This window comes from Enterobacter sp. PP-008-ECC_S150, assembly GCF_045257065.1.
In the GTDB taxonomy this organism is placed as follows: domain Bacteria; phylum Pseudomonadota; class Gammaproteobacteria; order Enterobacterales; family Enterobacteriaceae; genus Enterobacter; species Enterobacter chengduensis.
In genome coordinates this window covers 57,672-115,342 of record NZ_JBJHHG010000010.1, presented here as the reverse complement: position 1 = coordinate 115,342, position 57,671 = coordinate 57,672, and the positions used below count along the sequence as shown (strand labels likewise).

Below are 57,671 nucleotides of genomic sequence, written 5' to 3'. Positions count from 1 at the left end.
TTTGACACAGGGCATCGTCCGCCGAGGCGTCATATCCCCACATCAGATAGAGCTGATGCATTGCATCCGGCTGATTCACCATCTCGTTGTCGATAACCGGCACCACCGGGGCCTCAACGTTTGGCGTCTGCTGTTTCCAGCTAACGGGCACCGGCAGTTGAACCGGCAGCCTGGCGGTGATGGACGAGGTGAAATACCAGCCGCAGGCGGCGAACAGCACGGAGGCAAACAGCCCTACGGTCGCCAGGCGCTTGCCGCGTTTTTTCGCGGGCAGGATCTCGCCCGCGGCCAGCCGTAAATGACGGGGGCTGACCTGGGCCGCGCGTTCGGTCCAGGCGGCCAGCATCGACAGGTGCGCCAGCTCATTCAGCTTGCTGATATTCCCTTTGGTCAGCGAATGCATTTTGCGCACGCGCGCCGGGCTGAGTGGCGCACTCTCGCACCCGTGCTCTTCGCACTGCGCCTGAACATAGCCGAGCGACTCCCGGCAGGTGAGAGGCCGCAGGGTGTGGCGGGTATGCGCATATTCACGCAGTTCAGGCTGCTGCATCAGGACGGCGTCCTGTTCGGCGGTACCCATCAACACCACGGCCAGGCGAAACTCGCGCTCCTGCGCGTGCGTCAGCAGCATCGCCAGCACGTCCCGACAGGTGTCTTTCATGGCTTCGGCATGGGTAATCACCAGCACTTTCGTCCGGGCTTTCTCCCCTTGCCACTGATGCAGTACGGCATCCACCGCCTGAAGGCGGTTCTTGCTCTCTTTCGTTCCCGGGCTGAGTTTGTACAGCAGGCTACTGGCACTCAGTTTTGGAAACGCGTTGACGGCAAGCGTGCCGGGAGCTGCGGATTTCAGGGCATCGCTGAACTGGCCCAGCAGCGGGGCATCGTTGGAAAAGAGCCCGGTAATCCCCGCCCGTTGGGTTTTCTCTTTCAGCAGGTTGAATACGTCCTGGTGATAAGGCACCAGAAAATCCCCGGATAACCGGGTTATTTTCCGAAAGGGCGGGTTTTTAAAAGTAAAGTGGCTCTGATACATAACGACTTACCGTCTCTGATTAGGAATAGCAACAGGACGAGAAAGTAAAGCAACGCTATAGGATGGTCAATTTATGCACCGGGTAAAAATATTCTGCTGTTGAGGCCTAACATCTGGATTTTATACGGTCAATATTTTTCTGTATGAAAGTTGGTGGCAAAGTCGATGGTTGTTTTTACAGCCGGAAATTACTCTTTGCTCACATATTGGCGCAGCCGATGCTGCTTATTATTGCTTTGTTAAAGGCCAGATGAAAAATGAGGTTCTCATTTCTGTCACGGTGGATAACGCCTTGCATGATGTTTGTGCTGTTAATTTTTTGCGGCCAGCAAGGGTATCTGACGTTCAAAGATTATAAAAAAGTTACGAATAAGTTGGCTAATTCTGATGCGCAGCCGCTGAAAAAACGTCGTGACGAAAAGACATTCACCCTTTTCACGGCGGCGGTACGTCAGGACAACGCGGCAGCAGCGGTAAAAACCCCGCTGGCCGCGGAGATCGAAGGTATCGTGCGCAGCGATGACGCCTGGCTTTCGTTCGCCGTGATCAAAACGCCGGGGGGGCAGAAGAGCTACCGTGAAGGCGAGCCGCTGGTCGGCTTTAACGACGCGTTTATTCAGGAAATTAACAAAGACAATGTGGTGGTTAATTACGAAGGTGCTACGCAGGTACTGGCGTTAAATAAGCCGGATTATTTTAAGGGCGGCGTTGACAGCGGCCCGGTAAGCAAATCGACGAAAGATGCAGGCGCGGAAAGCGTGCATCTGGATGATTATCTGGTGTTAAAACCGCTGATCGAAAAAGGCCAACTGGAAGGCTACAACATTAATCCAAGGAATGCCTCTGCGTTCTTCAGCCATACCGGGCTGGAAAAAGGGGACGTGGCGGTAAAAGTCAACTCTGTCGATATGACCGATGAGGCAAAAGCAAAAAGCATTATTGCCAACTGGTCGAAAATGAAAGAAGCGGAGGTCGTCGTCAGACGTCACGCTCACCTTGAAAATATTCGGGTTAATGTTCTAAACAATTAACAAGTGTACAGCCATGAAGAAATTTCCTTGGGCGTGCGTGGCGCTGACCGCATTGTCGTTATATTCCGGTTCGCTGTTTGCAGCGAACTTTAGCGCGAGCTTTAAAAATACCGATATCCGCGAGTTTATCGATACGGTAGGCCGCAACCTTAATAAAACCATTCTCGTCGACCCGTCCGTTCAGGGCACGGTGTCGGTGCGAACCTACAACGTGCTGACGGAAGATGAATATTACCAGTTCTTCCTGAGCGTGCTGGATCTGTACGGCCTGTCGGTGATCCCGATGGACAACGGCATGGTGAAAGTGGTGCGTTCCAGCGTCGCCCGCACCGCCGGGGCGCCGCTGGCAGACAGCATCAATCCGGGCAAAGGGGATGAGATCATCACCCGCGTCGTGCGCATGGAAAATGTGCCGGTACGCGAGCTGGCCCCGCTGCTGCGCCAGCTCAACGACGCAACCGGCATCGGTAACGTGGTGCACTTTGAGCCGTCCAACGTGCTGCTGTTAACCGGCAAGGCCTCGGTGGTGAACCGCCTGGTGGACCTGGTTCAGCGCGTGGATAAAGACGGTATTCAGCGTCGCGAAATTGTGCCGCTGCGCTACGCCTCTGCCAAAGAGCTCTCTGACATGTTGAACAACCTCAACAACGAAGAGCAGAAAGGGCAGAACGCGCCGCAGCTGGCTACCAAAGTGGTGGCGGATGACGAAACCAACAGCCTGGTGATCAGCGGCTCGGAAGAGGCGCGGACGCGCACCCGCGCGCTGATCCATCAGCTGGATCGCGAGCAGAACAACGAGGGCAATACCCGCGTCTTCTATCTCAAATACGCCAACGCCACCAAGGTGGTGCCGGTGCTGACCGGGATTGGCGAACAGCTGAAAGACAAAGCGGGCGCGCCGAAGGCGAAAACCGCTACCGCGTCCAGCGATCTGAATATCACCGCCGACGAGTCAACCAACTCGCTGGTGATCACCGCGCAGCCTAACGTGATGAACTCCCTGGAGAAGGTGATCGATAAGCTCGATATTCGTCGTCCGCAGGTGCTGGTGGAAGCCATCATCGCGGAGGTTCAGGACGGCAGCGGCATGGATCTGGGCGTGCAGTGGACCAGCAAGCACGGCGGCGTCCAGTTTGGATCCACCGGCCTGCCAATCAGCCAGGTCAAAAATGGCACCATTAAGGGGCTGTCGTTTACCGGCATGGCGACCGGCTTCTTTAACGGCGACTTCGGCGCGCTGATGACCGCGCTCGCCAACGGTTCCAAGAACGACATTCTCTCTACGCCAAGCGTGGTCACGCTGGACAACAAAGAGGCGTCGTTCAACGTCGGTCAGGACGTGCCGGTACTGTCCGGTTCCCAGACCACCAGCGGCGACAACGTCTTTAACTCCGTTGAGCGCAAGACGGTCGGTACCAAGCTGAAAATCGTGCCGCAGATTAACGACGGCGACATGATTCATCTCAAGATTGAGCAGGAAGTGTCCAGCGTGGACGCCAGCGCCACCGAAGACGCCAGCCTTGGCCCAACCTTCAACACCCGTACCATCAATAACGAAGTGATGGTGCACAGCGGTCAGACCGTGGTGCTGGGCGGCCTGATGGAGAACGTCACCAAAGAGACCGTCTCCAAGGTGCCGCTGCTGGGCGATATTCCGCTGGTGGGCCAGCTGTTCCGCTACACCTCCGAAGATACCTCTAAACGTAACCTGATGGTGTTTATCCATACCACGGTGCTGCGCGACGACGACAACTACAGTGCGGCGTCGAAAGAGAAATATGACCAGATCCGTGCCCGCCAGCAGCAGCGCATGGAGGAGAAAAAGCTGGGTATCGTCTCGAATAACAATAACCCGGTGATGCCCGCGTATCCGTCCGCGCCTGCCGCAGAGGCGGTGCCGGTGACAACCAGCGCGGCCGCGACGCGTAACCCGTTTAAAGAGTAGGGCGGAGGGGCCACGTGGACGAGCTGAGCAAAACCCTGTGTAGCAGCAGCTACGCAAAAGATAACGGCGTTTTATTTTACAACAATGACGTCTATATCCGTGAGGATACCCCGGCGTTTGCGCTGCTGGAAATGCGCCGGGTGCTGGGACGCCCGTTCGTTCCGGTGACCCTGACGCCGGAAGCCTTTGACGAGCTGCTGGCGAAAATCTGGCAGCAGAGCAGCGGCGTGTCGCAGCAGCTGGTGGACGATATGGACGCGGATATCGATCTGATGGCGCTAACCGAGGAGATCCCGGATAACGAGGATCTGCTCGATAACGACGAAAACTCGCCGGTGATCCGCCTGATCAACGCCATTCTTGGCGAGGCGGTGAAGGACGGCGCGTCGGATATTCATATCGAAACCTTCGAGCGCACGCTGAGCATTCGCTTCCGCGTCGACGGCGTGCTGCGCCCGGTGCTGCAGCCGGCGCGCAAGCTCGCGCCGCTGCTGGTGTCGCGCATCAAGGTAATGTCGAAACTCGACATCGCCGAGAAGCGCTTGCCGCAGGATGGCCGTATCTCCCTGCGCATTGGCCGCAAGGCGATTGACGTGCGCGTGTCGACCATTCCCTCCCAGTACGGCGAGCGGGTGGTCATGCGTCTGCTCGATAAAAGCAACCTGAAGCCCGACATCAACAAGCTGGGGCTGATTGATGAAGAGCTGGAGAAGTTAAAAGGGCTGATTGACCGTCCGCACGGCATTATCCTGGTCACCGGGCCTACGGGCTCCGGTAAAAGTACCACCCTGTACGCCATTCTCTCGGCGCTGAACGGCCATGAACGCAACATTTTGACCGTAGAAGACCCGATTGAATACGAGCTGGAAGGGGTGGGGCAGACGCAGGTTAACCCGCGCGTGGACATGACCTTTGCCCGCGGCCTGCGCGCGATCCTGCGTCAGGACCCGGACGTGGTGATGATCGGGGAAATTCGTGACGGTGAAACCGCGCAAATTGCGGTGCAGGCGTCGCTCACCGGTCACCTGGTCATGTCTACGCTGCACACCAACAGCGCCGCAGGGGCGATTACGCGTCTGCGCGACATGGGGCTGGAGTCGTTTTTAATCGGTTCATCATTGCTCGGCGTCATTGCCCAGCGTCTGGTGCGTCGGCTGTGCACGCACTGCCGGACCACCAGCCCGCTGGACGCCAATGAGAAAGCGCTGTTCAGCTTTATGGACGCGCCGCCGAAGGCGATCTATCGCGCGGTGGGCTGCGAGCACTGCCGCCAGAGCGGCTACCAGGGCCGTGCCGGTATTCATGAATTCCTGGTGGTGGACAGCACCATGCGCCGCGCCATTCATGAAGATAAGGACGAAATGTCCATCGAAACGCAGCTCTTTAAGCAGGCCTACAGCCTGCGCGAAAACGGGCTGCTGAAGGTGATTAGCGGCGTCACCTCTCTGGAAGAGGTAATGCGCGTCACCGCCGAGCGTGGAGGAGATGCGTAATGGCCCTCTACGCCTGGACGGCGACGGATGTTGCGGGTAAAGCCCAGCGCGGCACCCTGCAGGCCGAGGGCCAGAAGCAGGTTCGCCAGTGGCTTCGCGAGCAAAAGCTGATGCCCGTCAGCATCACCGAAACCCGCGAAGCGGCGGCCGCCGGAAAAGCGAAAACCGGGGCAAAGCTCTCCACGCCGGTGCTGTCGATGTTTACCCGCCAGCTCTCCACGCTGGTCAACGCCGCGCTGCCGCTCGAGAGCGCGCTGAAGGCCATCTCGAAGCAGACGGAGGACAAAAAGCTGGCGGCGATGGTGGTTGAAATTCGCGAGAAGGTGGTGGAAGGGCACACGCTCTTTGACGCCTTCAGCCAGTTTCCGCGCACTTTCGACAAGCTCTACTGCACGCTGGTGATGGCCGGTGAAAAGACCGGCCACCTGGGCGACGTGCTGGAGAAGCTGGCGGAGTACAACGAGCAGCGCCAGAAGATGAAAAGCAAGCTGACGCAGGCGATGGTCTACCCGATCACCCTGACGGTGGTGGCCATTGCGGTCATCAGCATTCTGCTGGTGGCGGTGGTGCCGCAGGTGATCGAGCAGTTTACCCACATGAAGCAGCAGCTGCCGATCACCACCCGCACGCTGATTGCGGTGAGCGACTTCCTGCAGGCTTACGGCATCTATATTGTCGGCGTGCTGGGCGGCGGGTTTATCGGCTTTAAGGCGTGGCTCAAAAGTGCCAAAAACCGCTTTAAGTGGCACAGCTGGCTGGTCAACGGCTCGCCTATTAAAAAGCTGGTGTGCGCCATCAACAGCGCCCGCTATATCCGCACCCTGAGCATCCTGCAGGCCAGCAGCGTGCCGCTGCTGGAGGGAATGTATATCGCGATGGACGGTATCGAAAACCTCTATGCCCGGCAGGTGCTGGAGCAGGCGGCGGATACCGTGCGTCAGGGGGCATCGCTTTACGCCGCCCTGGAGCAGGCGAAGCTCTTTCCGCCCACCATGCTGTACATGATTGCCTCCGGGGAAGAGAGCGGCGAGTTAGGCAATTTAATGGACCGCGCGGCGGAAAACCAGGAATCGGCATTACAGCATCGCATTACCTTAACGCTGTCGGTATTTGAACCGGCGCTGGTGGTCTCCATGGCAACGATTGTTTTATTCATCGTACTGTCAATATTACAACCGCTTCTGCAACTTAATAATATGGTAGGTTAAATCATGGCTTTAAAACGTAAAAACCTGGCGCGTCAGGCGGGCTTCACTTTGCTCGAATTAATGGTGGTCATTGTTATTCTCGGCGTGCTGGCGAGTATGGTGGTGCCCAATTTAATGGGTAATAAAGAAAAAGCGGATGCCCAAAAGGCGACCAGCGATATTGTCGCCCTCGAAGGCTCGCTGGATATGTACAAGCTGGATAACCATCGTTACCCGACAACCGAACAGGGCCTGCAGGCGCTGGTGACCAAGCCGGAAATCGCGCCAATCCCGAACGGCTACCGCGCGGATGGCTACATTCGCCGCCTGCCGCAGGACCCGTGGGGCAACGATTATCTGCTCGTAAGCCCGGGTGAACACGGCGCGGTTGACGTCTTCTCTGCCGGTCCGGACGGTGAAGCCAATACCGCCGATGATATTACGAACTGGTCTCTGGATAAGAAAGAGAAATAATGAAAAATCAACGCGGCTTTACGTTGCTGGAAATTATTCTGGCGCTGGTGATATTTGCCAGCTGCGCCATGATGGTGGTGTCAACAATACCTTCGCGCAGCGGAGCGGATATTTTTGGCCAGCAATTAAAAGCCCTCGTTGATTATGGTTCTGACCGCGCGGTGATGGACGGAAATATCGTTGGGCTGGCGATCACCACGGAAAGTTATCAGCTGGTGACGCTTGAAGATAAAAATGGCGAGCGTCGCTGGGTGCCGCTCTCCGCGGGGCGTATCACCACCAAAGGGGATTTCCCGGAAGAGATGCACGTTTCGCTCTCGCCGCAGCGTCTGGCCGCCACGCTGACCTCCGATCCGCAGGTGCTTTTTTTGCCGGACGGCGAAATCAGCCGCTTCACGCTGACGCTGCAAAGCTACGACAAAGCGCACCATTTCCGCGTGGTGTCGCAAGGTGCGGCCCCTGTATCGGTAGAAAACGATGGCTAACGGTAAGAAAAAGCAAACGGGGATGACGCTGCTGGAGGTCATGGTGGCGCTGGTCATCTTCTCCACCGCCGCGCTGGCGCTGATGAACTCGGTCTCTCTGAACGTGCGTTTTACCCACGGGCTGGCCGATACGCTGCAGGCAAGCTGGGTGGCCGAGAACCAGCTCGCGGAGGCGCAGCTTACGAAAACCGACTTCCCGGATGCAGAACAGCAGGGAACCGAAATCATGGGCGGACGCAGCTGGAACTGGCGCAAGCAGCGGGTCAAAACCGCCGACAATGGCTGGGCTAACGCCATCCGCGTGTATGCGGAAGGCGATGACAGCCAGCCGGTGATCGCGCTGCAAATCATTCCGCCGGGAGAGATCAAGTGAACAAAGCCCGACGCCAGCGCGGTTTTACCCTGCTGGAGATCATGATTGCGCTGACCATCTTTGCGGTGATCAGCACCCTGGCCTGGCAAATTCTGGATGGCGCAATGCGCACCAGTTCTGCCACCGATGCCAGCGCGGCGAAGCTTAACCAGCTTCAGCGCGCCTGGAGCCTGATGGAGCGTGATTTCTACCAGCTCCAGGCGCGCGCGCCGCGCAACGAGCCGGATCTGTTCCGCCAGGAGGATGACGCGCTTGAGCTGACCACGCTAAACGGCGTGAGCGGTACGGTGCAGCTTGAGCGCGTGCGCTGGCGGCTGGAGGAGGGGCGTCTGTATCGCGACGTCTGGCCGGTCATCGACTGCCCGGCGGACGTTAAGCCGGATGAAGTGCCGATCGTCAGCGACGTGAAATCCCTGACGTGGCGTTTTTACCGCCAGGGCTGGCAGAAAAGCTGGAGCGACCCGGCGCACCTGCCGGACGGAGTGGAGCTGACGCTGACCATGGAAAACGGCGAGACCTGGCGCTGGGTGTTTACGACCCCGGGGGATCTGCCGACGGCGGCGCCCGCGCCAGAGGCCGCCGCTGTGGCGCAACCTGCACCACAGGCCGTACCGGAAGCGAAACCATGAGTGCCTTACGCAAACAGAAAGGGGTGGCGCTGCTGGTGGTACTGATCCTGCTGGTGATGATGTCGGCGCTGGCCGCCAAAATCAGCCAGCAGTTCTGCCGCAACCTGCAGAAAACGCATTATCAGGTGAGCCAGCAGCAGCTGCGCTGGGCGATGCAGGCCCAGGAAAAAGTGGTCAAAGACCGTCTGCAAAGCGACGCCAGCGGCGAGAGCAACGCGCTATCCCCCGATGGTGACTGGCATCAGCCGCTGGAAACGCAGGGGGATGACTACACGGTGGTCAGCCAGGTGGAAGACGCCCAGGACTGCTTCAACGTCAATAACCTGTTGGCCGCAGAAAAAAAACCGGCCCAGGGGCAAGACCAGTCTGCCGTGCCGGAAAAGCCGCGCAACGAGCGAATTGTTGAGCAGATCCTGATCCAGAGCGGGCTGAGCCAGACCACGGCGGAAGAGGTTTACCTTCAGCTGGTGGACTATCTCGACGGTGACACCACCACGGCCAAAGACGGCGCCGAGACCGACGCCTGGGCAGGCGTGGTGCCCGCCCGTCAGCCGGCTAACCAGATGATGCGCACTATCTCGGAGATCAAACTGCTGCCTGCGTTTCCGGCGTCGGCATACCCGAAGGTGAGCAAGCTGCTGTGTGCGCTGCCGGACAGCGCCAGCAGGGTGGATGTGAACACCCTGAAGCCGGAGCAGGCCGCCCTGTTGGCTGCCCTGTTTCCGGGGAAATTAACTGAAGATGACGCGCTTCGCCTGATCGAATCGCGTCCTGAAAGCGGCTGGGAAAACATGGAGACCTTCAGCAAAGCGCTGGAGCAAACCTTCCCGCAGCTAAAGGACGATCTCCCGCAGGTGGCCGAGCTTCTCTCGATAAACAGCCGGTATTTTCGCGTTAACTATACCGGCAATACCGATGCATTAACGCTTCGCGTGGTAAGCCAGCTTCAGGTCAATAACGAAGCCGGTGAGATCGTGACGTGGCAACGTCGTTACCGAATGATTGAATAAGAAAAGTAGAACGCTATGAAACAGGTCCTTTTTGTTCGTCCCGACAGCCGCGAGGGCGGGAAAATAACGTGGTGTATCTCCGGCAGCGAGCAGGTTGAGGTGCTGGAGAGCCTGGACGCGCTGGCAGACCATCCCCTGGCCGCCCGCGTTTGCCTGCTGCTGCCTGCCAGCAGCATGATCTTCCGCCACTTTACGCTGCCGAAGAAAGTCGCCTCGCAGGCGACGGCGTTCTCGTGGATGGCGGAAGAGACGCTGATTGGCGACGTGGATAACCTTCACTGGACGGTGCTTCACAAAAAGGGTGCCGAGGTGGACGCGGTGGCGATCGACGCCGATTGCCTGCGCGGATGGTTAACCCGCTGTCATGAGGCTGGTTTGAAGGTGATTCAGGCGCTGCCGGATGCCTGGCTGCTGCCCGTGACGGCAGGGGGAAGTACGCTGGTCGCCGTGGATCAGGGCTACTGGCTGCGCTTATCGCCCCATGTTGCCAGCGAAATGGAGGCGAGCCTGCTGCCGCTTCTGATGCAGAAAGCCGGAGAGGGGGAGGTGTGCTGCTACGGCGACGCGCCTGACGGGGTGGACGTTGACGTCGTGCTTCCCTGGCAGCATCCGCTGGTCCTGATCCAGCCGCAGTGGCGCGCCAGCCGCGTCACGCTCCTGCACGGTGAGTTCAGCGCGAAAGCGGGCGCGGGGAAAGCCTCTAAGGGCATCAAGGCCGCGATGGCCGCGGCGGGCCTGCTCTCTCTCGGCCTGCTGCTGGGCCCGCGCGTCGCGATGGCCTGGATGCTGGTGCAGCAGGAAAATCAGGTTCAGCAGGAGATCCTGCAGGTTTATCAGCACCATTTTCCCAGCATGCGTCAGCAGACCAACATCAAATATCACTTTGGTCAAAATGTGAAAAAGCAGACCAGAGGGGTGTTTCTGCAGCTGGACGATCTGGAAAAAGCCAGGCAGGCCGTGCCCGAGCTGGAGATCACGCTGCTCGAATACGATGCTCAGCAAAACACGCTGACGCTGAGCGCCCGTTCGCAAAACCAATCCGCGTTGCAGACGTTCGTAACACAGGCGGGGGAATATTTTGATTTCACCTTACAGCCTGTGTCGACCTCTGCGCCTTATACCGCCATGATCGCAGGGAAACATAAATGAAAGAGCGAATCACGCAGCTTAAGTCTCGTTATCAACATTACAGCGCCAGGGAAAAAGTTATTCTGAAAATATGTGCCGCCGCAATAGCGGGAGCGGTTATTTATTACGCGGGTATGGTCCCGCTGGATAATATGATTCAGAACAGCAAAGCCACGCTGAGCAGACAAAAAGAGACGCTCAACTGGATGCGCAGTGAAATAGATAAAAACCATCTCCAGGTCCAGATTGTCAAAACGGATAATCCGCGCGCGGTGGTGGAGAACAGCGCGCAGGAAATTCATCTTCCTCTGACGGAGGTGCATCAGGATGGACAAACCTTATCGTTCGTTGTTAATCGCGTAAACGTCTACGAATTGAAAAACTGGCTGCGGGAAATAAACCAGAATTCCGGCGTCAGGCTGCAGAAAATGAATCTCACCCCGGTCGATCACCTCAGCGATGTCAGGGCGGAAGTCCAGCTCACCTGGAGCAAAACCGCATGAACACCGTCGCGCTGATGCGGGAGGTTTACCCGGTGGGATTCCCGCTAATGAGTGCGATTTTTGGCGGCATTGTCGGGAGCTTTCTTGGGGTGGTCGCCGAACGCGTGCCGGGCATGGTCATGGAGGAGGAGGGGAGCGGTAACCTGCTCTTTCCGGCCTCGCACTGCCCGGTCTGCCAGCACAGGCTGTCCGCCTGGGAGAATATTCCGCTGGTCAGCTGGCTTGTATTAGGCGGGCGCTGCCGCCGGTGCAGAACGGCTATTCCCTTGCGGATATTTTTAATCGAACTTTTTTCCGCACTGTTTTGTGGTATCACCGCCTGGTGCGCGCCGGACATCCCCTCCCTCATTGCCGTATGGCTGCTGGCCGCCTTTTTGCTGCCCCTGGCGATGATTGACTGGCGGCACCAGCTGCTGCCGGACTGTCTGACGCAGCCTCTGCTGTGGGCAGGATTACTGTTCCATGCGTTTGGCTACTCGCTAGCGCTGCGCGATGCGCTGTTCGGCGCGGTGGCAGGCTATCTTTCCCTGTGGCTGCTCTACTGGGCATTTCGGTTGTTTACCGGCCGGGAAGGGTTGGGGTATGGCGACTTTAAGCTGCTGGCGGCTCTGGGTGCCTGGTGCGGCTGGCAGGCGCTGCCTGCAATTCAACTCGCGGCCGCGCTGAGCGGTATTGCGGGATATTTCGCCTTAAATAGTTTAAATAAAAATAACCTCACTATTTCTTTCGGTCCCTATCTCTCATTTGCTGGAATAGTGGTGTTTATTGGACAGCAGTTTGCTTCCATATTTTAAATATACGGGTCAAGTTTTTTTATAAGTTTTTTCGACGGTGGAAGAGAAGGACGTCTCTTTGCGCTCTGTGTATCGTAGGGGATATAAGCTACACGGAATTGGGGCTTGTATCTTTTTATGGGGGAATACAACGCAGCAAAACGTTTTTGTCACGGTTGTCAGGTTAGTTAAATACGCATTACGCGAAACATGCCATGTTCTCAAGGAAGACATGGGTATTAACGTTAAGAATATATTTATCGGGAAATAACGAATGAAATTTATGAAGCCTAAATATCTGGCGCTCTTTATTGCGGCAGCAACCAGCTCCGCATTCGCAGCGGCGCCAGGTGCACCGACCATTGGTTCCGGCAATGACAAGTTTGCCCTGGTTGAAGTGGATCAGGCCGCTCAGGATTATAACAATCTGGTCAAAGTGCATAATGACGGCGTCGATGTGAAAGTGGAGTGGAACGTCTGGAGCGGCGATGCGCCAACCTCCGCGAAAGTTCTGCTGGACGGTAAAACCGTGTGGACCGGTGCCGGCGGCGCGGCGGGCTCAGCAACGTTCAAAGTGAAAAAAGGTGGACGTTATCAGGAGCAGGTTGAAGTTTGTAACGCCAGCGGCTGTACGAAAAGCGCCAGCAAGCTGATCCTCGTTGCGGATACCGACGGCAGCCACCTGCTGCCGCTGAACACGTCGCTGCAGGAGAACAATAAATCCTTCGCGAAACATACCGATAAAGTGGTTGCGGCCTACTTCCCGGAGTGGGGCGTCTATGACCGTAACTTCCCGGTTGACAAAATTCCTGCTGCTAACCTGAACCACATTCTGTACGGCTTCATTCCAATCTGTGGCGGTGACGGCATCAACGACGGCCTGAAAACCGTTGAAGGCGGCAACAGCTTCGCCGTGCTGCAGCGCGACTGCCAGGGCCGTCCTGACTTTACCGTGGCGATCCACGACCCGTGGGCTGCGCTGCAGAAACCACAGGCTGGCGTCTCCAACTGGGACGACCCGTACAAAGGTAACTTTGGTCAGCTGATGGCGCTGAAAAAAGCGCACCCAGGCCTGAAGGTGCTGCCATCTATCGGCGGCTGGACCCTGTCCGATCCGTTCTTCCACATGGGCGACCCGGCCATCCGCGCGCGCTTCGTCTCCTCTGTTAAAGACTTCCTGCAGACCTGGAAATTCTTTGACGGCGTGGATATCGACTGGGAATTCCCTGGCGGCGGCGGTGTGACCGAGACTAAAGGCAACCCGCAGCAGGATAAAGCGACCTATACCGCGCTGATGCACGATCTGCGCACCATGCTGAACGAGCTGTCTGCCCAGACTGGCCGTACCTACGAGCTGACCAGCGCTATCGGTGCCGGTAAAGACAAGATTGAAGACGTGGACTACACCACTGCTCAGCAGTACCTCGACCACATCTTCCTGATGAGCTACGACTTCTACGGCGGCTGGAGCAACACCGAGCTGGGCCACCAGGCTGCGCTGAATGCGCCAGCATGGCGACCAGACACCAACTACACCACCGTAAACGGGGTTGATGCCCTGCTGCAGCAAGGCGTACAGCCTGGCAAGATCGTGGTGGGTGCGGGCATGTATGGCCGCGGCTGGACCGGCGTACACGGCTACACCGGCAACAATCCATTCACCGGTACCGCGACCGGTATGGTGCGAGGCACCTGGGAACCGGGCGTTGTTGACTATCGCCAGATCGTTAACGAGTACAAAGGTAAACCAGGCTGGGAATACGGCTACGATGCTGACGCGGAAGCGCCATACGTGTTCAACAAGTCAACCGGCGACCTGATCTCGTACGAAGACGCGCGTTCTACTGCGGCAAAAGGCAAATACGTACTCCAGAAAAACCTGGGTGGCCTGTTCGCATGGTCTATTGATTCCGATACCGGGGACATCCTGAACGCCATGAACGAAAGCCTGCTGGGCAGCGGCACAACGCCGGTTGATCCTGTTGTGACCAACCATGCGCCAATCGCATCCTCCGCAGATCAGAACGTTTCTGGCCCGGCAACCGTTACGCTCGATGGTTCAGCGTCCAGCGATCCGGACGGCGATGCGATTACCTACAAATGGACTCAGGTTTCTGGCCCGTCAGTGACCCTGACCAACAGCACCAAAGCGAAAGCCACCTTCAACGTTGCGGCTGTCACCAGCGATCAGACCATGGTGTTCCGCCTGACGGTAACCGACGCAAAAGGCCTGAGCAACGCGATTGACGTGCAGGTAGTTAACAAGGCGCCGAAGGCTAACCAGGCACCGGTTGTGAACCCAATGGAAGCGGTAACGCTGCAGGCGGGTGAAACCTATACCCTGCACGCGCAGGCTGCAGATCCGGACGGTGATAACCTGACCTACACCTGGAGCGTTCCGGCGGATATGCACGCGACCGGTACTGATACCGCGAACGTGACCATCACGGCGCCAGAAGTCACCTCTACCTCTTCCTACACCCTGAATGTGGTGGTCGGCGATGGTAAAACCAGCGTGCAGTCTAACGTCCAGGTTACGGTCAATCCGAAACCGGCCGACGTGACGCCACCTGCTGATGACGTGACTCCGCCTGCTGACGAGGTGACTCCGCCTGCTGATGACGTGACGCCACCCTCTGATGAAGGCACTGCAACCGGCAGCTGCGACGCACCGGTTGACGCTAACGCCAGCAAATATGCTGCGTGGGATTCCAGCAAAATCTACAACACTGGCGATACCGTCAGCTTCGACCATCTGGTATGGAAAGCGAAGTACTGGACTCAGGGCAACCAGCCTGGCTTCGGCGTAGACGCGTGGGAACTCATGAGCAACGTGAAGATGAACTGGCGTTCTGACCTGGTATACAACGGCGGCGACACCACCACTTACAAGGGTAACGTTTACCGTGCCAAATGGTGGACCCGTGGTGATAACCCAGCGAACAGCGATGTATGGGTAAAAGAAGGTCCAGCAACAGATTGCCGTTAATCTGAGCTGATAAAAACTCCCCCCGTTTAAGGGGGGAGTAAATCAAAAATTATTTTACAGGATGTTGTTAAGGAGAAATTAGCGAAACGGTCAGCAGGTAAAAATGAAAAAGTTATTTTTTTTATTATTGATAGTCAGCCAGAGCGCGCTGGCAAACTGTTGGGACAAAGCTGCACATTATTATCACGTCGATCCTTATTTGCTGTACGCCATTGCAAACGTGGAATCGGGCATGAACCCGTATGCCGTTGGCGAAAATCATGACGGTACTCGCGACGTGGGGCTAATGCAAATAAACAGCTCGCATTTTTCCGAGCTGGAGAGCCGGGGAATAGATGAGTATCGGCTGATAACCGAACCCTGCACCTCGATTATGGTTGGCGCATCGATATTGTCCAGCATGATTAAAGTGTATGGCTATAACTGGGAGGCGGTAGGCGCGTATAACGCCGGGTTAAAAAAAGAGAATTATCCGCAACGCATGATATATGCCCACAAGGTATGGAAGAAGTATCAGGAGCTGAAAATCGCAGCAGCCGAATGAGTTTTTTATTTTTGAAGAATTCCTGAAGGTGTTCTTCGAAAAGAGAAAACAGCTTTCCGCGGTTTATTTATTAACGGATTAATACATAAGCCTGGATTGTTAATATTTAACTTAGATAAACAGGAATAGTGAAATGAACAAAAGGACGTTACTGAGTGTACTCGTTGCCGGCGCATGCGTAGCACCGTTTATGGCCCAGGCTGCCTCGCTGCAAGCGACCACCAGTGAACCATACACCATCAAAGCCAGCGATCTGGCGAAGAAAGAGAAAGAGCTGACCAGCTTCCCGCTGATGGCCTCCGTAAAAGAGACCATTCAGACGCTGGACAACGCTCAGGTTGAATTGATTGAGCCAGGCCGTGCGGCGAACCCGGATAACGTGAAACGCGTGGAAGGGATCGTGAAGGCCAGCGACTGGGAGTATCTCTTCCCGCTGCGCGCGCAGGCGTACACCTACAGCAACTTCCTGAAAGCGGTCGGTAAGTTCCCGGCGCTGTGTAAGACCTATAACGACGGTCGCGACAGTGACGCCATCTGCCGTAAAGAGCTGGCAACCATGTTTGCCCACTTTGCCCAGGAAACCGGCGGTCACGAAAGCTGGCGTCCGGAAGCCGAATGGCGTCAGGCCCTGGTTCACGTGCGTGAAATGGGCTGGAGCGAAGGCCAGAAGGGCGGCTATAACGGCGAATGTAACCCGGACGTCTGGCAGGGTCAGACCTGGCCGTGCGGTAAAGACAAAGACGGCGACTTCCTGAGCTACTTTGGTCGCGGTGCTAAGCAGTTGTCCTACAACTATAACTACGGTCCGTTCTCTGAAGCGATGTACGGCGACGTGCGTACCCTGCTCGACAAACCTGAGCTGGTGGCGGATACCTGGCTGAACCTGGCGAGCGCGATCTTCTTCTTCGCCTATCCACAGCCGCCAAAACCAAGCATGCTGCAGGTCATCGACGGCACCTGGCAGCCGAACGATCACGATAAAGCCAACGGCCTGGTCCCTGGCTTCGGCGTGACCACTCAGATCATCAACGGCGGCGTTGAGTGCGGCGGTCCAACTGAAATTGCTCAGTCTGAGAACCGTATCAAGTACTACAAAGAGTTCGCGAACTACCTGAAGGTTCCCGTTCCGGCGAACGAAGTGCTGGGCTGCGCGAACATGAAGCAGTTCGACGAAGGCGGCGCTGGCGCGCTGAAGATTTACTGGGAGCAGGACTGGGGATGGAGCGCGGATACGCCAAGCGGCGCAACCTACTCTTGCCAGCTGGTTGGCTACCAGACGCCGTTCAGCGCCTTCAAAGAGGGTGACTACAGCAAGTGCGTGCAGAAGTTCTTTAACGTGAACATCGTTAACGACGACGGTTCCGCTACGCCGGATCAAACCCCGGTAACGCCGACGCCGACCCCTGCGCCGTCACAAGACGAAACGCCGGCGCCAGCGCCAGTACCGGATGAAACCCCGGCAGAACCTGCTGCGGTGAACCACGCGCCGGTCGCGCATATCGCCGGTCCAATCGGCGCGGTTGACGCCGGTGCGCAGGTTTCACTGAGCGCAGAAGGCTCTACCGATGCTGACGGCAACGCGCTGACCTACACCTGGCGTTCTCAGGACGGCCAGACCGTGACCGGTCAGGATAAAGCTGTGGTGACGTTCAAGGCGCCAGAATCGGCGACGGCTCAGCAGATTGAAATCAGCCTGACCGTAAGCGACGGTGAGCTGAGCAGCACGACCTCCTATCTGCTGAACGTGAAGGCCAAAGCGGCACCGTCTCAGGACGAAGGCACATCCGGCAATTACGCCGCGTGGAGCGCGAACAGCAAGTACAAGGCGGGCGATATCGTGAACAACCACGGTAAACTGTTCCAGTGCAAACCGTTCCCGTACAGCGGCTGGTGTAACAACGCTCCGGCATACTATGAACCAGGTGCAGGCCTGGCGTGGGCTGATGCCTGGACGGCTCTGTAAAAGCAAACGGCAACCGAAAGGTTGCCGTTTTAGTCTTTGCACCCTCTCCCGTGGGAGAGGGCTGGGGTGAGGGCATCAGGCCGCACTCCCTGTATTTTGCCGGGTGGCGCTGCGCTTACCCGGCCTACGTGTGGCAGGATCGCTTACCGCGGTAACTTCCCGTGATCCCGTAACCACGCCGCCGTGCGCACAATCCCTTCATCAAGCGTCACCACCGGTTTGTACCCCAGCTCATTTTCCGCCCGCGAAATATCCAGCGTGAAGTCAAAGTTAAGCTTCGATACGCCGTAATGCGTCAGCGCAGGCTCTTTGGCCGATTTACTGCCAAAACGCTCCATGCTGCGGGCAATCATGTCGAGCATCGGGTAGGGGACCGAACGGATACGGCAGTCGATCTGCAGCTCGTCGATCAGCCGCTGCACAATGCTGCGCAGCGTGCACGGCTCGCCGTTGGTGATGTTGTAGGCGCGACCGGAGATCAGCTTATCGCAGTCCGGCTGGCTTGCCAGCCACATGGCGTGGACGGCGTTTTCGTAATAGGTCATATCCACCAGCGCATCGCCACCACGCGGCAGCAGCACGCTGCCGTAGTGATGCATCATCTGCGCCAGGCGCGGAATAAACACCTTGTCGTGCGGTCCGAACAGGCTTTGCGGACGCAGGATCGTAAACCGGGTATGCGGGTTCGACTGCGCCAGCAGGTCGATCACCTCTTCGCTGGCCGCCTTGCTGCGGGCAAACTCGCAGGCAAAGCGGGCAGGGCGGAAATCTTCCTGCACGTCACGATGGTGGTGGTAGTCGAAATAGAGCGACGGGGACGAGATATGAATAAAGTTACGCACGCCCCAGGCGACGGCCCATTCGCCCAGACGGCGAGTGGCCCGCACGTTGGCGAGATCGAAGGCTTCCTGGGTTCCCCACGGCGAGGTAAAACTGGAGCAGTGCCACAGCGTGTCGATACCGGCGAGCATCACTTTCGCCTGCGAGGAGACCAGCTCCGTCAGGTCGGCATGGACGAACTCTGCGCCCATTTTTTGCAGAAGTTTACCCATCGCTTCGTTGCGACCGGTAGCCCTGACGCTGATGCCCTTGTTGCGCAGAAATTCGACCGCATTTCGGCCTAAGCCGCTGGTCGCCCCGGTAACCAGTACCTTCATAACTATCCACTGTGTTGAAAAGAATTTCGTGCGCATTCTTTCGTGAATTACGGCGCTATGCAATGGGAAAGGTGAAAGAAAGAGAGTTTTATTTAGATCTTTTCCGTCTTTTGTTCTGCCCGTTGCGCAATCCGTTTCGCCATCCCGCGGAAGATAAACAGGTGGGCGGGGATCATCAACAGCCAGTAGAACAGACCCGGCATTCCGTGCGGATGCCACCAGGCGCGGACGTCCAGTTCCCGATAATCGCCTTTGTCTTTCAGCGTAAAGCAGAGTCGCCCCAGGCCCGGCGCCTTCATGCCGAACAGCAGCGCCAGCTGTTTTTCCGGCTCGACAATAATCACCTTCCAGCTGTCGACCGCGTCGCCCACCTCAAGATACGGGCGGGCCGGGCGGCCTTTAGCCAGCCTGTGGCCCACCAGCAGATCCATTGCCCCGCGCGTTTGCCAGAGGAGATTACCGAAGAAATACCCTTCTTTTCCGCCAATCTGGTTCACGACCTTCCACAGATCTGCAAGGCTGGCGGAAGTCTTCACCGTGCAGCCCGCCTGTTTCGGGTAATAGCCGTACTCCGGCCGCCAGCGGGCAAACGCCTGAGCGTCGTACCCCCAGTCGCTGGAGTTCACCAACTGCTCTTCTTCTTTCAGCGTATTGCGCACGGCATCGTCAAAGCGGATCAGATCCTGCGGGATGAGCGCCCGCAGCGCGCGATCGTCCGCCAGCAGATCGTGCTTCAGCCCCTGGATCAGCGCTTTGGCGGTCGTCGGCGGCACGGAGGTGATCACATTCAAAAACCACACTGAAATCCAGCGGGTCGGGAAGGGGATGGGGATCAGCCAGCGGCGGCGTCCGCTGACGCGCATAAAATGTTCGAACTGCTCCTGATAGCTCAGCACCTCAGGACCGGCCGCCTCTAGCACGCGGTGTTGCTCCGCAGGGTGATCCAGCAGGGCCACCAGATAATGCAGTAAATTCTCCAGCGCAATCGGCGTGGTGCGTGAACGCACCCAGCGCGGCGGCGTGAGCACCGGCAGGTTGTAGACCATATCGCGCATCACTTCGAAGGCGGCCGACCCCGCGCCGACGATGATCCCCGCGCGCAGTTCGGTGACGGGAATAGTGGCGCCGCGCAGCGTGTCCGCCGTCAGCTGGCGGGCGCGCAGGTGATCGGACTGCTCATGTTCGGGGGCCTGGAGCGAGCTTAAAAAAATCACCTGCTTCACCGGGGTTTGCAGCAGGGCATCGCGGACGTTCATCGCCACCTGACGCTCGTGGGCGATAAAGTCCCCGCCTTCGCCCATGCTGTGCACCAGGTAGTAAAGCGTGTCGACCCCATCCAGCAGCACGGGAAGTTCCTTCGGCCAGTTGAGGTCAACGTTGTGGCAGGTGACGCCGGGCAAACTCAGTTTTTGCAGGCGTTCGGTGTTGCGTGCCGCTGCCAGCACCCGGTGTCCCTCCCGGCTTAACGCCGTGGTCAGGTGCTGGCCAATATATCCGCTGGCGCCGAGCACCAGAATGCGTTGCGGCACGTCGGGCTCCTTAGCGCTGTAAAAACGCCTGCCAGTATTTCACCACGTCCGCCAGCTGCTCGCGGCTGACGTCAAGATGCATCACCAGGCGCACAATCGGTGACGCGTTGATCAGCACGCCGCGCGCTTTCATAAATTCACCCAGCGCGGCGGCATGCTCATCGCCGACGCGAACGAACAGCATGTTGGTGTCGTGACGCATCACCTCGGCGCCAATCTCGCGAAGCTGCGTGGCCATCCACGCGGCGTTATCGTGATCGTCCTTCAGACGCGCCACGTTGTTTTTCAGCGCGAACAGCCCCGCCGCCGCCAGAATTCCCGCCTGGCGCATGCCGCCGCCGGTCATTTTACGCCAGCGGTTGGCGCGCTTGATGTAGTGCGCATTGCCAACAAGTAGAGAGCCCACGGGCGTGCCCAGCCCTTTTGAGAGGCAGATGGTGAAGGAGTCGCAGTATTGCGTAATCTCCTTCAGCTCGCAGCCGTACGCCACGACGGCGTTGAAGATACGCGCGCCGTCCACGTGCAGGCCGAGTTTACGCTCGCGGGTAAATTCCCACGCGGCCTTCAGGTACTCGCGCGGTAGCACCTTGCCGTTGTGGGTGTTTTCCAGGCTGAGCAGCCTGGTGCGGGCGAAGTGGATGTCGTCGGCTTTAATTTTCGCCGCCACCTTATCGAGCGGCAGGGAGCCGTCCGGCGCGGCGTCAATTGGCTGCGGCTGTATGCTGCCCAGCACCGCGGCACCGCCGGCTTCGTAGAGATAGTTATGCGCGCCCTGGCCGACGATATACTCTTCACCGCGCTCGCAGTGGCTGAGCAGCGCCACCAGGTTAGCCTGCGTGCCGGTTGGCAGGAACAGGGCAGCCTCCTTGCCGCTCAGCTCTGCCGCATAGCGCTGCAGTTCGTTGACAGTCGGGTCATCGCCGTAGACGTCGTCCCCGACCGGGGCGGCCATCATCTCTTCGAGCATGGCGCGGCTCGGGCGGGTAACGGTATCACTGCGTAAATCGATCATGGCATGTCCTTATTATTAAAAAGGCGATGCCAGATGTTTTACCTGAGCCAGTTGGTTTTTGCCAGTTCGATCACCTCGTCACCGCGACCGCTGATGATGGCGCGCAGCATATACAGGCTAAAGCCTTTGGCCTGTTCCAGCTTGATCTGCGGCGGGATCGCCAGCTCCTCTTTGGCGACGACAACGTCTACCAGCACCGGGCCGTCGATGGAGAAGGCGCGCTGCAGGGCTTCGTCTACCTCGGAGGCTTTCTCCACGCGAATGCCGGTAATGCCGCAGGCCTCCGCAATGCGCGCGAAGTTGGTGTCGTGCAGCTCGGTGCCGTCAGTGAGATAGCCGCCGGCCTTCATCTCCATCGCCACGAAGCCAAGCACGCTGTTGTTAAAGACCACGATTTTGAGCGGGAGCTTCATCTGCACCACCGACAGGAAATCCCCCATCAGCATGCTGAACCCGCCGTCGCCGCACATCGCCACCACCTGACGCTCCGGCGCCGTCGCTTTCGCGCCCAGCGCCTGCGGCATGGCATTGGCCATCGAGCCGTGGTTGAACGAGCCGAGCAGGCGGCGTTTGCCGTTCATCTTCAGGTAGCGCGCCGCCCAGACGGTTGGCGTGCCCACGTCGCAGGTGAAGATGGCGTCGTCGTCGGCAAAATGGCTGATTTGCTGCGCCAGATACTGCGGGTGAATGGCCTTGTCGCTCGGTTTGGCGAGGTCGTCCAGCCCCTTGCGGGCATCGCGATAGTCGCTTAACGCCTTATCAAGGAACGTGCGGTCCGTTTTCTCTTCCAGCAGCGGCAGCAGGGCGGCAAGGGTCGATTTGATGTCGCCGATTAGCGCCATATCCACCTTGCTGTGCGCGCCGATGCTGGCCGGGTTGATATCAATCTGAATGATTTTCGCATCCGACGGGTAGAACGCGCGATACGGGAACTGGGTGCCGAGCAGGATCAGCGTGTCGGCGTTCATCATGGTGTGGAAGCCGCTGGAAAAACCGATCAGCCCGGTCATGCCCACATCATAGGGGTTGTCGTACTCGACGTGCTCTTTGCCGCGCAGGGCGTGAACAATCGGCGATTTAAGCTTACCCGCGAACTCCAGCAGCTCCTTGTGCGCCCCCGCGCAGCCGCTGCCGCACATCAGGGCGATATTGCTGGAGTAACGCAGCAGCTGCGCCAGCTTTTTCAGCTCTTCTTGTGCAGGCGTCACGACCGGCTGCGGGGCGTGATACCAGTGGGTGCTGGCCCCTTCAGGCGCGGCCTTGAGCGCCACATCGCCGGGGATCACGACCACCGAAACGCCGCGGTTCAGCACCGCCTTGCGCATGGCGATCGCCAGCACCTGCGGGATCTGCTCCGGGGATGAAACCAGCTCACAGTAGTGGCTGCATTCACGGAACAGCTCCTGCGGATGCGTCTCCTGAAAATAGCCGCTGCCGATTTCGGAGGAGGGGATGTGGGCGGCAATCGCCAGAACCGGAACATGATTGCGGTGGCAGTCAAACAGGCCGTTGATCAGGTGCAGGTTACCCGGCCCGCACGAGCCGGCACAGACGGCCAGTTCACCGGTGAGCTGTGCTTCAGCGCCTGCGGCGAAGGCGGCAACCTCTTCATGGCGGGTTGGCATCCATTCTATGGTCTTCATCTTGTTAAGGCTGTCGCTCAGCCCGTTGAGGGAATCGCCGGTGACGCCCCAGATGCGTTTTACGCCAGCCTGCTCCAGGGTTTTCGCTATATATGCAGCCACGGTTTGTTTCATGGTTGTCCTTCTCCTTTTTGTGATATCGCTTACAAGCTTAGAAGAAAGTCTCCGTCTTGCCCGTCATTTCCCCCCAATTAAAAGGTGCTTTTTATGCGCAATTATTCGGCATAATCTGGTGATACCTCAGTGAAAACAGGAATCATTTCAAATGGTTAAATCATTGTTAATTGCTGTTAATGAAAAGCTGTCGTGCGACGATCTTGGCAAACTCTTGTTACGACTTGCCGTCGGCGGGCTGATGCTGTTTCACGGTGTGCACAAGCTTTTTGGCGGCGTGGGCTTTATCAGCGGCATGCTGGTGGAAAAAGGATTGCCTGGATTTATCGCCTACGGCGTGTTGGTTGGCGAAGTGCTGGTGCCAGTCCTGATTATTATCGGGCTCTTTACGCGCCCGGCCGCGCTGGTGCTGGCGTTTACGATGATTGTGGCGTGGCTGATGGTGGGAATGGGCGAAACGTTCGCCCTCGATAAGGTTGGTGCATGGGCGATTGAAAGCCTGGTGTACTTCTTTGTTGGCTCGCTGGCGGTGGCGTGTTTAGGGGCAGGGCGTTACGCGGTGGGGAAAGACCCAGCGTGGCGTTGAGGTTTGGGCTCGGGTATGAAGGAAGGGGTCTACGGACCCTTTTTTATTGGCTATTTGTAACTCATTGATTTTATTGTGCTGAAATGTATGCAAAGAAAAAAAGGGGTTGAGACGATTTTTTTAGGTAATTTCTTTATCTGACAAGATGATAGGTGTAGATTGTTCCAGTTCACTGCCGTACAGGCAGCTTAGAAAAGCAAAAGCGGAAGTTGATGCCACTTCCCCTGGTTCACTGCCGTACAGGCAGCTTAGAAAGCCGCAGGTAAACAATAGCGGCCCGGTAAATAGTTCACTGCCGTACAGGCAGCTTAGAAATGTAGAAGTCGTGCGCAAACCAACTGAGTACGGTTCACTGCCGTACAGGCAGCTTAGAAAAGCGCGGATAGATGAGGAAACAATCGCCTGACGTTCACTGCCGTACAGGCAGCTTAGAAAGTCACCGTGACGGACCACCACGCGCTTGTGACGTTCACTGCCGTACAGGCAGCTTAGAAATACGCCTTGTCAATTCGCTCCTGATTCTGAGCGTTCACTGCCGTACAGGCAGCTTAGAAACCATGCAGCTAATAGCAAGTGCGGTTGAGGAATGTTCACTGCCGTACAGGCAGCTTAGAAAAGTCGACGCGTTCTGACGTTGCCAGGGTGAACGTTCACTGCCGTACAGGCAGCAACCACATCTAGTTCGGTCAAACACTGTGCTGCCTGTTTATAAGCCCGGTGGCGCTAGCGCTTACCGGGCCTACGAAGAGCCTGCATGGATAAAGTAGGTCGGGTAAACGCAGTGCCATCCGACAAAAAGCCTGCATGTAAAAAGTAGGCCGGGTAAACGCAGTACCACCCGACAAAAAGCCTGCATGGATAAAGTAGGTCGGGTAAACGCAGTGCCACCCGACAAAAAGCCTGAATGGATAAGGTAGGTCGGGTAAACGCCGTGCCACCCGGCAAAAAGCCTGCATGGATAAAGTAGGTCCTTTAAACGTAGTGCCACCCGACAAAAAGCCTGAATGGATAAGGTAGGTCGGGTAAACGCAGTGCCATCCGACAAAAAGCCTGAATGGATGAGGTAGGTCGGGTAAACGCAGTGCCACCCGACAAAAAGCCTGCATGGATAAAGTAGGTCGGGTAAACGCAATGCCATCCGACAAAAAGCCTGCATGTAAAAAGTAGGCCGGGTAAACGCAGTGCCACCCGGCAAAAAGCCTGAATGGATAAGGTAGGTCGGTTAAACGCAGTGCCACCCGACAAAAAGCCTGCATGGATAAAGCAGGTCGGGTAAACGCAATGCCATCCGACAAAAAGCCTGCATGGATAAGGTAGGTCGGGTAAGCGCAGTGCCACCCGACAAAAAGCCTGGCTGGAAAAAGTAGGCCGGGTAAACGCAGTGCCATCCGACAAAAAGCCTGCATGGATAAGATAGGCCGGGTAAACGCAGTGCCACCCGGCAAAAAACGGCGGCACCGCGTCAGATTATGCGAGAACTAAATCCCCCTGCGGATGGCACGAGCACGCCAGCACGTAACCCTCGGCAACTTCCGCGTCGGAGAGCGTCATGGTGCTGGTGACGGTATACTCCCCGGAAACCACCTTCGTCTTACAGCAGCCGCACACGCCCGCGCGGCAGGCTGCCACGACCGGCACCCTGTTGCTTTCCAGCGCCTCCAGCAGCGTCGTCCCCACGCGGCCAAAGAAGGTCTGCGCAGGCTGTAGCTTGGTAAACTGAATCCCGCTGGCTGCCGCTTCCGCCACCGGCGTGAAGAACTGCTCTTTAAAGAAGCGGGTCACGCCAAGCGCTTTCACCTCTTTTTCCGCGCTGTCCATGTACGGCGCCGGGCCGCAGGTCATCACGGTGCGGTTCGCAATGTCCGGCACGCTCTGCAGCAGCTCGCGGCTCAGGCGACCGGCCACAAAGCCGTGGGTCGCGTGGTGCTCGGCCACCAGCGTCACCGGATAGTTGCGCCACTCCTCGGCAAAGATCACATCGTTTGGAGAACGCACGCTGAAGATCGCTTGTACGTCGGCCTGCGGTCGGTTTTTCGCCAGCCAGCGGCGCATCGACATAATCGGCGTCACGCCGCAGCCCGCCGCCAGCAGCAGGAACTTATCGTCTGCCTTGTCGTCACAGGTGAAATTACCCTGCGCGTCGGACAGCCAGAGATAATCCCCGCGCTTCACGTCACGGGTCAGCCACTGGGAGCCCGCCCCGTCATCAATACGGCGGACGGTGAGCGTAATGTACTCGCTTACGCCCGGCGTTGACGAGAGCGTGTAGGCGCGCAGGGTGTCCGCCGAATGTCGAACGCTGACCAGCGCGTACTGGCCTGCGCGGTACGGGTAATAGTCGTGGCAAATCAGCGACAGCGTCCACACGTCCGGCGTCTCCTGCTGGATGTGATGAACCTGCATCCGCCACGGGCATTGTGGGGTTGGCATGGTCATAGATACCTCCTTACGCGCTCAGCAGCTGTTTCATATCGTCTTCAACATTCGTCACGGAACGCAGGCCGAATTTTTCATTCAGCACCGCCAGCAGGTCCGGCGTCAGGAAGCCTGGCGCGGTCGGGCCGGTCACGATGTTGGTGACGCCCAGAGAGAGCAGGGTCAGCAGGATGACAATCGCCTTCTGTTCAAACCATGACAGCACCAGCGACAGCGGCAGATCGTTCACGCCGCAGCCCAGTTTTTCCGCCAGGGTGACCGCCAGGATGATGGCCGAGTAGGCATCGTTACACTGGCCCGCATCAATCAGGCGCGGCAGGCCTTCGATGTTGCCGAAGTCCAGCTTGTTGAAACGGTATTTGCCGCACGCCAGGGTCAGGATCAGGCAGTCTTCCGGCACGCGGGTGGCGAAATCGGTGAAGTAGCTACGCTCGCCGCGCGCGCCGTCACAGCCGCCGACGAGGAAGATGTGGCGCAGCTTTTCACGGCTAACGAGATCGATCAGCGAATCGGCGGCGCCGAGGAGGGTTTCACGGCCGAAGCCGACGGTGATGAGATGCGGAATTTCGCTGTACGGGAAGCCCGACATCTGCTGCGCCTGGGCGATAACCGGAGCGAAATCGTCGCCTTCAAGATGGCTCACGCCAGGCCAGCCGACGATGCTGCGGGTCCAGATGCGGTCGTCGTACGCGCCCACGGTAGGGTCGATAATGCAGTTAGAGGTCATCACGATAGGGCCAGGGAAGCGGGCGAACTCCACCTGCTGGTTCTGCCAGCCGCTGCCGTAGTTACCAATCAGATGCTTGAATTTACGCAGCTCCGGGTAGCCGTGCGCGGGCAGCATTTCGCCGTGGGTATAGACGTTCACGCCGGTGCCTTCGGTCTGCTTCAGCAGGTTGTAGAGATCTTTCAGGTCATGGCCGGAAATCAGGATGCACTTGCCTGCGGTCTCCTTAACGTTGACCTGCGTCGGCGTCGGGTGGCCGTAGGTGCTGGTTTCACCGGCGTCCAGAATGCTCATCACGCGGAAGTTCATCTGGCCGATTTCCATTGCGCACTCCAGCAGCGCGTTCATGTCGGCAGGCCAGGTGCCGAGCCACGCCATGATCTTGTGGTACTGGGCGTAAATATCGTTGTCATATTGGCCGAGCACGTGGGCGTGTTCCATATAGGCCGCCGCGCCTTTCAGACCGTACAGGCACAGCAGGCGCAGGCCGAGAATGTTCTCGCCAATCGCCGCTTTGTCTTTATTCGGGGTGAAGTCTGCCGCCTGACGCTGGAGGTCGCCCAGATCGTCACTCGCCAGCTGAAGTTCTGCCATTGGGTTTTCCACGCGGGCGTTAGCATCAGCGTTCAGGCACTGCGCCTTCAGCGCTTCCCGCAGTGCGATGGCTTCACGGGCATAGCCAACAATGCGCGGCGAATCGAAGTTAACGTTGGTCAGCGTGGAGAAGAAGGCGCGCGGGGCGAAGCTGTCGACGTAATGTTCGACAATGCCGTATTCGCGGGCCTTGAGCGCCCAGGCGGAAAGGCCTTGCAGGGCCGCAATCAGCAGGTCCTGCAGGTCAGATGTTTCTGCGGTTTTGCCGCACATACCCTGTGCGTAAGAGCAACCGTTACCGGCCGGAGTACGGATAGTTTGTTCACATTGCACACAAAACATAATCACACCTGTTAAAGTTATATTTAAGATACATGTTTAAGGTTATGCCTGTGCCGGAAGGGTGAAAAGGGCTTTCTGCTACAAAATCGAGGGAGATTGATTTAGCGCAATTTTGGCGGCAGGAACCCTACCGCCAAAGAAGTATCAGGCGGAGAAAAACGCCATCAGAATGGGAACCAGCAGGCTCAGGATAAAGCCGTGAACGATGGCGGCAGGCACCAGATCCAGGCCGCCGGAGCGCTGGAGTACCGGAAGGGTAAAGTCCATCGACGTCGCGCCGCACAGACCCAGCGCGGTAGAACGGCTGCGGCGAACCAGGCCCGGGATCAGCATGATGGCAATCAGCTCTCGCGCCAGATCGTTAAAGAAGGCGGCGCTGCCGATGACCGGGCCGAATGATTCGGTCAGCAGAATACCGGAGAGAGAGTACCAGCCAAAACCGGAGGCCATCGCCAGGCCGGTTTTCAGCGGCAGATCGAGAATAAAGGCGTTAATGACCCCCGCCACCATGGAGCTGGCGACAACGATAACGGCAATCATCATTCCCCGGCGGTTGAGGACAATTTGCTTCAGCGTCATGCCGTTATTTCGCAGCTGAATACCGATCAGGAACAGCAGGAAGATCAGCGTATATTCACTGGCCTCTGTCGCATGCTGCAAAAATGCCCAGCCGGTCAGCCCAAGAAGAAAACCGAGCACCACGACGCCGCATAATTTTAATGATTCAAGCGCCATCGCAATTCGGGAAGGCTGTTTTTCCTGATGATGGTGATTTTTCCATGGAATAGTCCGTTCCAGCCACAGCAGCGCGGCAATATTGCACAGTAAAATAACCACCACGGTGACCGCAGAATAGTGCAGGATGGAAAGCAGATTGGTGGCCAAATTATCCAGGAAGGCCAGGCTGATCCCCATAAAGAAAAGAATGACGTAAACAATCCAGCTGAGAAAACGGTTGATAAGCCGTAATGCCGATTCCTGATGCAGCGGAATAAGGTAGCCCGCAATCAGGGGCAGCAGAATAATGAGGAGTCCTGAAAACATGAACAGCCGGTCCTTTTGAGTATCTGGTGAGCGCCAGAGACACTACCCAATAAAGGCTGTCCAGTAAAGCGGCATAAGAAAGCCGGGTGGCGGCTACGCCTTACCCGGCCTACAGGTGCACATTCACGTAGGTCGGGTAAGCGTTAGCGCCACCCGACACCGCGCGCAATTAATCGCGTTTTTCCAGCAGAGTGCGGTACAGCACGCCGCCCAGGATACCGCCGATAATCGGCATCACCCAGAACAGCCACAGCTGCTCTAGCGCCCAGCCGCCCTGGAAGATGGCGACGGCGGTGCTGCGCGCCGGGTTAACGGAGGTGTTGGTGACCGGAATCGAAATCAGGTGAATAAGGGTCAGCGCCAGACCAATCGCAATTGGGGCAAAGCCTGCCGGAGCGTGTTTGTCCGTTGCGCCGTGGATCACCAGCAGGAAGCCGGCGGTCAGCACAATTTCAATCACGATGGCAGACAGCATGGAGTAACCGCCCGGGGAATGTTCGCCGAAGCCGTTAGAGGCGAAGCCGCTGGCCGCCGCGTCGAAGCCCGCTTTGCCGCTGGCAATCACGTACAGAACGCCGGCCGCAATAATACCGCCAACCACCTGCGCCACGATGTAACCAATCACGTCTTTAGCCGGGAAACGGCCGCCCGCCCATAAGCCTAACGTTACCGCCGGGTTAAAATGACCGCCGGAAATATGCCCCACGGCAAACGCCATGGTTAACACGGTTAAACCAAATGCCAGCGCGACGCCGACAAAACCAATGCCTAATTCCGGGAATGCTGCTGCCAGAACGGCGCTACCGCAGCCACCAAATACCAGCCAGAATGTACCAAAGCATTCCGCCGCTAATTTTCTAAACATAACCACCTCAAAATAATTTTCCGCACGCTTCCCGCGCGCGGGATATATCGCCATAAAGGGATGACGACTCAAAGAGCTCGTATTTTAGAAACCAACAACATCCCTTCGCCACTTAAATAAATTCGATTAATTTGATTTAAGGCAATGTGATGTCAATCCTTGTTCAAATCAGCGGTAAATAGAGCATAGACCAATTCCCGCAAGGGTGAATGTTGTGCTGTCGTGACAGAACGCCTCCCGCTATACTGCTGATAACTTAAAGGAAAAAGTGATCATTTCGCGGGGGATTTATGCTTCTCGAACGTGTGGAAATTGTCGGGTTTCGCGGTATTAACCGCCTGTCGCTGCAGCTTGAGCAGAACAACGTCCTGATCGGCGAGAACGCGTGGGGGAAGTCCAGCCTGCTGGATGCGCTGACGTTGCTGCTTTCCCCCGAAGACGATCTGTATCACTTCGTCCGCGAGGATTTCTGGTTCCCGCCGGGCGACGTGACGGGGCGCGAGAAGCACCTGCACATCATCCTGACGTTCCGCGAAGCCGAACCGGGCCGCCACCGCGTGCGCCGCTTCCGCCCGCTGTCGCCCTGCTGGGTGCCGTGCGATGACGGGCACCACCGGATTTTCTATCGGCTGGAGGGGGAAATGGCGGAAAATGAGGGCGTGTTGACCCTCCGTGATTTCCTCGATGAGAAAGCCAACCCGATCCCGCTGGACAATATCGACGACCTCGCCCGCCACCTGATCCGCCTGACGCCCGTGTTACGCCTGCGCGACGCGCGCTTTATGCGGCGTATTCGTAACGGTACCGTCCCGAATATGCCGGAAGTGGAAGTGACCGCTCGCGAGCTGGATTTTCTGGCAAGAGAGCTGGTGTCGCGTCCGCAGAACCTGACCGATGGTCAAATCCGCCAGGGGCTGTCCGCAATGGTGCAGCTTCTGGAGCACTATTTTTCCGAGCAGGGCACGTCCGAGTCGCGCCATCGTCTGATGCGCCGCCGCTCTCATGACGAGCAGCGCAGCTGGCGCTACCTCGATATCATTAACCGGATGATTGACCGGCCCGGCGGCCGTACCCATCGGGTGATTCTGCTGGGGCTGTTCTCAACGCTTCTGCAGGCCAAAGGCACCGTCCGTCTCGACCGGGACGCCCGGCCGCTGCTGCTGGTGGAAGACCCGGAAACGCGTCTGCATCCCATCATGCTCTCGGTGGCCTGGCATCTGCTGAATCTGCTGCCGCTCCAGCGTATTACGACCACCAATTCCGGGGAGCTATTGTCCCTGACACCGGTAGAACACGTCTGCCGTCTGGTGCGCGAATCCTCCCGCGTCTCCGCTTTCCGGCTTGGGCCGGGCGGTTTGAACGCGGAAGACGGGCGGCGCATCGCCTTTCATATCCGCTTTAACCGCGCCTCGTCGCTCTTTGCCCGCTGCTGGCTGCTGGTGGAGGGGGAAACGGAAACCTGGGTCATCAACGAGCTGGCGCGCCAGTGCGGCCACCATTTTGATGCGGAAGGCATTAAGGTGATTGAATTCGCCCAGTCGGGATTAAAGCCGCTGATAAAATTCGCCCGCCGGATGGGGATCGAGTGGCACGTCCTGGTCGACGGTGATGAGGCGGGCAAAAAATATGCCTCGACCGTGCGTAGCCTGCTGAATAACGAGCAAGAAGAAGAGCGCGACCATTTAACCATGCTTCCCGCGATGGACATGGAGCACTTTATGTATCGTCAGGGATTCGACGACGTCTTCCACCGCGTTGCGATGGTGCCGGTCGATGTCCCGATGAACATGCGGCGGGTGATCGCCAAGGCCATTCATCGCTCGTCAAAACCGGATCTCGCCATTGAGGTGGCGACGGAAGCGGGAAGGCGGGGGGTAGAGGCAGTGCCCACGCTGCTGAGGAAGATGTTCTCCCGCGTGCTGTGGCTGGCGCGCGGGAGAGCCGATTAACGCCGGGTCGCCTGTTTCACCTGCTGAATCAGGCTATCCAGCAGTTCGTAGCGGCGGCGATATTCCGAGCGTTTTTTGCTGGCGATCTCTTCCATCGGTTTACGCGGCATGACGAGCGGCAGCGTAAAGTTACCGTTGTCCTGCTTTTCACCGCCGAGGGAGAGCCAGAAGCTGTCGTAATCGGCCAACAGTTTCCCCTCTTTTTTCTTGCGGTAGCGCCAGCTGCGATAAATATGGGTATCGTTACTGACGGCGATAATCTGCTCTACCGGGAACGCGGCGCCGAGGGTCATGGCGGCCTCGACCAGCAGACGTTTCGGGAACAGGCCATGGCAGGCTTTCGTCGCCCCCTGGATCAGCTCGTGGGGAACATGCGCTTTTGCACCCTGTAAACCGCCAATGAACAGCGTCGATTTTCCCTCAAACGGGCATAGCGTAAAGGTCATCTCCGCCAGCGCGGTGTTTTGACCGTCACAAAAAACGAGGGTCGCTTCTCCCTCTTTATCCATAAACGCATCGGCACACAGGCGAACGGTAAATTGCTGTTCCTCTTTTCCGGTTAAGGTCAGCAGCGTCACGCCCGACTTTGAGAGGTAGCCATTTATCAGCGTCGGCGGCAGCTGGCGTGACATGACCTGATAGTGCCAGGACAGCGATTCCAGCGTACGCTGTCGATCCATATTGACGGTCAACCAAGGGCGATGCAGGCGGCAGGGCAGCCCCGGCTGAACCTGGAGCATTTGCATCAGGTGCGGATGCTTTGCCAGCGCAGTCAGCAGGCGAGCGGTGCTGAGCGGTGTCGCCAGCGAGCGCAGCATGAACTTGCGTCGGTAGGCGGTTTTTTCCCATGCCAGCCCTGGCGCAATCTCACCGAAAGCCAGGCTTTTGAAGAGCTGCCAGCCGGATTTTGGCTGCGGCAGGTTTGAAAGTGATGTATCGACGATAGAAGACATGGTAGATCCTGATCCTTGTGGAATATCGCTATTTCAACAGGGGAAATGTCAACGTCTCGTAAACAAATTGGGGCGATTTCGGAGAACAGGGGTTTCGTTGAAGAGTCGTTTAGTTAGAATCAACCTTTATCATTGCCAGAACATTTAATTGGAATATTTATGAACCTCAAGGGAAAACGCAGAACGCTGTTTCTGCTGCTGGCGGTCGTGGTTTTAGCCGGTGGATACTGGCTATGGCAGGTGCTGAATGCGCCGGTGCCGCAGTATCAGACGCTGATTGTTCGCCCGGGCGAGCTGCAGCAAAACGTCCTCGCGACGGGCAAGCTCGACGCGCTGCGCAAGGTTGACGTCGGTGCGCAGGTCAGCGGTCAGCTGAAAACGCTGTCGGTTGAGATTGGCGACAAGGTGAAAAAAGGCCAACTGCTCGGCGTGATCGATCCTGAACAGGCTGAGAACCAGATCCGCGAGGTGGAAGCCACGCTGATGGAGCTGCGCGCGCAGCGTGCGCAGGCGCTGGCCGAGCGCAACCTGGCCCAGGTGACGCTGACCCGTCAGCAGGCGCTGGCCAAAACCCAGGCTATCTCGAAGCAAGATTTAGACACGGCCACCACGGAACTGGCGGTAAAACAGGCGCAGATTGGCACGATTGACGCGCAGATCAAACGCAATCAGGCCTCGCTGGATACGGCGAAAACCAACCTCGACTACACCCAAATCGTCGCGCCGATGGCCGGAGAGGTCACCCAGATCACCACCCTGCAGGGCCAGACGGTGATTGCCGCCCAGCAGGCGCCAAACATTTTGACCCTGGCAGACATGAGCACCATGCTGGTGAAGGCCCAGGTCTCAGAGGCGGATGTCATCCACCTTAAGCCGGGGCAGAACGCCTGGTTTACGGTGCTGGGCGACCCGCAGACCCGCTACGAAGGCGTGCTGAAGGACATTCTGCCGACGCCGGAAAAAGTGAACGACGCCATCTTCTACTATGCCCGCTTTGAGGTGCCTAACCCGAAGGGCGTGCTGCGTCTGGACATGACCGCGCAGGTGCATATCCAGCTGACCGGCGTGAAGAACGTGCTGACCATTCCGCTCTCGGCGCTGGGTGAATCCGCCGGGGAGAGCCGCTACAAAGTGAAGGTGCTGCGCAACGGCGAAACGCGCGAGCGTGAGGTGGTGATTGGCGCGCGCAACGACACCGACGTGGTGGTGGTCAAAGGGCTGGAAGAGGGTGAGGAGGTTGTTGTCAGCGAAAGCCTGCCCGGAGTCGCCAAATGACGGCGCTGCTTGAGCTGAATGACATTCGCCGCAGCTATCCGTCCGGCGATGGCCCGGTGGAGGTGCTGAAGGGCATCTCCCTGCGCGTGGAGGCGGGCGAGATGGTGGCGATTGTCGGGGCGTCGGGCTCCGGTAAATCGACGCTGATGAACATTCTCGGCTGTCTGGATAAACCGACCAGCGGCAGCTATCGCGTGGCCGGAACGGATGTCTCCACGCTGGACGGCGACGCCCTGGCGAAGCTGCGCCGGGAACATTTTGGCTTTATCTTCCAGCGCTACCACCTGCTTTCTCATCTTAGTGCGGCCCAGAACGTTGAAGTACCGGCGGTGTATGCGGGCGTCGAGCGGAAAAAACGTCTTGAGCGTGCGCAGATGCTGCTGACGCGCCTGGGGCTGGCGGAGCGGGTAGAGTATCAGCCCTCGCAGCTTTCCGGCGGCCAGCAGCAGCGCGTGAGTATCGCCCGCGCCCTGATGAACGGTGGACAGGTGATCCTCGCGGATGAACCGACCGGCGCGCTTGACAGCCATTCCGGCGAAGAGGTGATGGCGATCCTCCACCAGCTGCGCGATCGGGGGCATACGGTCATTATCGTCACCCACGATCCGCAGGTGGCGGCGCAGGCTGAACGTGTTATTGAGATCCACGACGGCGAGCTGGTGAGCAACCCGCCGCCGCGGGCGTCCAGCGCGGCGGCGCCGAAAGAAGCGCTACCGGCCGCAACCGGCTGGGGACAGTTTTCCAGCGGCTTTCGTGAGGCGCTGACCATGGCCTGGCTGGCGATGGCGGCCAATAAAATGCGCACCCTGCTGACGATGCTCGGCATCATTATCGGTATCGCCTCGGTGGTGTCGATCGTGGTGGTGGGCGACGCGGCGAAGCAGCTGGTGCTGGCCGATATCCGCGCCATCGGCACCAACACGATTGACGTTTATCCCGGTAAAGACTTCGGCGACGACGAGCCGCAGTATCAGCAGGCGCTGAAATATGACGATCTGGCGGCGATTCAGAAGCAGCCGTGGGTTAACTCCGCCACGCCGGCGGTTTCGCAGAATCTGCGGCTGCGCGTGGGCAATGTTGACGTAGCCGCCAGCGCCAACGGCGTCAGCGGAGACTACTTCAACGTCTACGGCATGACCTTCAGCGAGGGCGCCACCTTCAACGCCGAACAGCTGGCGGGCAGGGCGCAGGTGGTGGTGCTGGACGCGAACTCGCGCAGGCAGCTTTTCCCCAATAAAGCCAACGTGGTGGGTGAAGTGATCCTGGTCGGCAACATGCCTGCCACGGTCATCGGGGTCGCGGAGGAGAAGCAGTCGATGTTTGGCAGCAGCAAGATCCTGCGCGTGTGGCTGCCCTATACCACCATCTCCGGACGGATTATGGGGCAGTCCTGGCTCAACTCCATCACCGTACGCGTGAAGGAGGGCTACGACAGCGCGCTGGCCGAGCAGCAGCTTGAGCGGCTGTTAACCCTGCGCCACGGGAAGAAAGATTTCTTCACCTGGAACATGGACGGCCTCTTGAAAACGGCGGAAAAGACCACACGTACTCTTCAGCTGTTCCTCACGCTGGTGGCGGTGATTTCGCTGGTTGTCGGCGGCATCGGGGTGATGAATATCATGCTGGTGTCGGTCACGGAACGTACCCGGGAGATTGGCATCCGCATGGCGGTCGGGGCCAGAGCCAGCGACGTGCTGCAGCAGTTTTTGATTGAGGCGGTGCTGGTGTGCCTGGTCGGCGGGGCGATGGGTATTGCGCTCTCGATGATGATCGCGTTTGCGCTCCAGCTCTTTTTACCCGGCTGGGAGATTGGCTTCTCGCCGGTTGCCATTATTACCGCGTTCTTGTGTTCGACCTTTACCGGCATTTTGTTCGGCTGGCTCCCCGCCCGCAACGCGGCGCGGCTGGATCCGGTGGACGCGCTGGCTCGGGAATAGCTTTTGCCGGGTGACGGCTTCGCCTTACCCGGCCTACACTTGACGTAGGCCCGTGCAAGCGTAGCGCCGCCGGGCAACGTGGCGCAGAACAGTGAAAATAAAAATGCCAGCCGATCGGGCTGGCATTTTGACGGCGGGATGTACACAATAAAACAGAGAGCTAGGCAACCGTCTCTGCTTCAACGGGGACGATAAGGCTTGCATGATTGCCTTTCGGTCCCTGGTGTACATCGAACCGGACGGACTGCCCGGCTTTGAGCGTTCTGTAACCATCCATCTGAATGGTGGAATAGTGAGCGAAGATATCCTCGCCGCCGCCTTCGGGGCAGATGAAGCCAAACCCTTTGGCGTTGTTGAACCACTTAACAGTACCCATTTCCATGCTTCGACATCCTTCGTAAATCTTATAAGTTAAGATGGAATGAACCGGTGGTGGAGTGGGGGCTGTTCAAAACCTCGCCATCTCACGCTTGTACAATTTAGAGAAACGAAAGACATCGTCAAGCGTTTGGCGCTGGAGTTGGGACAATAATCAACCAAAGTTTGAAGCAGTTAACGCTATTGCGACAGTTTGTGACAGACATCGCGGATGACAGTAATAGATGATTGTTATCTAACATCTGAGGTAGATTCAAAGTGGTTATGCATCATGGGTAAGACCAACGATTGGCTGGATTTTGACCAGCTGGCGGAAGACAAAGTGCGCGACGCGCTAAAACCGCCATCTATGTATAAAGTTATGTTAATGAACGATGATTACACGCCGATGGAATTTGTTATTGACGTGCTACAAAAGTTCTTTTCTTATGATGTAGAACGTGCAACGCAACTGATGCTTACCGTTCATTATCGAGGCAAAGCCATCTGCGGCATTTTTACGGCAGAAGTGGCGGAAACCAAAGTGGCGATGGTGAACGACTATGCGAGGGAGAACGAGCATCCGTTGCTGTGTACGCTGGAAAAGGCCTGATAAGGCATAAAATTGGGGGAGGTGCCTATGCTCAATCAAGAACTGGAACTCAGTTTAAACATGGCTTTCGCCAGAGCGCGTGAGCACCGACATGAGTTTATGACCGTCGAGCATTTACTGCTCGCACTGCTTAGCAACCCATCTGCCCGCGAAGCGCTGGAAGCCTGCTCCGTGGATCTGGTGGCGCTACGTCAGGAACTCGAAGCCTTCATCGAACAAACCACACCGGTGCTGCCAGCCAGTGAAGAAGAGCGCGACACGCAGCCGACGCTCAGCTTCCAGCGGGTGCTGCAGCGCGCGGTATTCCACGTCCAGTCTTCCGGACGTAGCGAAGTGACTGGCGCAAACGTCTTAGTCGCCATCTTCAGCGAGCAGGAGTCGCAGGCTGCCTATCTGCTGCGCAAACACGAAGTCAGCCGCCTCGACGTGGTGAACTTTATTTCTCACGGAACGCGTAAAGACGAGCCTAACCAGGCATCGGATTCCAGCAACCAGGTCAATAACAATGAAGAGCAAGCAGGCGGGGAGGATCGTATGGAAAACTTCACCACCAACCTTAACCAGCTTGCTCGCGTTGGCGGTATCGACCCGCTGATTGGTCGCGATAAAGAGCTGGAACGCGCGATTCAGGTGCTGTGCCGTCGCCGCAAGAACAACCCGCTGCTGGTGGGGGAATCTGGCGTGGGTAAAACCGCGATTGCCGAAGGGCTTGCCTGGCGCATTGTGCAGGGCGACGTGCCGGAAGTGATTGCCGATTGCACCATCTACTCGCTGGATATCGGCTCGCTGCTGGCGGGCACCAAATACCGCGGTGATTTTGAAAAACGCTTCAAGGCGCTGTTAAAACAGCTGGAGCAGGATACCAACAGCATCCTGTTTATCGATGAGATCCACACCATCATCGGTGCAGGTGCGGCCTCCGGCGGCCAGGTGGATGCGGCTAACCTGATCAAACCGCTGCTCTCCAGCGGCAAGATCCGCGTGATTGGCTCTACCACCTACCAGGAGTTCAGCAACATCTTTGAGAAAGACCGCGCGCTGGCGCGCCGCTTCCAGAAAATCGACGTGACCGAACCGTCCGTCGAGGAAACGGTGCAGATCATCAACGGCCTGAAGCCGAAGTACGAAGCGCACCACGACGTGCGTTACACCGCGAAAGCGGTCCGTGCGGCGGTGGAGCTGGCGGTGAAATACATCAACGACCGTCATCTGCCGGATAAGGCCATTGACGTCATTGATGAGGCGGGGGCGCGTGCGCGCCTGATGCCGGCCAGCAAGCGTAAGAAAACCGTTAACGTGGCGGATATTGAGTCCGTGGTGGCCCGCATCGCGCGTATCCCTGAGAAGAGCGTTTCTCAGAGCGACCGCGACACGCTGCGCACCCTCGGCAATCGCCTGAAAATGCTGGTCTTTGGTCAGGATAAAGCCATTGAGGCCTTAACCGAAGCGATCAAGATGGCCCGTGCCGGACTGGGGCATGACCACAAGCCTGTCGGTTCCTTCCTGTTCGCCGGTCCGACCGGCGTGGGGAAAACCGAGGTCACGGTGCAGCTCTCCAAAGCGCTCGGCATTGAGCTGCTGCGCTTTGATATGTCCGAGTATATGGAGCGTCACACCGTCAGCCGTTTGATTGGTGCGCCTCCGGGCTACGTCGGCTTTGACCAGGGCGGCCTGCTCACCGACGCGGTGATCAAGCATCCGCACGCGGTCCTGCTGCTCGATGAAATCGAGAAAGCGCACCCGGACGTGTTCAACATTCTGCTGCAGGTGATGGACAACGGGACGCTGACCGACAACAACGGGCGCAAGGCGGACTTCCGCAACGTGGTGCTGGTGATGACCACCAACGCCGGTGTGCGTGAAACCGAGCGTAAATCCATCGGCCTGATCCACCAGGATAACAGCACCGATGCGATGGAGGAGATCAAGAAGATCTTCACGCCGGAGTTCCGCAACCGTCTGGACAACATTATCTGGTTCGATCACCTGTCAACCGAGGTGATCCATCAGGTGGTGGATAAGTTCATCGTCGAGCTGCAGGTTCAGCTGGATCAGAAAGGCGTATCGCTGGAAGTGAGCCAGGAGGCCCGCAACTGGCTGGCCGAGAAAGGCTACGACCGTGCGATGGGGGCCCGTCCGATGGCGCGTGTGATTCAGGACAACCTGAAGAAACCGCTGGCGAACGAGCTGCTGTTTGGCTCGCTGGTGGACGGCGGCCAGGTGACCGTGGCGCTGGACCAGGCGAAGAACGAGCTAACGTACGATTTCCAGAGTGCGGCGAAGCACAAGCCGGAAGCGGCTCACTAAGTCGTTTTAGTATAAAAGCCGGGTTTTTAACCCGGCTTTTTTGTGCCCGTTTTTCTCCCTCTCACCGTGGGAGAGGGCCGGGGTGAGGGCATCAGGCCGCACAATGTAAAAGCACAACTTCGCTTGCTGTTTTTAGTTTTAGTTAAGATAGTCACAACAAAAACAGGACGCTTCAGAGTCCTTTTTTATGCCACTGCTCTTTCATTCCACGAGTCTTTGAACATGATGTTCCCATCACAGTAAATCCATTCTATAGATTCATAACGAATTTCAATTTCTTCCATATGCTTACTTGCAACGCCTAATGGAAATAGAACGGGAGAAATTCTTGTAATCTTTACGTTTTCCATCTTTATATTAAAGTATTCTACCTCTATTCCTGCTTCATTAATCCTGTACATTTTAATTAAAGCTGTTTTTAGTGTTCTACCCTGACATACCGCTCTGAATAAATAGGGGGTGAGGCGATCTATCTCTTTTTCAAATGTAATCGGAACATGTAGGCGCGTACCAGTAAGTTTTCCAGTGTTATAATCTGTAGGGATCCATACAGAATGATTGAACGATTTAAGTTCTGTGGAACCCAATCGTGTAGGCATTAAACATTCACCCATTAAAGGCGAGTTATTTTCATCGGTAAGCCACATATGTGCTGGTATTGTCATTTTTTTATCCTTTGTCTTTAAAGCGGAAAGCAATTACAAATATGGTTATAAAGATTCCTAAAATAAGGTTTCGGACTGTTTTGATATCATCTATATTGGCTGCTACCATACCTGAAAGAAACGCAGCGAATATAAAAACGCTGTACCAATAAATATCATTTAAGCAATCTTGTATAAAATCATTCAAGAATTGCTTTAAAAAAATCACGATTGGTTTTAACATGATTAAATCATTCTTTTTAGCGCGTTAGTGATTTCAGTATCAGATGCTGTATTGATGTTTAAGTATCCAGCCCTCATAATAATTGGCTCAATAATGAAATACATCATCTCAAGTTTTTCGATATAAAGTGCATGATAAAATTGTGGCATGAAATGCTTTAATCTATTTGCACTTTCAGAAGCCTTCTGAACAATGCCGTATAGGTTCAATGCGGTAATCGGAATGCCAGCGCGCCCTCCTATTTTTTTAACAAAAGCGGCCTCAACTGAGGCATTCATTTTATTACCATAACAAATGTAGGATACAATCGAATAAATTAAGGCCGATTTTGATAATTTTTTTATGGAAATGTTTTTGGTGAATGGCGTTAATTTTTCAAGAATTGTTTTCTTTTCTACTTCATTTTTGTTCTTGAGTACTGTTTCTATATAAATCTTAATCATTCTGAAAATCAGATTGCGGTGTATAACTAACTCACCTAACCCCTGCACGAATCTGATATCTTCATTATTTAATCTGGTACAAACATCACGATAATCTTTTGTTAAACACGATGTATAGTATAACAGGCGCGTCGCTGCATCACCGAGATTATCTAAGTAATCAGTAACCCCATCTTTGACCCCTCTCATAGCCTTGTCTAATCTAATAGCTAATTCTTTGTCAGCTCCTATCTTTTTAATAATATCTTCGCTGTAATACATAATATATACCTTTGATTCATTACGCTCATCATCTTATACGGAACGCTTTAAACAAAGTGATCATTCTCTCACTTTTGTTAAATAGGGAACGAAAGGTTACTTTTTATCAGCTTGATGGATGAATGAAATTAAATAATTAATGTGGTGAATCTAATGCCGGATTATCTATTGTTTATTATTTTGATTGGCTTATTTTTCGATTTTAAAGTCATCCGGAGAGGTAATCACGGATGCTAACCCGTCCTGCACCTCTCACACTAAATTTACATTATTATTTGTTATTTTTTGGACGTGCTTTGCAGTAGGAGAGGGGGAGATCATGTGGCCGCAGAGGAATTTTGCGAGGCGCTTTCCAGTTTCTTTCGAAGACAGTTGCTGGATGGATCTACAGTAATAAAATGGCGGCGCACCTGCAAAATCAGGTGTCGGGATTGGCGTCCTGATTACACACATATGGAAAGATGTTGCTCAACGCAACGTCACTGGTTTCGTTCACTCTTTTTTTAGCTGCGGTATAATCCGTATCTTCAAATATGGTGGGCTGAACCGGGGCTTCTTTTGAAGCGCCGATTTTCCATATGGTCGGTACGCCAAACCGGTTCAGTCTGCCACCTGAAGTTGGCGTTTCTGGTGGTAGTTTTCAGCTCTTAATATGGAAATTATGAATATGGAAAACCAGTCTATCTCCCAACTCTACACTGAACTCTCCCTCAACCCCGATCTCCCAACCCTTGCTCAGCGCTGCACGCTGCTCGCCGAAATCCTCCTCGACTGCAAATCACTTCCTCAAACTCAGCCCGTATGCCGTTGCCTTGGAGCTTACCTGGAAGAAGTAAAATCCGGCCTTACAGAATCCATGCGTGATTTTCAGGTGGTGGAATTTGAGGATGAAGCGGAACAACCGCGACAAAAAGAGTGGTTGCTGGAAGATACCGAAACGAAATGCGACTACTGCCGGGCGTTAAACCATGTGCTGCTGGTGGCGAATTTTGACGGCGATATGTTGCCGCACATCACCGGGCTACTCCATGACATTACGCATTCTATGGCCGCAGACGTCGTTGCGCCTCGAAATGCAGAACCGGTAATTCACATTATTTCCTGAGTTCGGGCCCAGGCGTCGGGGGCATTTCTCTGACGCCGTTGGCGTGACCCTTTTTTTTGGTCTATACGTAACGTATTGATTTGTCTGGTGCGGATTTACGTGCCAGAAAAAAGGGTTTTATGCGTATAAGTTGATTATTTTGTTTGCTAACAATAAGATGGCGTGGTTTCTTTCCAGTTCACTGCCGTACAGGCAGCTTAGAAAGCGCAGGCTGGCTTTGATGAACGTGAAATCGAGTTCACTGCCGTACAGGCAGCTTAGAAAGCTGGAAAGTGGCTTATTCAGTTCATTTCGTTGTTCACTGCCGTACAGGCAGCTTAGAAATCTCTCGCACCGCGTGGTGTATGGCCGACATTGTTCACTGCCGTACAGGCAGCTTAGAAAACGAGCCAAATCCAAGGATGTCATATGGGTTGGTTCACTGCCGTACAGGCAGCTTAGAAATGAGCGGCCCCCAGCGTTCAGTCAGTTCGTCGGTTCACTGCCGTACAGGCAGCTTAGAAAACTGCAATGCTACGTTGAAAAGCGAGGGATGGGTTCACTGCCGTACAGGCAGCTTAGAAACGCCCGCATCGAGAGGAGGTAAAAGCCCTAACGTTCACTGCCGTACAGGCAGCTTAGAAATGGTCGATGGTAGATTTGCGGTTACGAGCCATGTTCACTGCCGTACAGGCAGCTTAGAAAACGCGCGGCACTCCGACGTTAACTGCCCCACACCACCCTTCTCAAACCAACCCACTCTAAAATATTCACCAACCCAATTTAAAACCTCATCCTATCAAGCCCGCACTCTCTATTTTTCATAAAAAATAAAAAACTCATTCACAAACAAATTATATTCTAACGAATATATTATTCGCAAAAATAACACTTCAGCTAAAAACCTGATTTTTCATCGTATTCTCACGGTGATTATTATTCATTTGATACCCGTCACATTTGTTTTTATCCGTTATTCGCTAACATACTGCGCATTCAACACCCTGAAATAAAAGCCCTTGCCATGCCCGTAAACAGCATCACTCCTACAGAATTAAAAACCATTCTGCATTCAAAGCGCGCCAATATTTATTACCTGGAGAAATGTCGTGTTCAGGTGAATGGTGGACGTGTTGAATATGTGACTCAGGAAGGGAAAGAATCATTTTACTGGAATATTCCCATCGCGAATACGACTGCGGTGATGCTGGGAATGGGAACATCCGTTACGCAAATGGCAATGCGCGAGTTTGCGCGGGCAGGGGTAATGGTGGGTTTTTGCGGAACGGACGGCACGCCGCTTTATTCCGCGAACGAGGTGGATATTGACGTCTCATGGCTCAGCCCGCAAAGCGAATACCGTCCGACCGCATATTTACAAAACTGGGTCTCATTCTGGTTTGATGAAAAAAAACGTCTGCAGGCGGCAAAGCAGTTTCAGCTTGTTCGTTTACAGCAAATTGAGAAACAGTGGGCAGGGCTGCGGATGAACCGAGAAACGCCTTTTCAGCCTGATACGGTCGCGCTGGATAGGGTTCTGGATCGTGCCAGAGCGGGCGTGGAAAACGCACAGGATCACACGTCGCTGATGCTTCAGGAAGCACAGCTTACCAAATCGCTCTACAAACTGGTCAGCCAGACGGTGGGTTACGGCAGCTTTACCCGCGCCAAACGCGGCGGCGGGGCAGATATGGCGAACCGTTTTCTCGATCAGGGCAATTATCTGGCCTACGGGCTGGCGGCTGTCGCGGCCTGGGTGACGGGCATTCCTCATGGTCTGGCCGTCATGCACGGTAAAACCCGACGCGGCGGGCTGGTTTTTGATATTGCAGATCTCATCAAAGACGCCCTCGTTATGCCGCAGGCATTTATGGCGGCGATGGAGGGTGAGGATAATCAACAGTTTCGTCAGCGCTGCATCAACGCGTTTCAACAGGCTGACGCGCTGGATGTGATGATCGCCACCCTGCAGGAAACCTCGCACGCGCTGGCGGGCGTCGCAAAATGAATGTGCTGATTATCTCTCGCTGTACCAAACGCGCGCGCGAGCAAAGCTGCCAGATTATCGACCAGTTTGCTGAGCGCACGGGGGACGCGGCGTGGCAGACGACGATAACGATGGAAGGCGTCACTACCCTGCGCAAGCTGCTGCGCAAAACGGCACGTCGTAACACCGCGGTGGCCTGCCACTGGCTGAAAAGAAACGGACAAACCGAGCTGCTGTGGATAGTCGGGAATTTGCGGCGCTTCAACGCGCAAGGGCGCGTGCCAACCAATCGCACGAGCCTGCAAATTATCCGCAACGACGGCGAACACCGCTGGCAAAGTGCGGAAAACATCGCCCTGCTGGGGGCGATCGCCGGGCTGTTTCATGATTTTGGTAAAGCGGGGATGTGCTTCCAGCAGACGCTTAAAGGGGAAAGTAAGCACGTCTGTCAGCCGTATCGTCATGAATGGATCTCGGTTCGTCTGTTTGAGGCCTTTGTGGGGGAGCAAACCGATGAGCAGTGGCTGGCATCGTTGACGCAGCTTAAAGCCGCTGACCAAAATGCCATGCTGAACGCGCTGAAGATGGATACAGACAAAAACGGCAGCCTGTTGGGAAAACTCCCGCCTCTGGCTAAGGTGGTGGTATGGCTGATGCTGTCGCATCACCGCTTACCGCAGTCGCATACGACGCGCCCTCAACTGGAGTATTGCGAAGGCTGGTTTGAGAAACAGCTGAACCCGGAATGGAACTCGCTTAATCATAAATCCACCGAAAAACATCCGTGGAAAGCGCGTGATTTTAAAAATGTCTGGAAATTCCCCGATGGTACGCCGCTAAAAAGTAAAACGTGGCGCGAGAAGGCCCGGCAGATTGGTAAGCGCATCCGGAACCTGCCCGCACTGCTTCACGCGGGATCGCTGGATAATCTCTTTACTCTCCATCTTGCCCGCCTGTCGCTGATGCTGGCCGACCACGTTTACTCCTCTCAACCCGCGTATGCCGGGTGGCAGGATGATGCCGTTCCGTGCTGGGCCAACAGCGACCGCCAGTCCGGGCAGCTCAGGCAAAAGCTGGATGAACACAATATCGGCGTTGCGCATCTCGCCCTGTTGATGGGGCGTTCTCTTCCCGCACTCCGCCGTTCATTGCCTTCCATCGCAAGACACAGGACGTTCCGGGAAAGAGCGAAAGATCCGCGTTTTCACTGGCAAAACAGGGCGTGGGACGTGGCGTCTTCCCTGCGTGAGAAGAGTACAGAGCAGGGCTTCTTCGGCATCAATATGGCCTCAACCGGATGCGGTAAAACCTTTGCGAATGCCCGAATCATGTACGCTCTTTCCGATGAACAGGCTGGGTGCCGTTTTAGCGTGGCGCTGGGGTTGCGCACGCTGACGCTGCAAACCGGTCAGGCTCTGCAGTCGCGCCTTGGGCTGGATGACGACACGCTGGCCGTGGTGACCGGCGCCGCAGCAGTAAAGGAGTTGTATCAGGATAACGAGGCGGAAGATACCCGCAGCGCCAGCGACGAAGCGTTCTTCGCCAGCCATCACTACGTACATTACGAAGGGGCGACCAGTAGCGGTATCGCCCAGCAGTGGCTGGCGAAAGAACCGGCGCTTAATCGCCTGGTCAGCGCCCCGGTGCTGGTAACAACCATCGATCACCTGATGCCTGCAACGGAAGGCGTGCGCGGCGGCAGGCAGATCCCTGCCATGCTGCGCCTGCTGACCAGCGATCTGGTGCTTGATGAGCCTGATGATTTTGACGTTGATGATTTGCACGCCCTTTGTCGGCTAGTGAACTGGGCGGGCATGCTCGGCTCCCGCGTGCTGCTTTCCTCTGCCACGCTGCCCCCGGCATTAACGGAAGCGCTGTTCGAAGCCTACCGGGAAGGGCGCAAAGCCTGGCAGGCAGCCTGCGGTCAGTCGGACAGACCGACGAGCATCTGCTGCGCCTGGTTTGATGAGTATGGCGCGCAGTCGCAGGATGTGGCCGACGATGCTCAGTTTCGTCATGCGCATGGCGATTTTGTCAGGCAGCGAATTAAACGTCTGCCGGACCAGCCGCGGCTTCGTCTGGGTAAGCTGGCCGCCGTAGTTCCGCACTCTTCCTGCACCGGCGATGTTGTCTCTGCCCTGGCGCAGACGCTGCACCAGCAAATGATCGCGCTGCACGGCGATCATCGCAGTACCCATAATAGCGGCAAAACCGTGTCGTTTGGGCTGGTGCGGATGGCGAACATCAACCCGCTGGTTGCCGTCGCGCAGGCGTTAATGGCACTCCCTTCTCCGGACAATTACCGCATTCACTATTGCGTATACCACAGCCAGCACCCGCTGGCGGTGCGCGCGGCGATTGAAAAGCGACTCGATGCCGCGTTCACGCGCCACGAGCCGGAGCGGGTCTGGCAGTTGCCTGAAATCATGCAGGCGCTGACCTCACCGGAACAGCACCACCTCTTTGTCGTGCTTGGAACCTCCGTTCTTGAAGTCGGGCGCGATTTTGATGCCGACTGGGGGATTATCGAGCCGAGCTCCATGCGTTCGCTTATTCAGTTTGCGGGACGTATTCAGCGCCACCGTCAGATCGTTCCTGAGCGCGAAAACCTGGTGATTCTCCAGCGCAACGTGCGCGCGCTTCGCGGAGAAAAGATCGCCTACTGCCGACCCGGTTTTGAGACCGAGCAGCATCCGCTGGCCCATCACGACCTTCATGAGCTTCTTACTGAAGAAGGCTACCGCACGCTGAATGCGGTCCCGCGCATCGTTGAAAATCTGCCCGGCAACGCGCTGGCGGCGCTGGAGCATCAGCGTTTGCGCGCCGCGCTGCTGGTCGATGGCAAAAAATCAGATGCGGTGGCGGCGTCCTGGTGGCGGCTACCGCTGACGTGGAATGGTGAGCTTCAGCTGCGGACGCCTTTTCGCCGTGCTTCACCGCAGGAAACGTTCTTTTTGCGCATGGAAGAGGAAGACGATGAACCTGAGTTTTGCCTGATGCAGGAAGACGGCAGGTTGAAACCCGCGGGACGGTTTTGCGAACAGGCGTTGTTCATGGCTGACGGCGTAGAACCGTGGGTTGCAGTCGATTATGCCGAGATATTACAGACGCTCGCCGGGACGAAGCAGATGGAGCTGGCTGCGGTGTCGCGACGGTATGGCGAAATTACGTTAAGAGTCAGCAGGGAGGAGGAGACGGAACAATGGCTGTATCACCCGGTTTTGGGTGTGTTTCGCGCCCTCTGAAAGAGGGCGCGAGCTGCTTGTTCAGCAGTATAAAATAAATGATAAGAGCCTCATATATTTCTAAGCTGTCTGGGCGACAGTAGATAAGCATTATATTAATTTAAGGTTTTTTGGCAAGAGTATGTCACTTAAGGATAAAAGCATAATATAGGTGTGGATGAACGTATTGAAATAGAGTACTTTATTTTTACTCAAATAAAGGAATGTTTCACTACGATGATTTTTATCAGGTTTTTATTTGTCTTGGTTATGATTCTGTTTTGTTTTTATTCGAGCTATTTATATTAAATATAATTGCGAGATTTATATTTCTACTGATTATAAGTGCAAGAATTAAGGTGATATATGAAGGAAGGAACACTATTCTCATTTATTACAGCTTTTATTGCCGGACGACGGCAAACAAAGCTGGAAGCATTTGATAAAGCGGCCGCAAAGCGCAGCGAAGATAGCGCAACGCTTGCGGCTGAACGCCGGGAACTGGAGCTTCGCTATGAGCCGAAAGCATGGCTGACGGATGCCGCGAAGCGAGCCGGACAAATTAACCTCGTGACCCATGCGGCGAAATTTACCCACGGGGATTCAAAAAGTAGCAGTATTTACAGCGAGGCAGTGGCGCAGGAAGGGTATCTCAGCACCGCTGCGTTGTCAGGTCTGGAACCGGATGCGGTGGGCAACGCCGCTGCGCTTGACGTCGCGAAATTATTGCAAACGCGGGTAGAGGGCGGCGACTCCCTACTGGCAAGTTTGAAGCGAGGCGACTGCGCCGCTCTGGCCGCGTTTACCGATGACGAGAGTCAACTGCGTGACTGGATTGCGGGTTTTTCTCGCGCGTTAACGCCCGGCGAAACCGCTTCGCACAAGCTGGCTAAACAGGGGTATTTTCCGGTAGGTGAAAATTACCATCTGTTAAGCCCGTTGTTTGCCACCTCGCTTGTTCACGCTATGCATCAGAAGATGATTGCCTGTCGTTTTGGCGAGGAGGTAAAAGCCATCTGGAAAGCGCGCCGCGAGAAAACCTGGCATCCCACTCCGCTGACGCTTTTTCCGGAGTCAGCAGAAGTGCACTTTGGTGGCACGAAACCGCAAAATATTTCCTATCTGAACAGCGTACGCGGCGGACGTAGCTGGCTGCTTTCCTGCCAGCCACCGCAGTGGAAAAGGGCAGAAAAGCCACCGACGAGCTTACGTTCTGTTTTCGCCTCGGGTGGGCAATTCGACCGCCGTGCGAAGAGTCATATTCAGCTGCTTGTTTCCCTACTGACGAAGGCGGGCGATTACACCAATTTTCGTATTCGTGAAGCGCGCGATGGCTACATCAATATGATTATCGATCTGCTGTTTGAGATCGCCTCTGTATTTCAGCGGGAAACCGCGCAGAACTGGACGCTCAACTGTCCCGATCTGAAACCTCATCAGCAGCTCTGGCTCGATCCCTGGCGCACCAAAACCGATGAAGCTTTTCGTCTTGAGCGGGATAAAGACGACTGGCAGGACGCTGTGGCGGAAGATTTTGCCCAGTGGCTGAACGCCCGTCTGCGCAAGTCGCTGCCGGATGTCGGTAATGTGGAAAAGCGGGAGTGGGAAACGCGCGAACGTTTACGCAGTCACCTCCGCGAGATGGAAAAAATTATCCGGGAGGCGCTGAAATGAGCTCACTGATCCTGCTTCGCCGTATCAGAGTCGAAAACGCCAACGCGATTGCTGGCCTGACGTACGGTTTCCCCGCGATTACTCATTTTCTGGGATTTGCCCATGCGCTGTCGCGCAGGCTGACGGAGTCGCACGGGCTGCGCATTGAGGGCTGTGCCGTCGTCAGCCACGAACATCAGATCCACGCGCACACGTCCGGTCGCGATTATCAGTTTGCCCTGACGCGTAATCCCCTTACCCGTGAAGCGAAAACGGCCTCGTTTAATGAGGAGGGGCGCATGCATATGACGGTTTCGCTCCTGCTCGAGTGTCACGGGGAAATTCCGAACGGTGAATACGGGCAGCGTGACCTGGCCGAGTACCTTTCGCAGGTGTGCCCGACGCTCCGACTGGCGGGCGGCATAGTCGTTGATATTGAGGCGATTACCGTTATGGCAATGCCGTCCACCGAGCGCGAAATGCGTCGGTTGCAGTGGCAGCTTATGCCCGGTTTTGCCTTACGCGATCGGAGCAGCTGGCTGGTACAACATCATCAAACGCTGCTTGAAAATAATCCTGATGCCACGCTGCTTGATGCCTGGCTTGATTTCGCCGCGCTGAAAATCCAGGCGGAAATGCCTGAGGACGGCAACCTGCGCGAAGGCGAGCCGGCCGACTGGCACGTTGTTCCCAAACCCAATCCCGGTTATCTGGTGCCAATAATGACGGGCTACCAGCGCATCTCTGAACTCTACGCCCCCGGCGTCGTGGAAAACGCACGCGATGCAGAAACGCCCTTCGCGTTTACCGAAGCGGTATATGGCGTGGGCGAGTGGTGCGGTCTGCACCGGATTCAGGCGCTTGACGACATTTTCTGGCGCTATCGCACGACAGAAACAGGCTACTACTGTCAGGGCGCGGGCGCGCCGGTGACTTCTGAACCTCTTAATTAAAAAGGACTTCTCTATGGCAAAGGCTCCAACTGCCGTTAAAACGGCATCTGTACTGGCATTTGAACGTAAACTGGCAACCTCTAATGCGGTGATGTATTCAGGACGCTGGGCGGGAGAGACCTGGCAGCCGATTCGGATTCAGGAAAAAGCGGTACGCGGCACCATTTCTAACCGTCTGAAAAATGCGCTGACCAACGATCCGGCAAAGCTGGATGCGGAGATCCAGAAAGCGAACCTGCAGCGTGTGGACGTGGCGGCGCTGCCTGCCGATGCTGACACCCTGAAGGTGAAATTTACCCTGCGCGTGCTGGGCAGCCTGTCGACGCCATCCGTGTGTAACGATCGTGACTACCAGGATGCGCTTCAGCAGGTTATCGACGGTTATATCAGCGAACACGGTTTCAAAGAGCTGGCGCGTCGGTATGCAACCAATCTGGCAAACGGCCGTTTTTTATGGCGTAACCGCGTCGGGGCAGAAAAAATCATCGTGAACGTGACGGGAAGTAAAGCGTGGACGTTTGATGCGTACAATTACGCGCTGCGAGATTTTTCTGCCCGCGATGAGAGCCTGAACGCACTGGCGCAGGAGATCGAAAAAGGGCTTAGCGGTGAAGCATTTGTTCTCCTGAACGTCGACGCGCAGGTGCTGCTCGGTGCCGGGCAGGAGATCTTCCCGTCGCAGGAGCTGGTACTGGACAGCAACAGCAGCAAGAGTCGTCTGCTGTATCAGGTAGACAGCGTTGCAGGCATGCACTCGCAGAAAATCGGTAATGCCATTCGAACGATTGATACATGGCACCCTCAGGTCGATGCGCTGGGCGCTATCGCCGTTGAGCCGTACGGCTCGGTCACCAGCCGCGGTGTGGCCTGCCGCCAGCCGAAAGAGAAGATGGACTTTTACACCCTGCTGGATAACTGGGTGACGAAAGGCCAAAAGCCTGACGTTGAGCAGCAGCATTACGTCATGGCCGTCCTGATCCGCGGCGGTGTCTTCGGTGAGAAGGGCGAGTAAGGAGTGGTTATGGATCACTATATTGAGATCCGCGTCCTGCCCGACCCGGAATTCAGCGAGGAGATGCTGATGGCCGCGCTGGTGGCTAAGCTGCATCGCGCGCTGGGCCAGCGGGGGCAGGGGGATATTGGCATCAGCTTTCCTGCGCACGGCATGAAGCCCGGCCCGGTGTTACGTCTGCACGGTACTCGCCCGGCGTTAAGCGAACTCGAATCACTCACATGGCGAAAAGGACTGAGCGACTACTGCTTGTCTTCGGACATCCAGCCCGTGCCCGTCGTCAGCCAGTGGCGCTGCGTGAGCCGCGTCCAGGTGAAAAGCAGCGCGCAGAGGCTTCTGCGACGTTCGGTTAAAAAAGGATGGTTAACAGAGGAGGAGGCGCAGCAGAGTCTTCTGACGATGCAGGAGGCGAGGACGGATCTGCCCTGGCTTAACATGCGCAGCCTCTCTACGGGCCAGTCTTTTAAGCTCTTTATCCGCCACGGGGATGTGCTCGCTGCGCCTGTCTCGGGGACATTTACGACCTACGGGCTCAGCGCTTCGGCAACGGTTCCCTGGTTCTGAGACGCATAACCGCATCCGCGTTCAGGGTGCGGTTTTTTCCGCCAGGCGGGCATCAAAAATAAAGGGCAGTTGCTGTACTGAGTTCAGCGCCATGTGGAATGCCGGATGTAAGGGGTTAAGGATGGCGTTGTTCTCATAAGGGATGATGCAGGACGGTAAGATAAGCGCGAGGGCGCTGTTAGCCTTTAACCATCCGGTTCCGAGATCCATCGTGGATACCGGCGCTGGATTTTCCTGCCAGTCGTCGGGCAGCCACGCTTTATCCAGGTATTCAATCTGGTCATCCGGGATATCGATGCTGAAAAGCTGGTACTGATTTAGCACGCTATCTTTCCGAACGTGCACCAGAATCTCCAGTGAGGCCAGCGAGATGGACGTGGACACATATACGGCAGGATGCCCTTTATGGTTCCAGCGTCCGCCATACTGGTTTGCACCGCTTCCGCTCCACGCTTCGCTGGCATAGCGTCCCGTCACCAGACGTTAAAAAATCATGCGAACACGCCATGTTCGAGTCGACCAATCAAGTCGGTGACTTCCAGGGCACCGGTTTCCGTCGCGATCAGGTCGACAGGGGCAACATTTCCCAGCCCGCGCACCGGAGCCTGCAGCCAGTTCCATGCCTCTTCTTTACTGCCAAAATAGCCAACGGCAGCATCCAGCACCCGCACGAAACGGGCCACGCGTTCGCTTTCATCCGGCGTCAGCGTCCGTCCCGCGCTTTTGCGGCGGGCCACGTTACGTTCGTTAATTCCGGTGACGCGCAAAATGTCCGCTTTCGACATCGCCGTCCACTCATGAATGTTGTCGAGGACGCTGACGGGTAATCCCTGATTGAGAAACTCAATCAGCCGCATCCCCCTGTTTGCAGGTAAACCGGCGTAGCGCCAAAGCGCGTTATCAGCAGGTTGCTGGGCGGGGATCCATGTTCTCATGTTACCTCCGGATTGATGTCATTTGTCATGGTTAAGTATAGTCATTTGTCAGGTAGAGTGGAATGGCGTTTTTTTATACTGGGTGGTTTGAGAGAAGAAGGGCGTTTGACCCTAATTTTTGGAGTGTTTGTAATGCATTGATATTAAATGGATATTTTGAGAGGGTAAAAAAGAGGGTTAAAGTAGGGTTTTTAGCTTTTTTTGTATGAAAATCATAATGGTGTGGAGATATTATTTCAGTGCACTGCCGTACAGGCAGCTTAGAAAAGGAGCGAGGCCTTGACCTCTGGAGTCAGGTGGTGCACTGCCGTACAGGCAGCTTAGAAAACCCGCTTCTTTAAAGAGCAGTTCTTCACGCCGTGCACTGCCGTACAGGCAGCTTAGAAATAGAAGAACACCGCTCTCACCCATCAATAAATGTGCACTGCCGTACAGGCAGCTTAGAAAATCGCGTCAGGGCAGTTTAAGGCTGCCGCCGCGTGCACTGCCGTACAGGCAGCTTAGAAACATCCACGTTGCTTGCATGCCTTAAACAGCCCGTGCACTGCCGTACAGGCAGCTTAGAAAAGCCGCGCTTCACCAGTAGCGGTTCAAGCGTCGTGCACTGCCGTACAGGCAGCTTAGAAAAAATGAAAGTTCTTTGCCAGAGAAATGGCTGGGTGCACTGCCGTACAGGCAGCTTAGAAAAGGGCGAAGGGATGCAGCTGGACTGGAAGGGCGTGCACTGCCGTACAGGCAGCTTAGAAAAGCAGGTATACAGACGGGCGACCGGATGCGGGGTGCACTACCGTACAGGCAGCTTAGAAAAAAGGGATGGATGCCGGACAGCCTGGCGGTAAGTGCACTGCCGTACCCGCAGCTTAGCAAAATAGAAAATAAGGTCTCTCCCCCTTACTTTCTGCACTGTCGAACAGACAGCCTGAAACGAACCGCCAAATAATTGCTCAAATAATCAACTGCACCACAAAAAAATAAGGCCGGGAAAAAATCCCGGCCTTATTTAATATTCATCTGCCATTACAGGCGAAAACAATTAGCGACTACGGAAGACAATGCGGCCTTTGCTCAGGTCGTACGGGGTCAGTTCAACAGTCACTTTGTCGCCCGTCAAAATGCGGATGTAGTTTTTGCGCATTTTACCGGAGATGTGCGCAGTTACCACGTGACCGTTTTCCAGCTCTACGCGAAACATGGTATTAGGTAACGTATCAAGTACGGTACCCTGCATTTCAATATTGTCTTCTTTGGCCATCTAATCCTCTGGGGTATCACTACCAAGTTTTGAACCGGCAAGATAATGCCGAAATTCATCAATTAAGTAAAGAATTGCGCGATTAAAACGCAGCAAAACAGTTTCGGCGCATTGCCCAAGCGTCACGGTACAACCGAACAGGAAGCGCATTCGTAAAGGGGAGACGACAGGATAAACGTCAGGACGTTATCTGAAGCGAGGGTCCCAAACGGCGGCGGGGCAACAGGCAGAAGCTACTCTGCGGCGTAATTATAACACCCTCACAAAAAATATGCGGAAAACATTTAGGCATTGGGCACAAAGAGCGTTTTCGGTATCCAGAAGTCGCGCGGGAGCTTCTCCTGACGGCTGGCATCCAGCTGTTCGATGTACTGGCGTCGCGGGATTTCAACAGCGCCCAGCGAGGCCGTGTGCTCGTTGAGCACCTGACAATCGATCAGGCGTCCGCCGCGCTGGGCAAACGCCTCGCAGAAGACCAGCAGCGCGGTTTTCGAGGCGTTAACCGCACGAGAAAACATTGATTCACCACAAAACAGCGTCCCCTGCGCCACGCCGTACATGCCGCCAACGAGCGCTGCGCCTTCCCACACCTCGATAGAGTGGGCGTAGCCAAGCTCATGAAGCTGGTGGTAGGCGGTAATGATATCGCGGGTTATCCACGTCCCTTCATAGCGGTCTTCGGCACAGCCTTCAATGACCTGACCAAAAGCGTGATTGAGGGTAACGCGATACGGTGATTTGGCATGGAAACGCTTCATGCTGCGGCTTAGGTGAAACTGCTCAGGCCACAGCACGGCACGCGGATCGGGGGACCACCATAAAATCGGGTCGCCGGGGGAAAACCACGGAAAGATACCGCGCTGGTACGCCATTAAAAGCCGAGCGGGACTGAGGTCACCGCCCAGGGCCAGCAGCCCATTGGGCTCACGCAGCGCCCCTTCCGGAGAAGGGAACGCAATGTTATGACGAGAAAGCTGGACCAGGCGCATGACAGCAAAACTCCAGTACGCGAGTGAAGACGCTACAAATATAGTCTACATACGCTGTTTAAACTGGTAGTAGCGACCCTGTTTCGCCAACAGCTCGGCGTGATTACCTTGCTCAATAATGTGTCCGTTGTCCATCACAATTATCCGATCAAAACTCGCCAGTCCACGCAGGCGATGCGTGACCATCAATACGGTTTTGCCCGTCATGACATTGGCCAGTAAATCAAGGATTTGGCTCTCGGTTGTGGCGTCCAGCCCTTCGGTGGGCTCGTCGAGCAGCATCAGCGGTGCATCGTGCAGCAGCGCGCGCGCAATCGCCAGACGGCGCAGCTCACCGCCGGAGAGCTGGCGGCCGCCTTCGCCCAGCCAGGCGTTCAACCCATCGTCCTCAAGCAGTTTTTGCAGGCCGACCTGTTCAAGCACGGCGCGAAGCGCATCGTCAGAGGCCTCTGGTGCGGCCAGCAGCAGGTTGTCCCGCAGCGTGGCGCTAAACAGATGCACGCGCTGTGGAACGACGCTGACGGTCTTGCGCAGGGCCTGCTCGCTGAAATCAGTCAGCAACGTATTATTGAAACGAATCTGACCGCGCTGCGGATCCCAGGCGCGGGTCAGCAGCTGCAGCAGCGTCGATTTACCGCAGCCGGTACGGCCGAGGATCGCAATCCGCTGACCGGCATTCACAGAGAGAGTGATGCCGTCCAGCGCGTTCTGCGCCTGCTTGTCATAGCTGAAGGTGACATCTTCAAGCGTCAGCGCAACCTGCGCGGGTACAACGGTCTGCCCGGCGCTGAACGTCACTTCAGGCTCCTGCTCGGCAATTTGCGTGATGCGCAGGGCTGAGGCGATCACCTGGCCCAGATGCTGGAAGGCAGCCGTCACCGGGGCCAGCGCTTCAAACGCGGCCAGCGCGCAGAAGACGAAAAGGGCGATAAGGGGGCCCGGCTGGGTATTTCCGCCGATATCGCCGGAAGCCAGCCACAGCATGGCAATGACCGCCACGCCGCCGATTAACATCATCAGCGCCTGAGAGAAGGCCGTCAGCTCCGACTGGCGGCGCTGGGCCTCATGCCAGTTCAGCTCCGTACTTTCCATGCGGGCGCGGTAGCGCTTGCTGGCGCCAAAAATGGTCAGCTCTGCCTGTCCCTGAAGCCAGGAGGTCAGCTGCTGGCGGTAGTCCCCGCGCAGGCGCGTCAGGTTTTCCCCGGTGGATTTCCCGGCGCGGTAAAACAGCGGCGGCAGAATAATGAGCGTCAGCAGCATGATCCCGCCGAGCGTCAGCGCAACGGGAACATCGAGAACGGACAGCCCCAGCGTAACCACCACAATCACCACAAACGCGCCCACGATCGGGGAGATCACGCGCAGATACAGGTGATCCAGCGTGTCGACATCGGCAACGACGCGGTTAAGCAGCTCGCCCTGACGAAAACGCGCCAGCCCGGCAGGGGAGAGGGGCAGCAGCTTGCTGAAGGTGTAGATACGCAGGTGCTGCAGCACGCGGAAAGTGGCGTCGTGGCTGACCAGACGTTCGAAATAGCGGCCGGCCGTGCGGGTGATGGCGGTACCGCGAACGCCTGCCGCCGGAAGCATATAGTTGAAGCTGTATAACCCGGCGAACCCCGCGACGGCAGAGGCCGAAAGGAACCAACCGGAAAGCGTGAGCAGGCCGATGCTGGCGAGCAGCGTGACAATCGCCAGCACAATCCCCAGCGTCAGCATCCATTTGTGGCGTTTATAGAGCGCCAGATAAGGCAGCAGAGCACGCATCAGATGTCCTCCTGACGGTTCGCCAGCAGGGCGGCAAACGGCCCCTGCGCGGCAACGAGAGAGGCGTAATCGCCTTGCTCAACAATACGACCGTTCTCCATGACCCAGATCTGGTCCCAGTCGGCAATGCCCTCCAGCTGGTGGGTGACCATCAGGGTGGTTTGCTGCCGGGAGGCGGCGTTCAGAGCCTCCATTACGCGCTGCTCGCTGTGGGCATCCAGGCTGGCGGCGGGCTCGTCCAGCAGCATCAGCTGGCATGGGTTGAGCAGCGCGCGGGCAACGGCCACACGCTGCGCCTGACCGACCGACAGCCCGGCGGACTGGTCACCGACCACGGTATCGACGCCCTGCGGGAGCAGCGGCAAAAATTCGCTGACCCAGGCGCGGTCGAGAACCGATTTTAGTTCATCTTCACGCGCGTCCGGGCGCGCCAGCAGGACGTTTTCACGCAGCGTAGAGGCAGGAAGCTGCGGGTTTTGCCCGACCCAGCTGAGCTGTTTGCGCCAGGCGTCAGGATCGAGGTTGCGCAGTTCGGTTTTGTTGATCCGCAGCGAGCCCGTGTAGGCCATAAAGCCGGATAGCGCGTTCAGCAGAGAACTTTTCCCGGAACCGCTGGTGCCGACGAGCACCACGCGCTGTCCGGCAGGTAAGGTAAAGTTCAGCGGACCGGCGAGCACTTTGCCTTCGGGCGACAGAATGGAAAAGTCCTGCGCTTCAATGGTCACGGGTTCATTAGCGTTCAGCGTCACGTCACCCCGCTCCGGGTGGGCCAGCGGCGTTTCAAGGAACGTTTTCAGGCTGTCGGCAGCGCCAACCGCCTGCGCTTTGGCGTGATAGAAGGTCCCCAGATCGCGAAGCGGCTGGAAAAACTCCGGGGCCAGGATCAGCGCCAGGAACCCGGCGGAAAGGGTCACCGCCGTGCCGTAATGGCCGAAATCCAGCGCGCCAAGATAGGAGAAGCCGAAGTAGACCGCCACGAGGGCAATCGACAGCGAGGTAAAGAATTCCAGAACGCCGGAAGACAGGAAGGCGAGGCGGAGCACTTCCATGGTGCGCTGACGGAAGTCCTGCGATGCCCGGCGAATGTTTTCGGTTTCCGCTTCACCGCGGCCAAAAATGCGCAGCGTCTCCATGCCGCGAAGGCGATCGAGGAAATGGCCGCTCAGGCGACCCAGTGCCAGGAAGTTACGGCGGTTAGCATCCGCCGCCCCCATGCCGACCAGCGCCATAAACAGCGGGATCAGCGGGGCGGTGCCCATCAGAATCAGCGCCGCCATCCAGTTCACCGGGAAGATGGCAATGACGATCAGCAGCGGAACGAACACGGCAAGCGCCATTTGCGGCAGGTAGCGCGCATAGTAGTCGTGCATATCGTCAATCTGCTCGAGGATCAGCGTCGCCCAGCTTCCGGCAGGTTTTCCCTGGATCCACGCGGGCCCGGCTTCCTGAAGCCTGTCGAGCACCTGACGGCGGATCTCGTAGCGGATATGCTGTCCGGCGTGAAAACCGACGCGCTCACGCAGCCACACCACCCAGGCGCGCAGGATAAAAACCAGGATCAGGACAATAAAGGGCAGCAGGAGCGCTTCGCGAGGGATGTTCTCCATGATCATGTGATTAAGAATGCGGGCCAGCAGCCATGCCTGGGCAACAATC

At 56.5% G+C, this 57,671-nt stretch carries 48 protein-coding genes, 1 pseudogene and 3 CRISPR repeat arrays (2 of these 52 cut by a window edge); of the genes and pseudogenes, 28 read left to right on the top strand and 21 right to left on the bottom strand.

The window, feature by feature from the left end; all coding sequences use genetic code 11:
- Positions 1-1,036: the 5' portion of an ExeA family protein gene (locus ACJBF3_RS12895; protein WP_045327337.1), read on the bottom strand. It extends 530 nt beyond the left edge of the window; the window shows 1,036 of its 1,566 coding nt (coding positions 1-1,036); its start codon is at positions 1,034-1,036; its stop codon lies beyond the left edge, outside the window.
- A 299-nt stretch (positions 1,037-1,335) separates the two neighbouring features.
- Between ACJBF3_RS12895 and gspC the strand changes: the two genes are divergently transcribed.
- From gspC to ACJBF3_RS12820, 15 genes are all read left to right on the top strand, one after another.
- The gene (gspC, locus tag ACJBF3_RS12890; protein WP_045327439.1) at positions 1,336-2,067 is read left to right on the top strand and encodes a type II secretion system protein GspC; all 732 of its coding nucleotides are present in this window, start codon (positions 1,336-1,338) and stop codon (positions 2,065-2,067) included.
- 13 nt (positions 2,068-2,080) lie between these two features.
- Positions 2,081-4,012, top strand: a complete 1,932-nt coding sequence (gene gspD / locus ACJBF3_RS12885) for a type II secretion system secretin GspD (protein WP_045327336.1) — start codon at positions 2,081-2,083, stop codon at positions 4,010-4,012.
- Positions 4,013-4,026: 14 nt separating this feature from the next.
- On the top strand, positions 4,027-5,505 hold the full coding sequence (gene gspE, locus ACJBF3_RS12880; protein ID WP_045327335.1) for a type II secretion system ATPase GspE: 1,479 nt from the start codon (positions 4,027-4,029) through the stop codon (positions 5,503-5,505).
- The gene (gspF, locus tag ACJBF3_RS12875; protein ID WP_047717654.1) at positions 5,505-6,713 is read left to right on the top strand and encodes a type II secretion system inner membrane protein GspF; all 1,209 of its coding nucleotides are present in this window, start codon (positions 5,505-5,507) and stop codon (positions 6,711-6,713) included. Before gspE ends, gspF begins: the two co-directional genes overlap by 1 nt.
- 3 nt (positions 6,714-6,716) lie before the next feature.
- On the top strand, positions 6,717-7,166 hold the full coding sequence (gene gspG / locus ACJBF3_RS12870; RefSeq protein ID WP_032639173.1) for a type II secretion system major pseudopilin GspG: 450 nt from the start codon (positions 6,717-6,719) through the stop codon (positions 7,164-7,166).
- A complete protein-coding gene (gspH, locus tag ACJBF3_RS12865; RefSeq protein ID WP_045327333.1) occupies positions 7,166-7,651 on the top strand; it encodes a type II secretion system minor pseudopilin GspH in 486 nt (161 codons plus the stop codon). The genes gspG and gspH overlap by 1 nt, the downstream gene beginning before the upstream one ends.
- Positions 7,644-8,024: a type II secretion system minor pseudopilin GspI gene (gene gspI, locus ACJBF3_RS12860; protein ID WP_045327331.1), complete on the top strand. Its 381-nt coding sequence runs from the start codon at positions 7,644-7,646 to the stop codon at positions 8,022-8,024. Before gspH ends, gspI begins: the two co-directional genes overlap by 8 nt.
- Positions 8,021-8,653, top strand: coding sequence for a type II secretion system minor pseudopilin GspJ (gspJ, locus tag ACJBF3_RS12855; RefSeq protein WP_045327330.1), 633 nt, complete (start codon positions 8,021-8,023; stop codon positions 8,651-8,653). The genes gspI and gspJ overlap by 4 nt, the downstream gene beginning before the upstream one ends.
- Positions 8,650-9,663 carry a type II secretion system minor pseudopilin GspK gene (gspK, locus tag ACJBF3_RS12850; protein ID WP_045327328.1) on the top strand — a complete coding sequence of 338 codons (1,014 nt, stop codon included), beginning with the start codon at positions 8,650-8,652 and terminating at the stop codon, positions 9,661-9,663. The genes gspJ and gspK overlap by 4 nt, the downstream gene beginning before the upstream one ends.
- Positions 9,664-9,678: 15 nt before the next feature.
- Positions 9,679-10,812, top strand: coding sequence for a type II secretion system protein GspL (gene gspL / locus ACJBF3_RS12845; protein WP_045327327.1), 1,134 nt, complete (start codon positions 9,679-9,681; stop codon positions 10,810-10,812).
- The gene (gene gspM / locus ACJBF3_RS12840) at positions 10,809-11,294 is read left to right on the top strand and encodes a type II secretion system protein GspM (RefSeq protein ID WP_045327325.1); all 486 of its coding nucleotides are present in this window, start codon (positions 10,809-10,811) and stop codon (positions 11,292-11,294) included. Before gspL ends, gspM begins: the two co-directional genes overlap by 4 nt.
- The gene (locus tag ACJBF3_RS12835; RefSeq protein WP_045327323.1) at positions 11,291-12,088 is read left to right on the top strand and encodes an A24 family peptidase; all 798 of its coding nucleotides are present in this window, start codon (positions 11,291-11,293) and stop codon (positions 12,086-12,088) included. The genes gspM and ACJBF3_RS12835 overlap by 4 nt, the downstream gene beginning before the upstream one ends.
- A gap of 253 nt (positions 12,089-12,341) precedes the next feature.
- Positions 12,342-15,056 (top strand): glycosyl hydrolase family 18 protein, encoded by a 2,715-nt coding sequence (locus ACJBF3_RS12830; protein ID WP_045327322.1) that lies wholly within the window; start codon positions 12,342-12,344, stop codon positions 15,054-15,056.
- Positions 15,057-15,159: 103 nt separating this feature from the next.
- On the top strand, positions 15,160-15,600 hold the full coding sequence (iagB, locus tag ACJBF3_RS12825) for a type III secretion system invasion protein IagB (protein ID WP_045327320.1): 441 nt from the start codon (positions 15,160-15,162) through the stop codon (positions 15,598-15,600).
- Positions 15,601-15,733: 133 nt separating this feature from the next.
- Positions 15,734-17,563 (top strand): glycoside hydrolase family 19 protein, encoded by a 1,830-nt coding sequence (locus ACJBF3_RS12820; RefSeq protein ID WP_045327319.1) that lies wholly within the window; start codon positions 15,734-15,736, stop codon positions 17,561-17,563.
- Positions 17,564-17,706: 143 nt separating this feature from the next.
- Here the strand turns inward: ACJBF3_RS12820 and ACJBF3_RS12815 are convergent, their stop codons facing one another.
- The 4 genes from ACJBF3_RS12815 to poxB form a co-directional block, all read right to left on the bottom strand.
- Positions 17,707-18,720, bottom strand: a complete 1,014-nt coding sequence (locus tag ACJBF3_RS12815) for an NAD(P)-dependent oxidoreductase (protein WP_045327318.1) — start codon at positions 18,718-18,720, stop codon at positions 17,707-17,709.
- Between the two features lie 92 nt (positions 18,721-18,812).
- Positions 18,813-20,249 (bottom strand): SDR family oxidoreductase, encoded by a 1,437-nt coding sequence (locus tag ACJBF3_RS12810; protein WP_045327317.1) that lies wholly within the window; start codon positions 20,247-20,249, stop codon positions 18,813-18,815.
- A 10-nt stretch (positions 20,250-20,259) separates the two neighbouring features.
- Positions 20,260-21,261 (bottom strand): low-specificity L-threonine aldolase, encoded by a 1,002-nt coding sequence (ltaE, locus tag ACJBF3_RS12805; protein WP_406545132.1) that lies wholly within the window; start codon positions 21,259-21,261, stop codon positions 20,260-20,262.
- 38 nt (positions 21,262-21,299) lie between these two features.
- Positions 21,300-23,018 carry a ubiquinone-dependent pyruvate dehydrogenase gene (gene poxB / locus ACJBF3_RS12800; protein WP_045327315.1) on the bottom strand — a complete coding sequence of 573 codons (1,719 nt, stop codon included), beginning with the start codon at positions 23,016-23,018 and terminating at the stop codon, positions 21,300-21,302.
- A gap of 151 nt (positions 23,019-23,169) precedes the next feature.
- On the opposite strand from poxB, the gene ACJBF3_RS12795 reads away from it, so the two are divergent.
- The gene (locus ACJBF3_RS12795; RefSeq protein WP_045327314.1) at positions 23,170-23,604 is read left to right on the top strand and encodes a DoxX family protein; all 435 of its coding nucleotides are present in this window, start codon (positions 23,170-23,172) and stop codon (positions 23,602-23,604) included.
- Between the two features lie 167 nt (positions 23,605-23,771).
- Positions 23,772-24,280: a CRISPR direct-repeat array (repeat unit 28 nt; unit sequence GTTCACTGCCGTACAGGCAGCTTAGAAA).
- Positions 24,281-25,071: 791 nt separating this feature from the next.
- Here ACJBF3_RS12795 and hcr read toward each other — a convergent pair.
- From hcr to aqpZ, 4 genes are all read right to left on the bottom strand, one after another.
- Entirely contained in the window at positions 25,072-26,040 is a 969-nt protein-coding gene (hcr, locus tag ACJBF3_RS12790) for an NADH oxidoreductase (RefSeq protein WP_045327312.1), read from the bottom strand.
- A 10-nt stretch (positions 26,041-26,050) separates the two neighbouring features.
- Positions 26,051-27,703, bottom strand: a complete 1,653-nt coding sequence (gene hcp / locus ACJBF3_RS12785; protein WP_045327310.1) for a hydroxylamine reductase — start codon at positions 27,701-27,703, stop codon at positions 26,051-26,053.
- A gap of 144 nt (positions 27,704-27,847) precedes the next feature.
- A complete protein-coding gene (locus tag ACJBF3_RS12780; protein ID WP_045327308.1) occupies positions 27,848-28,747 on the bottom strand; it encodes a lysine exporter LysO family protein in 900 nt (299 codons plus the stop codon).
- A gap of 169 nt (positions 28,748-28,916) precedes the next feature.
- Positions 28,917-29,612, bottom strand: coding sequence for an aquaporin Z (gene aqpZ, locus ACJBF3_RS12775; RefSeq protein ID WP_014883193.1), 696 nt, complete (start codon positions 29,610-29,612; stop codon positions 28,917-28,919).
- 290 nt (positions 29,613-29,902) lie between these two features.
- Between aqpZ and ACJBF3_RS12770 the strand changes: the two genes are divergently transcribed.
- A complete protein-coding gene (locus tag ACJBF3_RS12770) occupies positions 29,903-31,561 on the top strand; it encodes an ATP-dependent endonuclease (protein ID WP_045327306.1) in 1,659 nt (552 codons plus the stop codon).
- Here the strand turns inward: ACJBF3_RS12770 and ACJBF3_RS12765 are convergent.
- Positions 31,558-32,514, bottom strand: coding sequence for a VirK/YbjX family protein (locus ACJBF3_RS12765; protein WP_045327304.1), 957 nt, complete (start codon positions 32,512-32,514; stop codon positions 31,558-31,560). The two genes, ACJBF3_RS12770 and ACJBF3_RS12765, sit on opposite strands and share 4 nt — an antisense overlap.
- Before the next feature lie 159 nt (positions 32,515-32,673).
- Here ACJBF3_RS12765 and macA point away from each other — a divergent pair, with 159 nt between their 5' ends.
- On the top strand, positions 32,674-33,789 hold the full coding sequence (gene macA, locus ACJBF3_RS12760) for a macrolide transporter subunit MacA (protein WP_045327303.1): 1,116 nt from the start codon (positions 32,674-32,676) through the stop codon (positions 33,787-33,789).
- On the top strand, positions 33,786-35,726 hold the full coding sequence (gene macB / locus ACJBF3_RS12755; RefSeq protein ID WP_045327301.1) for a macrolide ABC transporter ATP-binding protein/permease MacB: 1,941 nt from the start codon (positions 33,786-33,788) through the stop codon (positions 35,724-35,726). The genes macA and macB overlap by 4 nt, the downstream gene beginning before the upstream one ends.
- Positions 35,727-35,886: 160 nt before the next feature.
- Here the strand turns inward: macB and cspD are convergent, their stop codons facing one another.
- The gene (gene cspD / locus ACJBF3_RS12750; RefSeq protein ID WP_006809408.1) at positions 35,887-36,108 is read right to left on the bottom strand and encodes a cold shock-like protein CspD; all 222 of its coding nucleotides are present in this window, start codon (positions 36,106-36,108) and stop codon (positions 35,887-35,889) included.
- A gap of 267 nt (positions 36,109-36,375) precedes the next feature.
- On the opposite strand from cspD, the gene clpS reads away from it, so the two are divergent.
- On the top strand, positions 36,376-36,696 hold the full coding sequence (clpS, locus tag ACJBF3_RS12745; protein WP_006174393.1) for an ATP-dependent Clp protease adapter ClpS: 321 nt from the start codon (positions 36,376-36,378) through the stop codon (positions 36,694-36,696).
- Positions 36,697-36,723: 27 nt separating this feature from the next.
- Positions 36,724-39,003 (top strand): ATP-dependent Clp protease ATP-binding subunit ClpA, encoded by a 2,280-nt coding sequence (clpA, locus tag ACJBF3_RS12740; RefSeq protein ID WP_008499992.1) that lies wholly within the window; start codon positions 36,724-36,726, stop codon positions 39,001-39,003.
- Between the two features lie 185 nt (positions 39,004-39,188).
- Here the strand turns inward: clpA and ACJBF3_RS12735 are convergent, their stop codons facing one another.
- From ACJBF3_RS12735 to ACJBF3_RS12725, 3 genes are read right to left on the bottom strand one after another with little or no spacing between them, the layout of a single operon-like run.
- Complete coding sequence (locus ACJBF3_RS12735; protein ID WP_045327298.1) at positions 39,189-39,668, bottom strand: type VI secretion system tube protein TssD; 480 nt, start codon at positions 39,666-39,668, stop codon at positions 39,189-39,191.
- 4 nt (positions 39,669-39,672) lie between these two features.
- A complete protein-coding gene (locus ACJBF3_RS12730; RefSeq protein ID WP_045327296.1) occupies positions 39,673-39,891 on the bottom strand; it encodes a hypothetical protein in 219 nt (72 codons plus the stop codon).
- A gap of 2 nt (positions 39,892-39,893) precedes the next feature.
- Complete coding sequence (locus ACJBF3_RS12725) at positions 39,894-40,595, bottom strand: hypothetical protein (RefSeq protein ID WP_045327294.1); 702 nt, start codon at positions 40,593-40,595, stop codon at positions 39,894-39,896.
- 661 nt (positions 40,596-41,256) lie between these two features.
- Between ACJBF3_RS12725 and ACJBF3_RS12720 the strand changes: the two genes are divergently transcribed.
- The 7 genes from ACJBF3_RS12720 to cas6f all read left to right on the top strand — a co-directional run bounded on the left by ACJBF3_RS12720 (position 41,257) and on the right by cas6f (position 51,072).
- The gene (locus tag ACJBF3_RS12720; protein ID WP_045327292.1) at positions 41,257-41,700 is read left to right on the top strand and encodes a hypothetical protein; all 444 of its coding nucleotides are present in this window, start codon (positions 41,257-41,259) and stop codon (positions 41,698-41,700) included.
- 176 nt (positions 41,701-41,876) lie between these two features.
- Positions 41,877-42,384: direct repeats of the CRISPR family, unit length 28 nt; unit sequence GTTCACTGCCGTACAGGCAGCTTAGAAA.
- Positions 42,385-42,703: 319 nt separating this feature from the next.
- Entirely contained in the window at positions 42,704-43,687 is a 984-nt protein-coding gene (gene cas1f / locus ACJBF3_RS12715; protein WP_045327290.1) for a type I-F CRISPR-associated endonuclease Cas1f, read from the top strand.
- Positions 43,684-46,911, top strand: a complete 3,228-nt coding sequence (gene cas3f, locus ACJBF3_RS12710; RefSeq protein WP_406545126.1) for a type I-F CRISPR-associated helicase Cas3f — start codon at positions 43,684-43,686, stop codon at positions 46,909-46,911. The genes cas1f and cas3f overlap by 4 nt, the downstream gene beginning before the upstream one ends.
- A 345-nt stretch (positions 46,912-47,256) precedes the next feature.
- On the top strand, positions 47,257-48,564 hold the full coding sequence (gene csy1 / locus ACJBF3_RS12705) for a type I-F CRISPR-associated protein Csy1 (protein WP_045327286.1): 1,308 nt from the start codon (positions 47,257-47,259) through the stop codon (positions 48,562-48,564).
- Entirely contained in the window at positions 48,561-49,496 is a 936-nt protein-coding gene (csy2, locus tag ACJBF3_RS12700) for a type I-F CRISPR-associated protein Csy2 (protein ID WP_045327285.1), read from the top strand. Before csy1 ends, csy2 begins: the two co-directional genes overlap by 4 nt.
- Before the next feature lie 13 nt (positions 49,497-49,509).
- Positions 49,510-50,508 (top strand): type I-F CRISPR-associated protein Csy3, encoded by a 999-nt coding sequence (csy3, locus tag ACJBF3_RS12695; RefSeq protein WP_045327283.1) that lies wholly within the window; start codon positions 49,510-49,512, stop codon positions 50,506-50,508.
- 9 nt (positions 50,509-50,517) lie between these two features.
- The gene (gene cas6f, locus ACJBF3_RS12690; protein WP_045327282.1) at positions 50,518-51,072 is read left to right on the top strand and encodes a type I-F CRISPR-associated endoribonuclease Cas6/Csy4; all 555 of its coding nucleotides are present in this window, start codon (positions 50,518-50,520) and stop codon (positions 51,070-51,072) included.
- Positions 51,073-51,093: 21 nt separating this feature from the next.
- Here cas6f and ACJBF3_RS12685 read toward each other — a convergent pair whose 3' ends face one another.
- The 7 genes and pseudogenes from ACJBF3_RS12685 to ACJBF3_RS12655 all read right to left on the bottom strand — a co-directional run.
- Entirely contained in the window at positions 51,094-51,549 is a 456-nt protein-coding gene (locus tag ACJBF3_RS12685; RefSeq protein ID WP_045327280.1) for an RES family NAD+ phosphorylase, read from the bottom strand.
- A 14-nt stretch (positions 51,550-51,563) separates the two neighbouring features.
- Positions 51,564-52,007, bottom strand: a complete 444-nt coding sequence (locus ACJBF3_RS12680) for an antitoxin Xre/MbcA/ParS toxin-binding domain-containing protein (protein ID WP_045327278.1) — start codon at positions 52,005-52,007, stop codon at positions 51,564-51,566.
- A 239-nt stretch (positions 52,008-52,246) separates the two neighbouring features.
- Positions 52,247-52,874: a CRISPR direct-repeat array (repeat unit 28 nt; unit sequence GTGCACTGCCGTACAGGCAGCTTAGAAA).
- A 166-nt stretch (positions 52,875-53,040) separates the two neighbouring features.
- Positions 53,041-53,259 (bottom strand): translation initiation factor IF-1, encoded by a 219-nt coding sequence (gene infA, locus ACJBF3_RS12675; RefSeq protein ID WP_002211347.1) that lies wholly within the window; start codon positions 53,257-53,259, stop codon positions 53,041-53,043.
- Positions 53,187-53,360 (bottom strand): annotated as a pseudogene (locus ACJBF3_RS12670) (hypothetical protein); the annotation flags it as partial. The gene infA and the pseudogene ACJBF3_RS12670, both read right to left, overlap by 73 nt.
- A gap of 183 nt (positions 53,361-53,543) precedes the next feature.
- Entirely contained in the window at positions 53,544-54,248 is a 705-nt protein-coding gene (aat, locus tag ACJBF3_RS12665; protein ID WP_045327275.1) for a leucyl/phenylalanyl-tRNA--protein transferase, read from the bottom strand.
- 45 nt (positions 54,249-54,293) lie between these two features.
- The gene (locus tag ACJBF3_RS12660) at positions 54,294-56,015 is read right to left on the bottom strand and encodes a heme ABC transporter ATP-binding protein/permease CydC (protein WP_045327273.1); all 1,722 of its coding nucleotides are present in this window, start codon (positions 56,013-56,015) and stop codon (positions 54,294-54,296) included.
- A protein-coding gene (locus ACJBF3_RS12655; protein ID WP_045327272.1) for a heme ABC transporter permease/ATP-binding protein CydD crosses the window boundary here: on the bottom strand, positions 56,015-57,671 show its 3' portion. The gene runs 110 nt beyond the window's last position; 1,657 of the gene's 1,767 nt are visible here — the last part of the coding sequence; its start codon lies beyond the right edge, outside the window; the stop codon is at positions 56,015-56,017. Before ACJBF3_RS12655 ends, ACJBF3_RS12660 begins: the two co-directional genes overlap by 1 nt.

Bases quoted from the DNA above. Each gene is read 5' to 3' on its own strand.
- gspC (WP_045327439.1), top strand. From the start codon at position 1,336: ATGTTTGTGCTGTTAATTTTTTGCGGCCAGCAAGGGTATCTGACGTTC.
- gspD (WP_045327336.1), top strand. From the start codon at position 2,081: ATGAAGAAATTTCCTTGGGCGTGCGTGGCGCTGACCGCATTGTCGTTA.
- gspF (WP_047717654.1), top strand. From the start codon at position 5,505: ATGGCCCTCTACGCCTGGACGGCGACGGATGTTGCGGGTAAAGCCCAG.
- gspG (WP_032639173.1), top strand. From the start codon at position 6,717: ATGGCTTTAAAACGTAAAAACCTGGCGCGTCAGGCGGGCTTCACTTTG.
- gspH (WP_045327333.1), top strand. From the start codon at position 7,166: ATGAAAAATCAACGCGGCTTTACGTTGCTGGAAATTATTCTGGCGCTG.
- gspI (WP_045327331.1), top strand. From the start codon at position 7,644: ATGGCTAACGGTAAGAAAAAGCAAACGGGGATGACGCTGCTGGAGGTC.
- gspK (WP_045327328.1), top strand. From the start codon at position 8,650: ATGAGTGCCTTACGCAAACAGAAAGGGGTGGCGCTGCTGGTGGTACTG.
- gspL (WP_045327327.1), top strand. From the start codon at position 9,679: ATGAAACAGGTCCTTTTTGTTCGTCCCGACAGCCGCGAGGGCGGGAAA.
- gspM (WP_045327325.1), top strand. From the start codon at position 10,809: ATGAAAGAGCGAATCACGCAGCTTAAGTCTCGTTATCAACATTACAGC.
- ACJBF3_RS12835 (WP_045327323.1), top strand. From the start codon at position 11,291: ATGAACACCGTCGCGCTGATGCGGGAGGTTTACCCGGTGGGATTCCCG.
- ACJBF3_RS12830 (WP_045327322.1), top strand. From the start codon at position 12,342: ATGAAATTTATGAAGCCTAAATATCTGGCGCTCTTTATTGCGGCAGCA.
- iagB (WP_045327320.1), top strand. From the start codon at position 15,160: ATGAAAAAGTTATTTTTTTTATTATTGATAGTCAGCCAGAGCGCGCTG.
- ACJBF3_RS12820 (WP_045327319.1), top strand. From the start codon at position 15,734: ATGAACAAAAGGACGTTACTGAGTGTACTCGTTGCCGGCGCATGCGTA.
- ACJBF3_RS12815 (WP_045327318.1), bottom strand. From the start codon at position 18,720: ATGAAGGTACTGGTTACCGGGGCGACCAGCGGCTTAGGCCGAAATGCG.
- ltaE (WP_406545132.1), bottom strand. From the start codon at position 21,261: ATGATCGATTTACGCAGTGATACCGTTACCCGCCCGAGCCGCGCCATG.
- poxB (WP_045327315.1), bottom strand. From the start codon at position 23,018: ATGAAACAAACCGTGGCTGCATATATAGCGAAAACCCTGGAGCAGGCT.
- ACJBF3_RS12795 (WP_045327314.1), top strand. From the start codon at position 23,170: ATGGTTAAATCATTGTTAATTGCTGTTAATGAAAAGCTGTCGTGCGAC.
- hcr (WP_045327312.1), bottom strand. From the start codon at position 26,040: ATGACCATGCCAACCCCACAATGCCCGTGGCGGATGCAGGTTCATCAC.
- hcp (WP_045327310.1), bottom strand. From the start codon at position 27,703: ATGTTTTGTGTGCAATGTGAACAAACTATCCGTACTCCGGCCGGTAAC.
- ACJBF3_RS12780 (WP_045327308.1), bottom strand. From the start codon at position 28,747: ATGTTTTCAGGACTCCTCATTATTCTGCTGCCCCTGATTGCGGGCTAC.
- aqpZ (WP_014883193.1), bottom strand. From the start codon at position 29,612: ATGTTTAGAAAATTAGCGGCGGAATGCTTTGGTACATTCTGGCTGGTA.
- ACJBF3_RS12770 (WP_045327306.1), top strand. From the start codon at position 29,903: ATGCTTCTCGAACGTGTGGAAATTGTCGGGTTTCGCGGTATTAACCGC.
- ACJBF3_RS12765 (WP_045327304.1), bottom strand. From the start codon at position 32,514: ATGTCTTCTATCGTCGATACATCACTTTCAAACCTGCCGCAGCCAAAA.
- macA (WP_045327303.1), top strand. From the start codon at position 32,674: ATGAACCTCAAGGGAAAACGCAGAACGCTGTTTCTGCTGCTGGCGGTC.
- macB (WP_045327301.1), top strand. From the start codon at position 33,786: ATGACGGCGCTGCTTGAGCTGAATGACATTCGCCGCAGCTATCCGTCC.
- cspD (WP_006809408.1), bottom strand. From the start codon at position 36,108: ATGGAAATGGGTACTGTTAAGTGGTTCAACAACGCCAAAGGGTTTGGC.
- clpS (WP_006174393.1), top strand. From the start codon at position 36,376: ATGGGTAAGACCAACGATTGGCTGGATTTTGACCAGCTGGCGGAAGAC.
- clpA (WP_008499992.1), top strand. From the start codon at position 36,724: ATGCTCAATCAAGAACTGGAACTCAGTTTAAACATGGCTTTCGCCAGA.
- ACJBF3_RS12735 (WP_045327298.1), bottom strand. From the start codon at position 39,668: ATGACAATACCAGCACATATGTGGCTTACCGATGAAAATAACTCGCCT.
- ACJBF3_RS12730 (WP_045327296.1), bottom strand. From the start codon at position 39,891: ATGTTAAAACCAATCGTGATTTTTTTAAAGCAATTCTTGAATGATTTT.
- ACJBF3_RS12725 (WP_045327294.1), bottom strand. From the start codon at position 40,595: ATGTATTACAGCGAAGATATTATTAAAAAGATAGGAGCTGACAAAGAA.
- ACJBF3_RS12720 (WP_045327292.1), top strand. From the start codon at position 41,257: ATGAATATGGAAAACCAGTCTATCTCCCAACTCTACACTGAACTCTCC.
- cas1f (WP_045327290.1), top strand. From the start codon at position 42,704: ATGCCCGTAAACAGCATCACTCCTACAGAATTAAAAACCATTCTGCAT.
- cas3f (WP_406545126.1), top strand. From the start codon at position 43,684: ATGAATGTGCTGATTATCTCTCGCTGTACCAAACGCGCGCGCGAGCAA.
- csy1 (WP_045327286.1), top strand. From the start codon at position 47,257: ATGAAGGAAGGAACACTATTCTCATTTATTACAGCTTTTATTGCCGGA.
- csy2 (WP_045327285.1), top strand. From the start codon at position 48,561: ATGAGCTCACTGATCCTGCTTCGCCGTATCAGAGTCGAAAACGCCAAC.
- csy3 (WP_045327283.1), top strand. From the start codon at position 49,510: ATGGCAAAGGCTCCAACTGCCGTTAAAACGGCATCTGTACTGGCATTT.
- cas6f (WP_045327282.1), top strand. From the start codon at position 50,518: ATGGATCACTATATTGAGATCCGCGTCCTGCCCGACCCGGAATTCAGC.
- ACJBF3_RS12680 (WP_045327278.1), bottom strand. From the start codon at position 52,007: ATGAGAACATGGATCCCCGCCCAGCAACCTGCTGATAACGCGCTTTGG.
- infA (WP_002211347.1), bottom strand. From the start codon at position 53,259: ATGGCCAAAGAAGACAATATTGAAATGCAGGGTACCGTACTTGATACG.
- aat (WP_045327275.1), bottom strand. From the start codon at position 54,248: ATGCGCCTGGTCCAGCTTTCTCGTCATAACATTGCGTTCCCTTCTCCG.
- ACJBF3_RS12660 (WP_045327273.1), bottom strand. From the start codon at position 56,015: ATGCGTGCTCTGCTGCCTTATCTGGCGCTCTATAAACGCCACAAATGG.